The 57671-nt window shown below is 64.5% G+C and carries 41 protein-coding genes, 2 tRNA genes and 4 pseudogenes (2 of these 47 cut by a window edge); 22 read left to right on the forward strand and 25 right to left on the reverse strand.

Going from position 1 to position 57671, the window contains the following annotated elements; genetic code table 11:
- The 5 genes from E0H73_RS01665 to E0H73_RS01685 form a co-directional block, all read left to right on the forward strand.
- Positions 1 to 1942 carry the 3' portion of a xanthine dehydrogenase family protein molybdopterin-binding subunit gene (locus tag E0H73_RS01665; RefSeq protein WP_131350261.1) on the forward strand. The gene continues 341 nt to the left of window position 1, outside the view, so only the last 1942 of its 2283 coding nucleotides appear in the window; its start codon lies off the left edge, out of view; it ends in the stop codon at positions 1940 to 1942.
- Positions 1943 to 2144: 202 nt separating this feature from the next.
- Positions 2145 to 3107: an ABC transporter ATP-binding protein gene (locus E0H73_RS01670; RefSeq protein ID WP_131350263.1), complete on the forward strand. Its 963-nt coding sequence runs from the start codon at positions 2145 to 2147 to the stop codon at positions 3105 to 3107.
- On the forward strand, positions 3104 to 4738 hold the full coding sequence (locus E0H73_RS01675) for an ABC transporter permease (RefSeq protein WP_202867163.1): 1635 nt from the start codon (positions 3104 to 3106) through the stop codon (positions 4736 to 4738). Before E0H73_RS01670 ends, E0H73_RS01675 begins: the two co-directional genes overlap by 4 nt.
- Positions 4739 to 4932: 194 nt before the next feature.
- Positions 4933 to 5232: a hypothetical protein gene (locus E0H73_RS01680; protein ID WP_131350265.1), complete on the forward strand. Its 300-nt coding sequence runs from the start codon at positions 4933 to 4935 to the stop codon at positions 5230 to 5232.
- Between the two features lie 915 nt (positions 5233 to 6147).
- A complete protein-coding gene (locus E0H73_RS01685) occupies positions 6148 to 7956 on the forward strand; it encodes a serine/threonine-protein kinase (protein ID WP_131350266.1) in 1809 nt (602 codons plus the stop codon).
- Between the two features lie 948 nt (positions 7957 to 8904).
- Here E0H73_RS01685 and E0H73_RS01690 read toward each other — a convergent pair.
- Positions 8905 to 9294, reverse strand: coding sequence for a hypothetical protein (locus E0H73_RS01690; protein ID WP_131350268.1), 390 nt, complete (start codon positions 9292 to 9294; stop codon positions 8905 to 8907).
- A 136-nt stretch (positions 9295 to 9430) separates the two neighbouring features.
- On the opposite strand from E0H73_RS01690, the gene E0H73_RS01695 reads away from it, so the two are divergent.
- From E0H73_RS01695 to E0H73_RS01705, 3 genes are all read left to right on the forward strand, one after another.
- Complete coding sequence (locus E0H73_RS01695) at positions 9431 to 10171, forward strand: helix-turn-helix transcriptional regulator (RefSeq protein WP_131350270.1); 741 nt, start codon at positions 9431 to 9433, stop codon at positions 10169 to 10171.
- A gap of 417 nt (positions 10172 to 10588) precedes the next feature.
- The gene (locus E0H73_RS01700) at positions 10589 to 13579 is read left to right on the forward strand and encodes a helix-turn-helix transcriptional regulator (protein ID WP_131350272.1); all 2991 of its coding nucleotides are present in this window, start codon (positions 10589 to 10591) and stop codon (positions 13577 to 13579) included.
- Positions 13580 to 13710: 131 nt separating this feature from the next.
- Positions 13711 to 14175, forward strand: coding sequence for a hypothetical protein (locus E0H73_RS01705; RefSeq protein ID WP_131350274.1), 465 nt, complete (start codon positions 13711 to 13713; stop codon positions 14173 to 14175).
- Positions 14176 to 14251: 76 nt separating this feature from the next.
- Here the strand turns inward: E0H73_RS01705 and E0H73_RS01710 are convergent, their stop codons facing one another.
- Positions 14252 to 14581: a CD225/dispanin family protein gene (locus tag E0H73_RS01710; protein WP_131350275.1), complete on the reverse strand. Its 330-nt coding sequence runs from the start codon at positions 14579 to 14581 to the stop codon at positions 14252 to 14254.
- A gap of 529 nt (positions 14582 to 15110) precedes the next feature.
- Here E0H73_RS01710 and E0H73_RS01715 point away from each other — a divergent pair.
- A complete protein-coding gene (locus E0H73_RS01715) occupies positions 15111 to 15830 on the forward strand; it encodes a class I SAM-dependent DNA methyltransferase (RefSeq protein WP_131350277.1) in 720 nt (239 codons plus the stop codon).
- 317 nt (positions 15831 to 16147) lie between these two features.
- Here E0H73_RS01715 and E0H73_RS01720 read toward each other — a convergent pair whose 3' ends face one another.
- The gene (locus E0H73_RS01720) at positions 16148 to 16564 is read right to left on the reverse strand and encodes a hypothetical protein (protein ID WP_238163751.1); all 417 of its coding nucleotides are present in this window, start codon (positions 16562 to 16564) and stop codon (positions 16148 to 16150) included.
- A gap of 586 nt (positions 16565 to 17150) precedes the next feature.
- On the opposite strand from E0H73_RS01720, the gene E0H73_RS01725 reads away from it, so the two are divergent.
- The 7 genes and pseudogenes from E0H73_RS01725 to E0H73_RS01750 all read left to right on the forward strand — a co-directional run bounded on the left by E0H73_RS01725 (position 17151) and on the right by E0H73_RS01750 (position 27749).
- Complete coding sequence (locus E0H73_RS01725; RefSeq protein WP_131350281.1) at positions 17151 to 17678, forward strand: hypothetical protein; 528 nt, start codon at positions 17151 to 17153, stop codon at positions 17676 to 17678.
- Positions 17679 to 17956: 278 nt separating this feature from the next.
- Positions 17957 to 18334: a histone-like nucleoid-structuring protein Lsr2 gene (locus E0H73_RS01730; RefSeq protein WP_238163752.1), complete on the forward strand. Its 378-nt coding sequence runs from the start codon at positions 17957 to 17959 to the stop codon at positions 18332 to 18334.
- 552 nt (positions 18335 to 18886) lie between these two features.
- Positions 18887 to 19528, forward strand: coding sequence for a hypothetical protein (locus E0H73_RS01735; protein ID WP_131350282.1), 642 nt, complete (start codon positions 18887 to 18889; stop codon positions 19526 to 19528).
- A 740-nt stretch (positions 19529 to 20268) separates the two neighbouring features.
- Positions 20269 to 20415: a hypothetical protein gene (locus tag E0H73_RS45700; RefSeq protein WP_165555454.1), complete on the forward strand. Its 147-nt coding sequence runs from the start codon at positions 20269 to 20271 to the stop codon at positions 20413 to 20415.
- Positions 20416 to 20738: 323 nt separating this feature from the next.
- Complete coding sequence (locus E0H73_RS01740; RefSeq protein ID WP_131350284.1) at positions 20739 to 24806, forward strand: NACHT domain-containing protein; 4068 nt, start codon at positions 20739 to 20741, stop codon at positions 24804 to 24806.
- Positions 24807 to 25535: 729 nt separating this feature from the next.
- Positions 25536 to 25928 (forward strand): annotated as a pseudogene (locus E0H73_RS01745) (IS1634 family transposase); the annotation flags it as partial.
- Between the two features lie 933 nt (positions 25929 to 26861).
- Positions 26862 to 27749, forward strand: a complete 888-nt coding sequence (locus E0H73_RS01750) for a hypothetical protein (RefSeq protein ID WP_131350286.1) — start codon at positions 26862 to 26864, stop codon at positions 27747 to 27749.
- 949 nt (positions 27750 to 28698) lie between these two features.
- On the opposite strand, the gene E0H73_RS01755 is transcribed toward E0H73_RS01750, so the two are convergent.
- The 3 genes and pseudogenes from E0H73_RS01755 to E0H73_RS01765 form a co-directional block, all read right to left on the reverse strand.
- A complete protein-coding gene (locus E0H73_RS01755; RefSeq protein ID WP_131350288.1) occupies positions 28699 to 30018 on the reverse strand; it encodes an XRE family transcriptional regulator in 1320 nt (439 codons plus the stop codon).
- Positions 30019 to 30120: 102 nt separating this feature from the next.
- Positions 30121 to 31288: pseudogene (locus tag E0H73_RS01760) on the reverse strand (IS3 family transposase).
- Between the two features lie 174 nt (positions 31289 to 31462).
- Complete coding sequence (locus E0H73_RS01765; protein ID WP_131350290.1) at positions 31463 to 34315, reverse strand: NACHT domain-containing protein; 2853 nt, start codon at positions 34313 to 34315, stop codon at positions 31463 to 31465.
- Between the two features lie 464 nt (positions 34316 to 34779).
- Here E0H73_RS01765 and E0H73_RS01770 point away from each other — a divergent pair.
- The 4 genes and pseudogenes from E0H73_RS01770 to E0H73_RS01780 all read left to right on the forward strand — a co-directional run.
- Positions 34780 to 35721: pseudogene (locus E0H73_RS01770) on the forward strand (integrase core domain-containing protein); the annotation flags it as partial.
- A gap of 529 nt (positions 35722 to 36250) precedes the next feature.
- The gene (locus tag E0H73_RS45705; RefSeq protein WP_165555455.1) at positions 36251 to 36427 is read left to right on the forward strand and encodes a hypothetical protein; all 177 of its coding nucleotides are present in this window, start codon (positions 36251 to 36253) and stop codon (positions 36425 to 36427) included.
- Positions 36428 to 36490: 63 nt separating this feature from the next.
- Positions 36491 to 36928: a hypothetical protein gene (locus tag E0H73_RS01775; RefSeq protein ID WP_131350294.1), complete on the forward strand. Its 438-nt coding sequence runs from the start codon at positions 36491 to 36493 to the stop codon at positions 36926 to 36928.
- Positions 36925 to 37404, forward strand: coding sequence for a hypothetical protein (locus tag E0H73_RS01780; RefSeq protein WP_131350296.1), 480 nt, complete (start codon positions 36925 to 36927; stop codon positions 37402 to 37404). Before E0H73_RS01775 ends, E0H73_RS01780 begins: the two co-directional genes overlap by 4 nt.
- 439 nt (positions 37405 to 37843) lie before the next feature.
- Here E0H73_RS01780 and E0H73_RS01785 read toward each other — a convergent pair whose 3' ends face one another.
- The 9 genes and pseudogenes from E0H73_RS01785 to E0H73_RS01820 all read right to left on the reverse strand — a co-directional run bounded on the left by E0H73_RS01785 (position 37844) and on the right by E0H73_RS01820 (position 45631).
- Entirely contained in the window at positions 37844 to 38698 is an 855-nt protein-coding gene (locus E0H73_RS01785; protein ID WP_165555456.1) for a Shedu anti-phage system protein SduA domain-containing protein, read from the reverse strand.
- 164 nt (positions 38699 to 38862) lie between these two features.
- On the reverse strand, positions 38863 to 39642 hold the full coding sequence (istB, locus tag E0H73_RS01790; protein WP_131350300.1) for an IS21-like element helper ATPase IstB: 780 nt from the start codon (positions 39640 to 39642) through the stop codon (positions 38863 to 38865).
- Positions 39639 to 41314, reverse strand: a pseudogene (istA, locus tag E0H73_RS01795) (IS21 family transposase). The gene istB and the pseudogene istA overlap by 4 nt, the downstream one beginning before the upstream one ends.
- Positions 41315 to 41418: 104 nt before the next feature.
- Positions 41419 to 41604, reverse strand: coding sequence for a hypothetical protein (locus E0H73_RS46995; protein ID WP_238163753.1), 186 nt, complete (start codon positions 41602 to 41604; stop codon positions 41419 to 41421).
- Between the two features lie 131 nt (positions 41605 to 41735).
- Positions 41736 to 42569 carry an alpha/beta fold hydrolase gene (locus tag E0H73_RS01800; protein WP_131350302.1) on the reverse strand — a complete coding sequence of 278 codons (834 nt, stop codon included), beginning with the start codon at positions 42567 to 42569 and terminating at the stop codon, positions 41736 to 41738.
- Positions 42570 to 42596: 27 nt separating this feature from the next.
- Positions 42597 to 43019, reverse strand: coding sequence for a DoxX family protein (locus E0H73_RS01805; protein ID WP_090791372.1), 423 nt, complete (start codon positions 43017 to 43019; stop codon positions 42597 to 42599).
- A 103-nt stretch (positions 43020 to 43122) separates the two neighbouring features.
- Positions 43123 to 43968 carry an ABC transporter permease gene (locus tag E0H73_RS01810; protein WP_131350304.1) on the reverse strand — a complete coding sequence of 282 codons (846 nt, stop codon included), beginning with the start codon at positions 43966 to 43968 and terminating at the stop codon, positions 43123 to 43125.
- On the reverse strand, positions 43965 to 44930 hold the full coding sequence (locus E0H73_RS01815; protein ID WP_131350306.1) for an ATP-binding cassette domain-containing protein: 966 nt from the start codon (positions 44928 to 44930) through the stop codon (positions 43965 to 43967). Before E0H73_RS01815 ends, E0H73_RS01810 begins: the two co-directional genes overlap by 4 nt.
- Positions 44931 to 45034: 104 nt before the next feature.
- Positions 45035 to 45631: a PadR family transcriptional regulator gene (locus tag E0H73_RS01820; protein ID WP_131350308.1), complete on the reverse strand. Its 597-nt coding sequence runs from the start codon at positions 45629 to 45631 to the stop codon at positions 45035 to 45037.
- A 124-nt stretch (positions 45632 to 45755) separates the two neighbouring features.
- Here E0H73_RS01820 and E0H73_RS45710 point away from each other — a divergent pair, with 124 nt between their 5' ends.
- Positions 45756 to 45905 (forward strand): hypothetical protein, encoded by a 150-nt coding sequence (locus tag E0H73_RS45710; protein WP_165555457.1) that lies wholly within the window; start codon positions 45756 to 45758, stop codon positions 45903 to 45905.
- 303 nt (positions 45906 to 46208) lie between these two features.
- Here E0H73_RS45710 and E0H73_RS01825 read toward each other — a convergent pair whose 3' ends face one another.
- From E0H73_RS01825 to E0H73_RS01860, 8 genes are all read right to left on the reverse strand, one after another.
- On the reverse strand, positions 46209 to 47360 hold the full coding sequence (locus E0H73_RS01825) for a helix-turn-helix domain-containing protein (protein WP_202867165.1): 1152 nt from the start codon (positions 47358 to 47360) through the stop codon (positions 46209 to 46211).
- Positions 47361 to 47380: 20 nt separating this feature from the next.
- Positions 47381 to 48139 carry a hypothetical protein gene (locus tag E0H73_RS01830; protein ID WP_131350310.1) on the reverse strand — a complete coding sequence of 253 codons (759 nt, stop codon included), beginning with the start codon at positions 48137 to 48139 and terminating at the stop codon, positions 47381 to 47383.
- A gap of 318 nt (positions 48140 to 48457) precedes the next feature.
- A complete protein-coding gene (locus E0H73_RS01835) occupies positions 48458 to 50110 on the reverse strand; it encodes a UvrD-helicase domain-containing protein (RefSeq protein WP_131350312.1) in 1653 nt (550 codons plus the stop codon).
- An 18-nt stretch (positions 50111 to 50128) separates the two neighbouring features.
- Positions 50129 to 50893 (reverse strand): toprim domain-containing protein, encoded by a 765-nt coding sequence (locus tag E0H73_RS01840; protein ID WP_131350314.1) that lies wholly within the window; start codon positions 50891 to 50893, stop codon positions 50129 to 50131.
- Positions 50894 to 51272: 379 nt separating this feature from the next.
- On the reverse strand, positions 51273 to 52031 hold the full coding sequence (locus E0H73_RS45715) for a hypothetical protein (protein ID WP_165555458.1): 759 nt from the start codon (positions 52029 to 52031) through the stop codon (positions 51273 to 51275).
- Between the two features lie 230 nt (positions 52032 to 52261).
- Entirely contained in the window at positions 52262 to 54502 is a 2241-nt protein-coding gene (locus E0H73_RS01850; protein WP_131350318.1) for an NACHT domain-containing protein, read from the reverse strand.
- A gap of 351 nt (positions 54503 to 54853) precedes the next feature.
- Positions 54854 to 56404, reverse strand: coding sequence for a GntR family transcriptional regulator (locus E0H73_RS01855; protein ID WP_202867166.1), 1551 nt, complete (start codon positions 56402 to 56404; stop codon positions 54854 to 54856).
- A 204-nt stretch (positions 56405 to 56608) separates the two neighbouring features.
- Positions 56609 to 56682: transfer RNA gene (locus E0H73_RS01860), tRNA-Ile, on the reverse strand.
- 127 nt (positions 56683 to 56809) lie between these two features.
- Here E0H73_RS01860 and E0H73_RS45720 point away from each other — a divergent pair.
- Complete coding sequence (locus E0H73_RS45720; protein ID WP_165553701.1) at positions 56810 to 56947, forward strand: hypothetical protein; 138 nt, start codon at positions 56810 to 56812, stop codon at positions 56945 to 56947.
- A 168-nt stretch (positions 56948 to 57115) separates the two neighbouring features.
- Here E0H73_RS45720 and E0H73_RS01865 read toward each other — a convergent pair.
- Both E0H73_RS01865 and E0H73_RS01870 read right to left on the reverse strand, forming a co-directional pair.
- A tRNA-Asn gene (locus tag E0H73_RS01865) sits at positions 57116 to 57188 on the reverse strand.
- 103 nt (positions 57189 to 57291) lie between these two features.
- Positions 57292 to 57671 carry the 3' portion of a hypothetical protein gene (locus tag E0H73_RS01870; RefSeq protein WP_131350322.1) on the reverse strand. It continues 160 nt past the right edge of the window, so the window shows 380 of its 540 coding nt (coding positions 161–540); its start codon lies off the right edge, out of view — the gene reads right to left on this strand; the stop codon is at positions 57292 to 57294.

The following is a 57671-nucleotide window of genomic DNA, read 5'->3' on the forward strand; positions in this document are numbered from 1 at the left end:
GGCCACCGACGAGGTGCACTGGAACGGTCAACCAGTCGCGGTGGTCGTCGCCGAGACTCCGGAGACCGCCCGGTACGCGGCGTCGCTGGTGCGGCCGGCGTATGAGCAGTTCCCGGCCGTCGTCGACTTCGCCGCCGCGATCCCGGACGCGGTGCCCGACAAGGGCATTCCGCTGCTGGCTGGTCCGGCGGACAAGGGGAACGCGGTCGCCGCGTTGGCCGCGGCGCCGGTTTCGGTTGATCTGGAGTTCAGCACCCCGCAGCACAACCACAACGCGATCGAGCCGCACGCGACGACGGCGGTGTGGAACGGGGACCAGCTCACTGTGCACGAGGGCAGTCAGCACATCTCCGGTCTGCGCGCCCATCTGGCGAAGCGTTTCGGGGTTCCCGAGGAGGCCATCCGGGTGCTGTCCCCGTTTGTCGGCGGCGGTTTCGGGGCCAAGACACGGCCCTGGGCGGGCACCTTGCTCGCCGTGTTGGCGGCCCGGGTCACCGGTCGACCGATCCGCCTCGCCCTGTCCCGCGAGGGTGTCTATCACACGGTCGGTGGGCGCACCGCCAGCACGCAACGGGTCGCGCTGGGTGCTTCCCGGGATGGCCGGCTGACCGCGATCGTGCACTCGAGCGTGTCCCGAACGGGCCGGGTCGGCGGGATGGCCGAGCCGATCACCGAGGTGACCCAGCACCTGTACGCCGCCCCGAACATCCAGCTGAGTCAGCGGGTCGTCCAGCTCGACTTGTTGTCCAACACGTTCATGCGGGCGCCGGGTGAGGCAATCGGCAGCTTCGGTGTCGAGTCGGCGATGGACGAGCTGGCCTGGAAGCTCGGCAGGGACCCGATCGAGCTGCGGATGATCAACGAACCCGACCGTGACCCGGTCGGGGGTCAACCCTTCACTCACCGGATGCTGCGGGAGGCGTTCACCCTGGGTGCCGAGCGGTTCGGCTGGCAGGACCGGGATCCTCGAGCCGCTTCGATGCGGGACGGCCGTTGGTTGGTCGGGATGGGTGTGGCCACGGCCTACCGCGGCTCGATGGCGATGCCCGCCGCTGTCACCGTGCGCCTGCAGGCCGACGGCACGGTCGTGGTGCTCTGCGGCCTGCACGAGATGGGCATGGGCGCGCCGACCGTGCAGGCGCAGGTGGCGGCCGACCAGATGGGTGTGCGGTTGGAAGCGGTCCGGATCGAGTACGGCGACTCCGAGCTGCCGCGCAGTGCCGGGGCGTTCGGGTCGGCGCAGACCGCCAGCGTGACCGCCAGTCTGCTGGCCGCCTGCACCAAGCTGAAGAAGTCGGTGCTCACGCTGGCGCGGCGGCTGCCCGACTCACCCCTGAAAGGCGTCAAGCTCGGCGAGGTGGACGCCCGCGACGGTGGGCTCTATCACCAGGGCGGCGGCCTGCGTTACACCGACATCCTGGCCGCCGCCGGCCGGGACCAGGTGGAGGCGGCCCACAAGACGAACATGCCGGCCTTCGTCGCCAAGACCGTCCGTGATCTCCGATTCCGGTCACGGTCCGCGTCCGGCGCACACTTCTGCGAGGTCAGGGTCGATGCCGACACCGGCGAGATCCGGGTGTCACGCTGGCTCGGCGTGTTCGACGTCGGCACCGTCCTCAACGCCCGCACCGCCTCCAGCCAGCTCCGCGGCGGAATCATCTGGGGCATCGGCATGGCGTTGGAAGAACAGACCCTGATCGACCCCCGCACCGGCCGGATCGTCAACCCCAGCCTGTCCGAGTACCACATACCTGTCCACGCCGACATCCCCCATATCGACGTGCACTACCTGAACGAAGCGGACCCGACCATGCCCTTGGGCCTGCTCGGACTCGGAGAGATCGGCATCACCGGCGCGGCCGCGGCCGTGGCCAACGCGATCCGCCACGCCACCGGCAAACGCGTCCTCGACCTGCCGATCACCCTCGACAAGGTGCTCTGACGCTGCCCGCTCGAGGACATGACGGGACGCCCGGCGATGCGTGAGGTCCTTCCGGAGTTGCTGACCTGGTGGCGATCCAGTGCGGACTCGCGAGCATGCCTCGCGCCAAGCTCGCCGACGCCGTGGCGCCGACGATCACTCGTTACCTGCGCGGCGATCTCGACCGCGCCGTTGCTTCGATCTCGTGAGAAGGCAGGCACCGATGACACCGACGTCCACACAGCCCGAACGGCCCGGAGACTCGGCGGGCCCGGCCGCGATCCGCATTCGGGGGCTGGTGAAGAAGTTCGGCTCGTTCAAGGCACTCGACGGTCTGGACCTCGAGGTCGCCCGTGGTGAGGTCCACGGGTTTCTCGGTCCCAACGGGGCGGGAAAGTCCACGACCATCCGGGTTCTTCTGGGTCTGTTGCGTGCGAACCAAGGCACGGTCGAGCTGCTCGGCGGCGACCCCTGGGGCGACGTGGTGGAGCTGCACCGCCGCATCGCGTACGTGCCGGGTGACGTGATGCTGTGGCCGCGCCTGTCCGGCGGGGAGGCCATCGACCTGCTCGGCAACCTGCGCGGCGGTCTCGAGAAGGCCCGGCGAACCGAACTCATCGAGCGGTTCGAGCTCGACCCGACCAAACGCGGCCGGCAGTACTCCAAGGGCAACCGGCAGAAGGTCGCCATCGTCGCGGCGTTGGCCGCGAATGTCGAGCTCCTCATCCTTGACGAGCCCACCTCCGGCCTGGATCCGCTGATGGAGGCCGTATTCCGAGACGAGATCGCCAAGGAGAAGGCCAACGGCCGGACCATCCTGCTCTCGAGTCACATCATGAGCGAGGTCGAGGCGCTTGCTGACCGGGTCAGCATCATCCGTCAGGGCAAGATCGTGCAGACCGGCACCCTCGACGACATCCGCGGTCAGACCCGGATCACCATCAGCGCCACGTTGGCCCGGCCGCCGGCCGACCTGGGCGGCCTCACGGTCCTGCACGACGCGGCCCTCGACGACCATCACCGTCTCACCGCGACGGTCGAGCCGGACCAGGTCAACGCCGCGATGGCCGAGTTGGTCCCCCACGAGATGTCCGCACTGACCGTCTCGCCGGCCTCGCTGGAAGACCTGTTCCTGCGCCACTACACCGACGAGGCAACGTCGCCTGCCGAGGAGGCCCGGTCGTGAGCACCACTGTCGCCGCCCGGCCGGCCACGCGCCGGTCGGGCCGTCGCGGGCTCACGGGGACGGGGCCGCTGCTGAAGGTCGCACTGCGTATGGACCTCCGCAATATCGCGCCGTGGGTGATGCTGATCTCGGCACTGTCGGCGTCCTCGGTACTCGCGTATGCGTGGATCTTCCCCGATCCCGCCGACCGTGCCTCGCTCGCGACCGCACTCGGCGGAAATCCTGCGCTGTCGCTGATTTTCGGGCCCGCCCGCGACCTGACGACCTCTGACGGGTTCAACGCCTGGCGCGCCGGTCAGCTCGGCGCGTTCTTCGCCGGCCTGATGTCGATCCTGATCGTGGTCCGCAACAGTCGCGCCGACGAGGACTCCGGCCAGGCCGAGCTGATCGCCTCCGGTGTTCTCGCCCGCCAGTCCCGCCTCGCGGTCGCTGTCTTCATGGCGGCCATCGCCTCGGTCGCCCTGGGCGTGGTGTGCTTCCTGCTCACCATCGCCTGCGGCGGCGGGATCACGGCCACCCTCATCTTGTCCGCGACCTTCACCGCCTCCGGCCTGATGTTCGCCGGCCTGGCCGCCGTCACCGCCCAGCTCGGCTCCGATGCGCGCACCGCCAGCAGCCTCGCCATCGCTATCCTCGGGATCTGCTACGTGGTCCGCGGCTACATCGACACCAGCGGCGCCTCCGACTGGGCGACCTGGCTCACCCCGCTCGGCTGGCTCGAGAAGACCGGCCCGGCCACCGACAACAACCCCTGGCCGCTCCTGCTGTGCCTCGCCCTCGCCGTCGTGCTGGTCGCCGCGGCGTTCGTACTCCAGGGTCGCCGCGATTTCGGTCAGGGCCTCATCGCATCCCGCCCCGGGCCGGCTGAGGCCGGCATCGTCGGCACCGTGTGGGGCCTGGCGTTCAGACTGAACCGCGGCAGCCTCATCGCCTGGCTGATCGCGTTCGCCGGCCTCGGGCTGGTCTTCGGCAACCTCGCGACCTCGATCGGCGACATCGTTGCCGACAACCCGGCGATGGCTGGGATCATCGCCTCCGGTGCGACGAGCACCGACGAGCTCACCTTCGCCTTCCTCGTCACCATCCTGCAGATCATCGCCATCATCGCTGCGGTCATGGGCGTCCAGGTCATCCTGCGCATCTATGCCGAGGAGATCGACTACCGCGTCGAACCCCTCCTGGCCGGCTCGCTGCGACGCCATACCTATCTGGCGAGCAACGTCCTGGTCGCGCTCGCCGGCTCCGCGGTAGCCCTCCTCGTCGCCGGTGTCGGCCTCGGCCTGGTCGCCTCGGCCAGGGACGACGCCGTCGCCGTCGGCGACGTCGTCCGGCAGGCGCTGGTGACCATCCCCGCCGTCTGGGTCCTGATCGGGCTCGCCGTCGCCACCGTCGGAGCCGCCCCCACCCGTCGCCTGGTTGCCTGGCTCGGCATCGTGGCCACCTTCGGCCTCACCATCCTCGGCCCCACATTCAACCTGCCCGACTGGGCGCTCGACATCAGCCCACTGCGACACGTCCCCAACGTCACCGCAGCATCTCCCGACTGGACCGGCCTCGCCTGGCTGTGCGGCATCGCCGTGCTGTTCACCACCATCGGGTTCGTCGGCTACCGCCGCCGCGACATCGTCTGACCCACCCACCATCACCAACATCAGCAGCCCCGAGCAACAGGAGGAAGTACATGCCGTCCTCAGCCGTTTACCCGGCCACCCGAAGTACCTCAACCCCGTCCTGGTACCGGGTGCCCGCTGGATGTACCTCGCGGTGGCGAGCACGAAGCCACCAGATTAGGTCGAAATGGGATGTCGCCGTTGCCACAGGTGAGGTGTACGTCCGGCCGCCGATCGATGCGCCGGTCGATATTCAGTTGCGGTTCGTTCGTCAGCGCCTGATCGCCCTCGAAACCAGGATCGGTAAGGAACGTCAGGAAGCCGATCAGAGGATTGCTCGTGTCCAGGAGGCAGGACAGTTGACCGACGCCAGGGTGCAGGCCGCAATCGCCGCGGTCGACGCGAAGGTGCGCGAGGTCGCCACCGGAAATGTTCGGATGCAACTTGGCGGACTGCTCCTCGTCGGCATCGGCTCAGTCATCTCGACGCTGCCCGCGGTTTTCGGCTGGCACTGACGCAGGCAACGTCGCCGGCCGGCTGGAGGTTTCCCGGAGAGGCAGTCTGGTGGCGTACGAGCGCGTAGCGTGGGGCTGGACACGTTGTCTACCGGGTTGGAGAAGGGGCGAGCTATCGGGCGGTTGTGGGACATCGTCCAAGGTCACATTGACTCAGCACCGTATCCACCGTCAGAGCGGACGATTGCTCGCAAGCTGGGGTCTCGCCGACGACGTTGGCGAACTGGCGTGAGCCGAAGCAGTTGCCGAGCCGGAAGAACTTGGAGGCCATCGCGGACTTGGCTGGCGTCAGGTATTCAGCGGTGTTGGACGCGGCGCTGTACGACACCGGGTATCACTAGGATGAGGTCACCCAGCCATCTCAGGGCAGGCCAGCCTGGCGCAAAGTCGGCACCGTGGGTTCACTTGTCCGGGACATCCTGAGACATCCCGCGTGTAGAACACACGACCCGAGGATTACAAGGGCAATGATGCCCAATCAACCGGCCTCTCCAGGCGGCAGAAGTTCGACTTGGAAGGCCTGCTGGCCCCACTCTATGACCCTGTTCGACGTGATTTCGCACCACGTTTGATCCCACGCTCCGGTCGAGCAGCGACGGTGCGCGGAGCCGCGGGTGCCGGACTCGGGTCTCGTAGGTTGAAGGAAGACCCATAGATGCGCGGGTATCGGCGAGTTCGATGATTCCGAGTACGCGGCGAGTACCTGAGGGGATCCTTGTACGTCGTTGACCAGTCCAGGGCCGAAGACAGTGCCTGAGGCGCGTTCGTGTCGTGGCCGCTCGATTGCGGCTGTGTTGGGTGCGTCGGACTGGGCACCGGGGAGCGGGAGAGAGCTCTACACCGTCCGATCGGAGTTGGCGTGATGTTCTGGCCCGTTACCTCGGCTGGCGCGGGCACAGCGGTGGGGTGCTGAGCATGGTCGCCGAGCACCGGCTGTTGGCTGGGCGCTACCGCTTGCTTGATCCGCTCGGGCGCGGTGGCATGGGGGTCGTCTGGCGGGCACGTGATGAGCTTCTCGGCCGACCGGTCGCGGTCAAAGAGGTACTTGTTCCGCAGGAGCTGCCGGAGGAAGAGCGGGACGTACTTCGTCGGCGGACGTTGCGCGAGGCGCGATCGGCGGCCCGGCTTACCCATCCGAGCGTCGTCATGATGTACGACGTGGTCGAGGAGGACGGTCGGCCATGGCTCGTGATGGAACTGGTGCCGTCACGCACACTCGCGCAAGTCTGCCGCGAGCGCGGACGGCTGCCGTGGCGGGAGGTCGCCGGGATCGGGCTCGAGGTGCTGGCCGCTCTGCAGGCCGCACACCCGGCCGGTGTACTGCACCGGGACGTGAAGCCGAGCAATGTGCTGCTCGCCGACGACGGGCGGGTCGTGCTCACCGACTTCGGCATTGCCAGCCTCGAAGGTGACGGGTCGTTGACCCGGTCCGGCGCGCTACTCGGTTCGCCGGCTTTCATCGCTCCTGAACGGGTCCGGGCGCGCGGCGTCGGTCCGGAGTCGGACCTGTGGTCGTTGGGCGCGACTCTCTACACCGCCGTGGAAGGACGGCCGCCGTTCGACCGCGGTTCCGCCTTGCCGACGCTGGCTGCGGCCGTTACAGAGCCGCCCGACCCGGCTCAGTTCGCGGGACCGTTGTGGCCGGTCATCGAAGGTCTGTTGAGAAAGGATCCGGCCGAGCGGATGAGTGCGGCCGAGGCGACCCGTCTGCTGCGTCTGGCTGTGTGGACGCCGGACGTCGCCACATCCATAGCCGATCGGTCGGACGGAACAGTTTCCGCAGCCCCGCCGTCTGTTGCTCAGCGACCGTGGGGAGATTCCGATCGGGACAGCGGCCAGCGGACCCGCGTGCTGCCTATTCCGTCGTTCACTCCGGAGGCCGATCACGCGGCAGGGTCGCCTCGTCTCCCGCTCGCCGCCGGAGGCGACTCCCCTGCGGGCGAGGACGGCGGCTACCGGTCCGTCTCAGGGCCACCGAACCGGATTGTGCGAACAGTGCTCCCTGCCGCTGTGACGTGTCTCTTGGTGCTAGCGGCCGTGGCGGGCTGGACGGTGATGAAGGCGACCCGCGACCCTTCGATGGGCCAGCTGGGGACGGCGGCGCGGCCGAGTCAGACCAGCCAGGCGCCGCGCAGTACGTCGACCGCCCAACGACCCCGGAGCCCCTCGCCGACCCCGAAGGGCACGCGAACAGTGTCGCCGACAACGACCACACGCGCGCCAACGGCAGCCCGTTCGCCTTCCGTCACTCGGTCGCCTTCGACAGAGCCGTCCGACCCGGTCGCGGCCGTGCCTGCGGGGTTCGAACGTCACCGCGACCCGACCGGGTTTTCGCTCGCGGTGCCGGAAGGGTGGACGTACGCACGAGAAAGCGGCCAGGTGTACTTCCGCGAACCTTCTGGATCGGGCCTGCTGATCATCGACCAGACCACTCGACCGAAGGCCGATCCTGTTGCCGACTGGCGCCAGCAGGAGGAGGCCCGCCGGAGCGGCTACACCGACTACCAGCGGATTCGGATCGAAGCAGTCGACTACTTCGACAAGGCGGCGGATTGGGAATTCACCTACGCCGGACGGTCGGGGCGTCAGCATGTCCTGATCCGTGGTGTGGTCACCAGCGCGAGCCAGGCGTACGGGATCTACTGGTCCACGCGCGACGAGCAGTGGGAGGAGAACCTGCGGCTCCTGGGAACCGTCCTCGACACCTTCCAGCCCGCCTCGTGAAGGGCCTACCGAGCGCCGTCGCACTCAGTGGCGTTGAGTCGCCTTTCCGGGTTGTCTGACCATGCCCCAGACTCTCCTGTTTAAGCGCGTGCCTGCAAGCCATCGTTGGCTAGGAGAGCGGTGGGGAGGTTGGGTTCTGCGGGTTCTTGAAGGTCGGGATGTAGCGGATGAGCGTGGCGGCCCGGGGTGAGGACCCCATGCCCGCCACTCAGTAGCGCCGCAGCGCTCGACCGCGGACTTCCGCCGCCCTGAGCCGCCGCCCTTTCGGAGCGGTGGTGACAGACACGATCCAGGCCTGCCTGCGGCCACGATCGAGCCGACCGCCGTCAAGCGGACCCGGGGACCACGGTCTACAACGAGGCCCTCGGCAGCATCACCGACGTCCTCGACCAAACCGGCGGCGCCCATTGGCGCTACGGCTACGAACCTTTCGGCGCCAAACGCACCACCGAAAACTCACCACAGTCGCCGAAGACCCATTCCTGGGCTTCACCGGCGCCTACCTCGAACCCACCACCGGCAACTAGCACCTTAGAGCCCGAGACCTAACGCCCAAGGGCACGTTCCTTTCGCCGGACCCTTCGCCCCAGAGTGTTGTGGGGCGGGTGGGACTCGAACCCACGGCCAAGGGATTATGAGGGCCACGCCACTTGCCACAGTGGCCGACTTCAGGCTGCACTGCTTAGGATTCGGACCCCTCCAGAGGACTTAGCCCGCTTGGCTACACGCGAGTTCATGGCATGAACCATGGCACGCCCAGCCTGTGGTGTCGGATGGGTAGACGGACATTGGTCGGTGCGGGTTTGGCCGATCGGGTTTGAGCCCGGGGCTGGGGCGGCGATGCCTACTGACTCACCATGGAAATCACCGGACGCGTCCTCAGTGTTATTGGTGCGATCGGCGTTGCTGCCGTCGTGCTTTGCGGGCCGCGCAGGTACGGCGACCCGCCTAGACGGGTGACATGTGACGCCGGTAGAGCCACATGCCACCGAACGCGAGGCCGGCACCGCCCAGTGCGGATGCGCCGTCCTGCAGGGCCTCGGCGCCGCCGTTGTCTGGCGGGCTCTGGCCGAGCGTCGCCTCGACGGGGGGAACGACGACAGAGGCCTCCTCATGGCAGACCGGGTGGTATGCCCAGTGGCAGTCCGGAGTTGTTGTGTATCCGGACCCCGGCTCCGGGTAGCCGGATCCTTCGTCCGGCCAGTCATACGCGGCCGCGGGGGGAGCCGCGGATCCGCGGACCGGATCCTTCAGCATGGCCGACGCATCGGCTGCGGTGAGAACGACGGCGCCCATCGCAAAGAAGCACATTGCGAGGGCTGAGTACCTGCGGTTCATGATTCCTCCCGAACGGGTTCCGGACTGATCCCGGACGTGCTTCGACGCTAGGTTTGACGGCTGCCGTGCCGGAATACGCGGCTTCGCGTATGGATCCCGACGCCGCGGCGGCGTAGCGTCGCAGGCGGGAGGCCTCATGGCCGACGGCATCAGCGGGCGGGATCTGGCTGCGCTGCGCGACCTGCTCGCCTTGAAGGTGGACAATCCCGGGCCGGTGCTGCCGTGGGAGCTGATGGAGTCTGCGCGCGACCTGTTCCACAGCGACTCCATCGTGCTCGACCGGTCTCAACCCGCTCTGGAGAGGTTCGGACTCGAACAAGCTTTGGGCGAGACTCAGGAGGTCGATCTCGGCGGGGCTACGGACCCGCATTACTGGGAGCTCTACCGGTCGGCAGACGCCTGTAGCTACGCCGACCGCACCGGCGACATCTCACAGGTGGTCAAGCTGAGCGACTTTGTCTCCGACCGCCAGTGGCGGGCCAGCCCGATGAGGCTCGAATACTGTTTCGGACGCGCCCGGGCGTTGATGGCCTACCTACCCGACGAACCCGGCCACAGAACGCGGCTGTATCTGTGGCGCGGCCCGGGCCGGGACTTCGATGAGCGCGACCGTTTGCTGCTCACCCTGCTGCGGCCGCACCTGATCGCCGCGTTCCGTGCCGCCGAGCGCTGCCGCCAGGCACCCGCAGCACTGACCACACGACAGCTCGAACTCCTGCAATACGTCGCCCAGGGCTACACCAACATGCAGATCGCCCGGCGGATGCGGCTGTCCGAGGGTACCGTGCGTACGCATCTGAATCACATCTACGAGCGGCTCGGTGTCAGCAGCCGGACCGCGGCCGTGACGAGGATGAGCACCGCCGCGCTGGAATAGTCGCTCTGTCGGCAGGCGAGACCTGGCGTCAGATTCGCGTGCGTCGATGATCGCAAGGCGGCTGGAGTCGACTGTTACGTCAGGCCTGCAAATGGCGGAACCGATCTTGTCGGCCGAGGCGAGGCTGAGCGCGGCCGATTGAGTCGCGCGGTTGACCGACGGAGTCGAAGGCCGCCGGCGTTGACTGGGGATGTCATGAGCCTCGGGAGCCGAAGCCGACGCAGATCCGGTTCTCGTCGACTTTGGCCGCTCTGTTACTCGCCAGTTCGTTCCACAAAGTGTTCCACACCCCAGCGGGGAACTGTTTGCGGAAGATCTGGGCTGGAGTGTCTCCGGTGCAACCGCGTTTGCTCTGTGCAGACAGCCTGCTGGGGTCTACGGATTGACGGCGCGCCCGGCTCCTGTTGACGTTGTGCTGTGGAGCAGTCTGCCCCGTTTGTTGGCCGGGCCGTCGAATTGGCGCGCCTGGGTACGGCCCTCTCCGAGGGCGGGCGAATGATCCTGGTCACCGGCGAGGCTGGCATTGGTAAGACGCGACTGATCGGTGAAGCGCTCAGGCGCGCCAGCGAGGCGCGCGCTGTGTTGCTCACAGGCGGTTGCCTGCCGTTGACCGAGACATTACCGCTGCTCCCGCTCGCCGACGCCCTGCGTGAGTTCGTCCAGGCTCCGGACAGTCGACTGCTCGATGAGGTTCTGGCCGTTGTCCCTCCGTACGTCCATGCGGAGGTTGGGCGGCTGGTGCCCCGGCTTGTCAAGCCGGCACAGGTGCACGACGCTTCAGGGGCGGAGTGGCGGCGTGAGCGGCTGTTCACGGCCGTGGGTGAACTTCTGGAGGAGATCGCCCGACGCGTGGCGGTGACGCTGCTCGTCGAGGATGTGCACTGGGCGGACGACGCGACATTGGACTGCCTGACCTACCTTGCGCACGCCGCGCACCGGCCGACGTACGTGGTGACGTGCCGGAGCGACGAGGCGTCGCTCGACCCGCCCGTGACCGCGTGGATGAACCACATACGTCGCCAACGAAACGTCGAGGAGATTAGGCTCGATCGTCTGTCGGGTGAGGAAGTGGAGCAGCAGGCCGCGGCGATTCTCGGCGCTCCGGCACCGACGATGCTGGTACGTGAGCTGCAGGCGCGGGCAGAGGGAAACCCGTTCTTTGTTGAGCAGCTCATGGCCGCAGCGGTTGGCGGATCACAGGGCGATCAGCTTCGGCTACCCAGCGGAGTGCCGGCCGGTCTGGGCGAGTTTCTGGTGGACCGGACGCAGCATGTCGGCGCCGACGCTCGGCGGGTGTTGGAGGCGCTCGCCGTTGTTGGACGGCCTGTGACCGAGGCACTCATTGTGGAGATCACGGCCATAAACCGAGGCGGTGTCCGTGCGGCGCTGAAGGAGCTGGCCGCCAGCCGGCTGCTGGCCGACCGTACGCCGGACGGCAGGTACCGTCCGCGACACGCCCTGCTGGCTGAGGCCGTGGTGGCCGAGCTTCTCCCCGGCGAGCGCTCCGAGCTGCACAGCCGGGCCGCTGAGGCCTTGGAAGGACTCGCGGACACCAGGCTGGCCGCCGAGGTCGCCGGTCACTGGGCCGCCGCCGATCGCCCGACGGAGGAGCTTCGAGCCAGGCTCGGCGCCGCCGACGCAGCCGAGCGCATGTTCGCGTACGACGAGGCCGCGACACATAGGCTCCGGGCGATCGAGCTATGCCGCCAGGTACCCGAGCAGGCACGTCCGCGCGGCCTCGAGGTGCCCGACTTGTACGTCCAGGCCGTCGATGCGTTCAAGGCCAGCGGGAACGGCCTTCGCGCTGACGAGGTCGCCGAGGAGGCGTACCGGCTCTTCGCTGACCACCCCGATCGTGCGGTGGCCGCCGTCATCCACGCCCGCGCCGCGGACTATCGGTCCATCGATTCGGCGGAGACCGGACTCGAAATGGTCGAGGAGGCGCTGCGCCTCTTCGAGGGCGTTCCACCTTCCACCGACCATGCCGCGGCACTGTTCCTCCACTCCAATCTCCTCAGGAATGCTGGCTATTCGGTCCGTGGCCGCGGCAGCCTACGTCGAGCCTTAGAGGTCGCGGAGGCAGCGGGGTCGCCGCTCGTGTCCCGCCTTCTTAGCGTGCTGGCGCACGACCGCTTCGTTCACGCCGAGCTTGAGCAAGGGTTTGAACTTCTCGAGCGGGCCTGGCAGTTGATCGACGCCGATACCGACGCTGAGTCGGTCGAGTGGCTCGCCAATATCGAGAGCAACGTCCTGCTCAAGACCCAGAAGCTCGAGGAGGCAAGTCGAGTGGCGCTACGCCACCTCGACGCCATCCAACGTGGCGGCCGCGCGGACAGCTTTGGCGCCTGCCTACTGGCCGGGAACGCCGCCGAAGCCTTGATAGGTGTAGGCCGGATCGTCGAGGCCGCCGCGCTGCTGGAACCACGCACATCGGGCTCTCCGACCCGAGATCGGTGGATCCTGGACCTGGAGCGCGCGCACCTGGATACGATCCGCGGCGGCCTACAAGCGGCCGCGCGGCGGATCCAGCAGATTCGGGCCCTGCCAATCGGGGGCAGCCTCGAGTTCAACCGGGACATTGCGCAGTACGCCGCAGACCTCGAATTGTGGCGGAAACGGCCCGCCGAGGCTGTTCGCGAGGTCGAAACAGCACTCGAGTATCTTGACGGCGCAGATGAGATACAGCTCTGCGGATCGCTGCTCGTGCTCGGCTTGCGGGCCTGCGCTGACCGAGCCGAAGCTGCCCGGGCAGGGCGGGACGATAGTGGTGTGCAGTTCGCCCTGGCCGCCGCAGGGCGCATCGAAAGCTGGCGCGACCGGCAGACCGCTGATCCTCTTGGCGACAGCGCCTTCTTCCGCGCCGGATCCGCTGAGCGCGCACTCTGGAACGCCGAGCGTGAGCGGCTGACAAGCACGAGCCAACCAGACCTGTGGGACCTGGCTGCCAAACATTGGGAAGCAATGTCCCGACCGCATCACGCTGCGTATTCGCGGTGGCGGCAGGCCGAGGCGCAACTGCTTGCCGGACAGCAGCTGGATGTCGCCGCTGCCGCGTTGCGGTCAGCCGCGGCCGCTGCCGCCGGCCACGCGCCGTTGATCGCCGAGATCGGTGCGCTCGCACGGCGCGCCCGCATCAGCCTCGAACCACCGTCGAGCGCCGCGATGGCAGCGCCCGCAACGCCGGACTGGGGAGCGTCGTATGGGCTGACCGACCGTGAACTACTTGTCCTGCGGCTCGTCGCGAGCGGCCGTACCAACTCGGAGATCGGCGCCCAGCTGTTCATCAGCCCGAAGACGGCCAGCGTCCACGTCACGCATATCCTGCGCAAGCTTGGCGTGACGAATCGAGTCCAAGCGGCCACCGTGGCCGAACGAGCCGGCCTCGGCGACGACACGGACCGCGCCTAGTCACCGGGCTGGGATGTACCGCGAGGAACCGACGGTCTGGGACGACTGAGTCGCCCCCGTAAGGCAGCCGCGCGCCGCAGATTGAGGCAATGCCGGACGACATGAGCGTCTGAGCGGCAGACCCTGCGGGTATGGACACCTATCCGAGTCAGACGAATCCTGACAGGCCCGCCAGCTCCGCGGCCCGGCGCAACCGGTTCGTCGCTGCGCTGGCTACCGCCGGTCTGGTCCTCGCCACTCAGCCCGCCGATGTCGCCCGGGCGGTCGCCAACCTGCCGTCCAGCGCCGTGGCCGTCGTCTGGGGTCGCGCGCACGGCGCCACCTGCACGACGCACGGCGACCTGATGGTCACCTGTGAATCGATGCACGGCGGCTACGCCAACGCCGGCACGACGGTGGGCAACGTGTGGCTGTACGACGACCTGGGCGGCACCGACCGGCACCGTCACGAGGCGAGGCATGCGGACCAGTGGGCCATGTTCGGCCCCGCGTTCACCGTCCTGTACGGCGCCGAGTCCGCCCGCACCGGTGGCGACTACCACCAGAACATGTTCGAGCAGTGGGCTGGCTTGCACGATGGTGGCTATCTGCCCTGACCACGCGAACAAGAACCGGGTCCGTCGAGAGGGACCCGGTTCTCGTCGACGCGTGTTGGCGTCTTGGATCGGCGTTTCAATGGACGTCGGAGTAGCTGCCCGCGCCGACCACGATCACCAGGAGGAAGCCAACCGTGACCGCAACGCTGGTCCAGCACAGCCACTTCGCCGTCCGCGACGCGCGACGGGCGCCCTCGATGTCGCCCAGCGCCAGCCGCGTGCGGACATTGCCTGCGCAGACGACTGCGGCGACGCCCAGCGGCGCGAAACACACCAGCGTGCACACGACGGCCGCAGCCAGGTGGCTGCGTACTGGGCTCGGCTCCGGTGACCGGGTCCGCGACGGCGATACGACCACCGTCCCCAGCTTCACTACAACGCTGCGACGTTCGACTACATTCGACATGCTTCGACTGTCCAAGCAATCACCCGGCTTGACGTCCGGCGAAGCCTTATATTCAGCGCCGGCTCGCCTTACGAGCAGCCGACACCGCCACCAACGCGGTCCGATGCCCCCACGCTGAATCCGGAGCGGGCGGCTGCTGAAACTGCGTACGCCGCTCCATTGGTCGCTGGGCGGGACCTGACCCAGGGATTAAAAGGGGCAATGATGCCTTAGCAACCAGCCACTCCAGGCTCCAGGAGTCCGTATTCCAAGGGACTCTGGCCCCGCTAGCTGACCCCTTTCGACTCCATTTCGCACCACGAATGATCCCACGGCGCAGGCGCTCGCTAGCTGTGGACGCAGCACGGCGACCAGATGGCGTCCCCTTCCGCGGCCGTGTTCCTGCTGCCCAGCAGCACGGCCCGGTCCGAGCCGGCGCCCGCCAGCGCGCATCCTTGGAGGAGAAGTATTCTCGTTCGCGGCTGACGCGCTGCGGTGCGCGATCCCGGAGCCGACCGCCCGTCTGCCATCGGACAAGTACCCTTGGCCGGTGTTCTCGCCTCAAGGCCCGTCCCTGCGTGAACTGGCGATCCAGGCGCTGTCCTCGGTCGAGCGTGGCTATGACCTGCTCGCTCCGAAGTTCGACCACACGCCTTTTCGCACCCCCGAGAGCATTCTTGACGCGGTCGCCGACGCGCTGCGTCCGCTCGGGCCATTCGGTCGGGGAATGGACGTGTGCTGCGGCACCGGTGCGGGCATGCGGGTCCTGCAACCGCTGTGCCAAGCACGGATCACGGGCGTCGACTTCAGCACTGGCATGCTCGCGCAGGCGCACAGTACGCACCCGGACGCCGAGTGGATACGAGCCGACGTCCTGGCCCTACCCTTCGCCGGGGCCTTCGACCTGGCGGTCAGCTTCGGAGCGCTCGGGCACTTCCTGCCCGCCGAACGGCCCGCGCTGTTCGCTGGGGTGTACCGCGCGCTACGGCCCGGCGGGCTCTTCGCCTTCCCGATCGGTGCGCCGCCACCCATCACGTCGGCCTGGTATTGGGCCCTGCTCGGATTCGATCTGACGATGCGGGTCCGCAACGCCGTGTGGCGTCCCCGGTTCGTCATGTACTACCGCACCTGCGCGCTGGACGCGGTCCACAACGACCTGACAGCGGCCGGATTCATCGTGAAGACAGTCCCCCTGGCGGCTCTGGGCCGACGCGAGGACGGCAGCCCGCGGTGCCGGCTTGTCCTCGCGCGCAGAACCGGCACGCCCTGACCAATACACGAAGGAGGAGAGGTCGTCCTTTTGGCAAGCAGGGACGGTGGTCGGACTGCGACTGCAGGCGGCGCCGGGCTGCGGTGCTCGCCAGAATCCAGCAGCAGGACGCGCTTCCCCTTCCACGCGATCCCCAACGCGGGGGTGATCCCAAGAACTACGAGCGCTTCGTCAAGAAGGAAATGCGCTCCCGCAGACGCGGGGGACGATCCGTTCTGGAAGAACGTGACCGTGCACCGTGCTCCCCGCAGACGCGGGGTGATCCGTAGTTGCCGGGGACAAGGCAAGGCCGAACCCGGGGCCTGGAGTTGTCCAGCTCAGTCACTCACGCCGAGTTCGCGCCTCAGAACTCGGACGAAGGTGTGGAGCAGATCGAGGGTTTCGTGGTGGTGACCATCGGCTGCTGACGGCTCCGCTCGCCGCACGCTGTGGATCAACCCCTCGGCAAGGTCGACCGTGGCCGTTTCACACAGGAGGTAGAGAGTCGACCGTGCATCCTGGGCTCGGATCCAGTCCGCAGCCTCGTCGGTGGTGCTCGCTTGAGCAGCACCGTTTGACCGCATGAGCCGCTTGTCATAGATAGCCCCTGTGGCGGAGATGAAGTTCACCGCGGCAGTCAGTTTCTCGCCGCGCTGCCAGCGTTCGTGCTCACGCCGTTCCTGAAGCCATGCGCCGGCGCCCACTCCACCAAGGACGGCCAAAGCGCCGATCAGTGCCGCAAGTACGTTTCCCATCGCCACAAGGTAGCGAATGGATCGCGGCACGGAGACCGGACAACGAGGAGGACCTCGACCGGATCATCGGCGCCGCGCGGGGCGGCCGCTCGAAAATTCAGGCTGGCGAGACACGGCGATTGCCGAGCGAGCTCGAATTTGCGGCCAGGGATTATGAGAGCCAAGCCAACACCACCACTGGCCACCTTCAGGCGTCACCAGATGCAGAATCAGCACCACCAGGCGCCGCAAGCACCTCTACTGGACGCAAGTTCATGTCACGAACCATGTCACGGCCGCTGGTCGGTGGCTGGCCAAGCCAGTGAGCCACAGATTCCTAAACCGTGCGTCGCACCGCAGCTCTGGCGGCGGCGAACCGCGTACTAAACCAGAGTGTCCATCACCCGCGCGCAGCTAGGTCACGACAATTCGCCCGCTGCCCTGGAGCGACGTTGCAAGGGTTGGCGCACGCTGATATGCATCGTTTCGTCGAATCTCGGCGCTGCCGAAGTGAGCAGACGAAAAGAACAGCGGCGCAGAAGGTCATGGGCGATGATGTGGGGCGTAGCGGGCCAGATCGCAGGCTCGCGATCTGAAGGGATTGATCGTGCGCGACCTGGCCGGTACGGATTGGGAGTACACGTCCATCAACATCGATGCCCCCGAGCACCAGAACCTGGCTAGGGCTGTAGGGCGCGTCGCGATCATGAGCGCCGAGCTTGAATCGACGGTGCGCTCTCTGTTCTCCGACCTGATGATCGTCGATGAAGCGTGGGTCGTATCGCAGGGCGAGTCCTCTGACTGGCTCCTGAAGAACTGCGAACGAATCGTCAGCGAGGAGCACCGGCATGAGGATCACCGGGAGGGAAACCGCCCGGAGCTTCTACCGCTTCTGGCGGAGTGTAGGGCGGCCTTCCGGGAGCGCGGTACGGTCATTCACTCGTCGTGGGGTATCGATGATGTGGGCGCCAGCACCTACATCGCCTTGAGCAGCAAGAGGTTCCGCGATACGCGCGCCTTGGAGTACTCGCTGGCCGAGATCAACCTTCTGGCGGATCGATTCGCCGAGGTCAACCGCAAGATTCACGTTGCTAACCGAATCCACAGGAACGCGATCCTGGCCCGTGAAGACTGACGCGCCGGGGGATGATCTTGGTGGGGCGGGCGGGACTCGAACCGCTCAACCAGCGGGTTAAAAGGCTGCGCGACTGCATGAACTCTGCCATCTCTAGGCGTCGGGAGTAGCGCCGACGACGCCTCTGGACGTCTCTGCGAGCACGAGTTGACTCCAGTTCGTGTCATGTACCGTGTCACGGGGTATGGGCGCCGCCGGCTGCTCGGCCGGCGGAAGGGGTGCGGCCAAAGGCCAGGTAGGCCGCCTCCCGGCGGGTCAGCCGCCTCCATTTGGGCGTCGTGAACGATGCTGTCTACACCTGCATCTATCGCCAGGAGGCGACCATGGTCCAACGAGTCGAGATCAGGTTGACGGATGACCTCGACGGCAGCGAGATCCCTACTGGCAAGGGTGAGACCGTGACCTTCGCCCTCGACGGCAGGTCGTACGAGATCGACCTGCGCACCAGGCACGCGGCAGCCTTGCGCGCGGCACTAGGTCCCTACGTCGAGGCAGGCCGGCCGATCAAGAGCCGACGCGGCAGGCGGTTGAGCCGAACCACTGTTGATGCAGATGCTCGCACCGTCAAGGAATGGGCTCGCGCGAACGGCTACGAGGTCAATGACCGGGGACGAGTCCCCGCGCACATTCGGGAGGCCTTCGACGCCGCGAACTAGCTGACGGTTGGCGGGCGATCGGCTCAGCAGCACTGGATGAGCTCCCTGGGCCATCGCGCCTAGCGACGGCCGACGCTGTTGTCCCATGGCTTGCCACGCCGTGTGGACTCGTCCGAGTGCTGCTGGTGGGCAACTGTCCTGCTCATCATATTTCGGATCCTCGGCCTCCGGACTACATTGATGACTATGAGTGACGGGGGAACCGTGAGGTGTTCGCGGAAGCGAGCTGGGAGTCACGTGGCCAAGGACGCGCCGGCCTCGGCCAAGGCCAGGACTGCGGCGGCACGCCGAGCGGGCCCGCCGGATCTCATCTCAGGCCGATCGGTCTCCGAGAGGTGTACGCGCCAGCGCACTTGGCCCAACGGTCATCGCTCGACGCCGGCCAAGGTGGCCGCCAATTGGGTGGTGTTTGCTGCGGCGTGCTTTGGTCTCGCGGGGTGCGGCTCGAGTACCGCTACGCCGACATCGACGTCAACAGGTTCGGCCCCGGCTGAACCTACCCAGTCGGCGACCCCAACCACCTCGAGCACGAGCCCTCAGCGACCTCCACCCGTGCCGATCACCGCGACCGGTCTCCTCAATGGGACAGCAACCCCTAAGTTCCCGGCAGGAGCGGCGGGCAAGCTCGATGTTGTAACCGTCGGCCCTCTGGACCGTGGCACCGGCGGAGAGGCGGTTCTGCCCATTGCAATTCGCAACAACACGAACGCCGCGGTCTCGCACATCGACATCAATGGCTCAGCACGAAACCCAGCCGGCAAGCTAGTCGCGAACGGCAATAGCCAGGGCACCACGCCAGCCACACTCATACCCGGACAAGTCGCACTTGCATTCATCTACTTCGAGATGGGCGGCAACACTCCCCCCGCGAACGCCAAGTACGCCTTCACAGCGCAAGGCACCGCGCCAGGCACGGAGTCGTTCGACTCGGCAGACCTCAAGGTGACTGAAGCAGAGCGATCCGGGCAGCGGCTCGTCGGGACCGCGAAGAACACGAACAGCAAGGCGTTGGAAGGTCCATACTCGGTGCAGGCGTATTGCTTTAGTCCATCCGACAAGCTGCTCTCTGAACATGGCACTTACGCGGAGCCGGACGGACCGCTCGCGCCGGGCGGGTCTGTGTCGTTCTCGATTGACCTCTATGACCAGGCGTGCCCAAGGTTCCTTGTCGGCTCGACCGCCTACTTCAAGTGAGCGAACGGCTGTGGATCCTCGGCGCGCAGGGCCATTCGCAGTCCAGGGTCTGCAACCACAGCAGGAAGTATCAGCACCGCCGCCGATGAGCACGTTGATCGCGCGTGAGCCGATGGCGTGTCGACTGATGCTTGAAGTCTGCGCTCGACGGGCCCATCACACGACAACACCGCCAGGTATGGCCGACCCTTTTAAGCGCGTCAAGACACCGGCGGTGTCCGCGGCGACTGGATTCAACCTGTCATCAGACCGGGGCTATGCCCGTACCAACGCCTCGGCAGGTAAGAAGAGAGGCGCAGTGGATTCGCCCTACATGCCGCTCATCGGCGCGTTGGAGGGCTGGGTCCAGTCTGCAGAGCCCGATGTGGTGTCCGACGTGCTTGTTGGCGTACCTGGTGCAGGCGATGTCTTGCCCTCGCTGGGCGGAGGCGCGGCATCGGTCAGCGCGAGACACGTCCTGTCCGTCATCAATGCCTTGGTGATGGCGCTCGTTTCGCATCGCGTTTGGTCCCACGGACCAGACGGGTGGGTATTGGAAGTTGGCACGGAGAATTGGCGCTGTGACCCCCGGGCCTGGCACACGCGACGACGGCGCATACGGCAGATCCGCCGACTGCTCTGCCAGCAGCCGCCGGCCTGGACGGACAGGGTACGCCGACGGCCAGCCCGTACGACGCGCGACTAGCCGTAACGCCGAGCCCACGAATCGCGATGACCTCCGGAAAGGGGGGAATCATCAAGTGGACATCGTCGTAGCCATCATCAGCGGCATGGTGAAACTGACCATCGCAATGATGCAGATCATGGCCAAGCTCGTCATGTTCGGCATCCGCGAAACGCAGCGAGCCATCGCCCAAGCACAACGCAACAAGGTGCGTAAGCGGTAGCCCGGAGCACATCCGAATCGAGATTGTTGTCAGTGGGGGCGCAGTAGAGGGACGGATCTTTCGGCGGCAGGATGAGAACTGCCAAGTAACCATCGGCCGAGCCGAACGCTGCCGAACCCGTCCGATCGCTCGTGTCGCCGCTGAGATGGAGCACACCGCAGCCCGAGCTGTACGACCATCTCATGAACGGCACCTAAGCACCGCGACGATGCCGAGCAAGGTGAACCAGTCGAGCAGTCCACTCCGGTGCCGTTCCGGAGCACGCAACACCGTGCCAGGTGATGACCTCAGCAGGCGCGCCCAGAAGACATACCACGGCGGCGATGACCTGTACCATCAGCCTACTCAACCAACAACTAGGCGCTGTTGTCAGGCATTTGGGGGGAACCAAATTGGACTACAGATTCGACTCGTTCAATCCGAGGTCATTTGAGCAGTTGATTCAGGGCTTATGCGTGCAAATTCTGTCGCCGGGCATCACGCCATTCGGGGATGGGCGTGATGGAGGAAGGGAAGCCACGTTTGAAGGCGCGGTAAATTATCAAACAGACGGGTCCCCATGGGATGGGTATGGCGTGATTCAAGCCAAGTTTCTCCAACGGCCACTCGGCACCGACAAGGACGGTCCGTGGGCGATCACACAACTCCGCAGCGAACTGGCTGAGTACGAGAAATCCGACTCGGAGCGTCGGTTACCAGAATACTACATCTTTGCGACCAATGCGACGCTCTCCGCAGTCCAAGATGTAGGCACAAAGGACCTTGCATTCGCTGAACTCCGCGCATTCGCCGAGCGCCATGGTTTGAAGGGGTTCGATGTCTGGGATTACGACAAGCTGAGGATCCTCCTCGATGGACAACCTGAACTACGGAGCACCTATGTCGCGTGGCTGACGCCGGGGGACGTCATTTCGGCGGCGTTGTCGCAGCTCCAGGGCTTTGAGGTTGACTTCGATCGGTTGATGATCAAGCTTCTTCAGCGCGAGCTAGTTGACAATCAGTTCGCACGACTTGAGCAGGCTGGCGACAGCGCAGATGCCAGGGTGCCGCTTGCGAGTGTATTTGTAGATATTCCCTTTGCGCGCGCACACAGCAGCATGGACACCGATGTGGAGCCCGATGGCCTGGTAGTCGCTGAGATCTATGAGAATGCCCAATTGAAGCTCGATCCAGCGACACTTGCGGCTGGCGGGGTGCGGACAGCGAAGGACCGATTTGTCCTCATAGGTGGGCCAGGTCAAGGCAAGACGACCGTGGCCCAATTCATGTGTCAGTTGTTCAGGGCGTCACTCGTGCGCGACGTTCCGAGGGAAAGGCTGACACATGAGGTGAGGATGGCGCTCCGCGCTTTCGAGCAGCAGTTGGCTGACCAGGGCCCTGAGGTGGCCGGCGTGCGGCGCTTCCCGGTACACATCGTTCTCAATGAGTTGGCTCATTTCCTAGCGCACGCCGCCGAGGATGAATTTTCGGTTGAGGCGTTTCTTGCGCGCCGGATGACGAAGCGTCTTGGTGCCCCAGTCCAAGTTAGGGACTTGCGGCGATGGTTAGTTTCATATCCTACATTCGTCGTCTTTGACGGGCTCGACGAGGTGCCTGCATCTACCAACCGAGGCGACGTTAAGCAGGTTCTTTCGGACTTCCTGCTGGATTCTCAAACGGATAATGCAGATATGCTCGTCGTCGCCACAAGCCGACCGCAAGGGTATAGTGCGGAATTTAATCGAGACAGGTTCCGGCATTTCTTTCTCACTTCGTTGAGCGAGGGAGACGCACTCAGGTACGGCAGGAAACTAGTCCACGTCAAACACGGCGAAGGATCTGAACGCGCGCTCGCGATCGAGTCAAGACTTCTCCGGGCGATAAGCGAGGAGTCAGTTTCGCATTTGATGCGAAGTCCTCTACAAGTGACAATCATGGCATTATTGGTGGACAAAGTTGGACAGCCACCAAAAGAGCGCTACACGCTATTTTCTGAGTACTATAATGTTATATATTCTCGTGAGCTCGAACGAGATATTCCTGCTGCGGCAATTCTGCGCGACTATCGGTCAGACATCGATTCGATTCATTGGCGGCTCGGGCTGACGCTTCAAGTGCGCAGTGAAGTTGAGGGCGGGACAGATTCGAGACTCAATCGGAATGAGTTCTCGGATCTGGTAAGGGGAAGGTTGCAGGAAGAAGAACACGAAGGCTCCTCGTTAGAGGAGTTGGTCACGCAAATCACTGAAGCAGCCGCGGAGCGACTCGTCTTTATCGTTGGCCATGAGACTGACGCGATCGGATTTGAAATCCGATCCCTCCAAGAGTTTATGGCGGCGGAGGCTCTGCATGAAGGAAATGAGAGCGATGTTCAGCAGCGCCTGCGTGCAATAGCTCCTGTGGTTCACTGGCGTAATGTCTTCCTGTTCGCGGCTGGTCGCTGTTTCACAAAGAGCCAATCATTGCGGGATACGATCGTAGCCATTTGCAATGAAATGAACAGCGCGCTGAGCTATGGCGAGGTGAGCGACTATCTCCGGCGCGGCTCGGATCTCGCAGTTGAGATTCTTGTCGATGGATCGTGTCGTTTCCAGCCAAAATACATTCGGAGCCTGCTAGGTGTGGCCGCGAATGTGATCGCTTCGCCGGGTGCGAATAGTCACTCGGAACTCGCTGCTGCCGCTTCGGAGTTGAGGCAAGGATCTGTCCTCTTGGATGAGATTGAGCGCAGGGAATTGTTCCCGAAAGGGGGAACGCTGCGTATCGCACTGCTCCTTGCGGAGGGAGGCGACGAGCGTGCCCAAGGCCAAATCGATGCACTACTCGGTGATCCTAGAATGACGAGTATGGTGCTCCGCGCTGCACTTTCCGCTGAGGCCTTCACTTTCCTGAAGCCGCGACTCGAGAGGCTCGTTGCCTGCACGCAACCTGGAAGGATTCTTTCGTTTCGCGGGACGTCCGCGCGACGGGACGCTTTGTTGGACGGGCTGCCAGAGTGGGTTGAGTCTGGTATGCGCCAGATGACCGCCAGCTCTGGGGTGACGACTCGTGCGCAGAGGATCTTGTTTCGATTGGCAGATAGTTCCCGAACGCCGATTTCGCTTGCGTATTGGTCGGTGAATAAGAAGTACAATTTGTACGCTGGGTGGCAAGACATCCCAGAATCATATGCAGTGTGGCGTCCCATTAATGCTGCTGCGGGCTTCGTTCGGGATCCGTCTGTCAGCACCTTGCTGCATGTGTTAGAAGTTTCCGTAGGGGCGCAGCAGTCTGTTATAGATCAGATCGTCAAGTTCGCTCCCTGGCCGTTGGCAGCGCTTCTCGCAGAGAACTCGAGCAGATTTGATGCCATCGCGCAAGACCTGCGAAATGGTGAGTATGGAGATCTTCGCATTTGGCTCGCAGCCGAAAATCGCTGGCGCCGAGATGGCATCAGTACGGCGGACGTCGAGCACTGCCTTCAGCGGACGGGAGATCGCCCATTTGGCCGGGACATTGAGTCGGTCGGATTCCCCCTGGTCCTTCGGCAAGCTTTTGGGCTCGGAAGCCTGGACAGAGAGGGACAGGATGCGGCGCTCAAGGAACTCCTGCCTGTGGTGCCTCGCGTCGCTCCCAGCCGGCCACGAGGCATCCTGCGGACTATGGTCCTGCAAATGATCGAGAATGTGGCGAACCGTGCGCGGATTAGTCAGCTTGACAGTCGCTCATGGATTGCAATGCTGCCGGACTCTCCGACGGAGGGTGATGTGGCGCGCGGACTCGACACACTCGATCTGCAAACAATGCAATTGCTTGCGATGGCTCTTCCTGAGACCTCTAGGGATGCGGTGTATTCGAGGTGGCGATCCCGTGGTGGTTATTTGAGGACTTCTCGGCACAGGCCGGACGCGATTCTTGAGTTGGCTCGCGACGTAGTCGAGGGTTTCGCTAGGTCGGGAGGATCCATTGGGCATATCGCACTCCTTGTGGCCATTGGTCGACAAATGGATATTCGGGGCATGATAGAAAAAGCCAGGATTGAGCCGCGCGGATTAGCTGGAAACGATGGCGACTCAGGTTCGATCGCGCTCTTTGAAGTGCTCTCAAAAGGTCCGGAGGCAGCACTTGACGAAGGGCGAACCGCAATTATGCAGGCTAAGTCGCCGTACGAATTTGCGATGGTAGTAGATGACATCTTGGCACGGCAAGGCATAAGTGGCGACAAACGTGAGCGTGTGATGTATGAACTTGCCCGGCACGCGGACGAGTTGAGTGGCGGGCATCCGGACATCGCTATACTGCTACGTGACATTGTGCGGATTCGCAGGAGCGGATTGGAGGATGCGGCAACCTGTGTTGAACTCGGAATACCGGAGATTGTGTCGCAATTGAGCTATGAAGTGCCCGACCGAACGGCAACCGTGCTCGATTGAGTCAGTGGTGGCCGTGGCCTGGATTGGGATGAGGCGCTGTCGACCCGCACGGGCGCCGGGCGGCAGTCCCTGTCCATGTCGAGTAGAAGTGGCCCGCAGTGTCGGTTGAGGTGGCTCAAAGAGCACCTCCCCCGCATCGGCGTTCAGAACGTTGCTCGTCCAGGCTTTTGCCGATCAACGCACGCAACCGCGCCACATCGGCCATCCCCTCCGGTAACCGGGGCACCGCCAACCGGCGATCAGGCGCGTCCATCACCTCGGTAATCGGTCGTCTGCTCGAGTGGGTCTCCAGGGACGGCACGGCTGAAGTGCTTCCCTCCCTCGGGACCCTTTCCTTGGAGAGACGCTTAGGCGCGCTCACGGGCCCGGAGATGTCTGTGCTCCTCTTGCCGCTGGGTCGAGAATGCAGACATTGTGCTGCTGTCCGATGGGCTGGATCGGGCCTGACGGAATGTCGAGCCAGACGCTCAGTCGTCTCGCCCGGTTGCTACGTCATGGTCGGAGCCGACCCAATCGTCGCTCATCGTTTTCAGACCGAGCAGCTGTCGCGTGAGTCCGTGGCGCTCTTGACGGCGGCAGGGGAGAAGCTGCCTCGCCGTGGGGTGCGGGGTCGTGCTACCTGACTTGGCTCACGTTCTGAGGTCTGGCGGTGCGGCAGGCCTGTGAGCTGGGGGGTTGCTGGTCGGCCCGCCTGAATTTGCACACTAATCCGGCCCGTAGCTGCCGCTCGTGGCGTACGTGCGCACGCCGAAGACCGCGTCGGGAGCGACCGCGGTGCAGATCGTGCACTCGACGCGGCGCGGGTCCCGCGACATCGAGCACCTGGGATCGGCGCACGACGAGGCCGAGCTCGAGGCGCTGAAGGCCGCGGCCCGGCAGCGCCTGGCTGAGAACCACCTGGAGCTCGATCTGAGTCTCGAGCCGGCCGCTGGGGCGGGTCCGTTGGAGATCACCGCCTCGCAGATGGCGCATCTGTGGGACGCACTGTGCCGTGCCTACAACGTGCTTGGGTTCGACGATGCGGCCGGTGGCGATGAGGTGTTCCGCCAGCTCGTGCTGGCGCGGATTGTCGAGCCCACCAGCAAGCAGGAGAGCTTTCGGCTGCTGGAGGATGGGGCCGTCACTGCCCCACCACACCAGTCCTGGCCACCACGCCGGTATAGGTAGCCAGCGGTGCTTGTCGATGTTCGAGAGCCGGTTCACGACATGCAGCGAGTTCCCCTTCGCCATGAGACGGTATTCGTCATCGGTGGCCGGCTCAAGGCCGAAGGCTTCGCCCTGCTCCGGGTAGTAGGACGACTGTGGCCATCGCAGCGCCGGGAGGGTGATGTTCTTCCGGGGCAGCTGCAATGGCTGCTCAAAGAACGCGTCGAACTGCTTGGGTGTGGCGGCGATGGGGAATTGGCAGACCTGCTCCTCTGCGATAGTCATCTCTCGGTCGAGTCCGTGTTGGGTGAGCGCGAAGGCCACATTGTCGAGCGCGGACCGAAGGCAGTGCAGCGCGTCGCCGAGCATGAGAGATATTTCGGCAGGCACTGGAGCCGCTGGCCTGAAGACGTACTCCGTGACGTTGGGGTCGTCTCTTGGCACCACCGCCGCGGGACAGGCGGGCCGGTAGTCATTGCAGGCACTCCGGAGGCGGAAGATGTGTCTCTCGCCATGAGCACACTTCAGTGCCCACGCGCGCTCCGATGACAACCAATACTCAGGAATCACTGGGGAAGCATGTCGTCGGACCAAGCGCAGCACCGCCCGCACCTACCTCGAGCTGTTCCAGCTCGTGCGCCACACTGACCGGAGGATGAGAACTCCACGTCAGACACACCTGAAGGTATGAACGCCGAGCAATTGAGTCAGCAGGTGTCGTCAGGTGAACAGGCGAACATGTCCGGTGTCCCCGGGTGAATCCTTCGATGTACCGACGTCAAGAACTGTGTGGCCTCAGTACCGGTTGGTGACAACCGCGGCGCTGGCTCTCACGCCGCAAGGACCGTTCGGTTTCACTTCCAGGTGTGCGTCTTCGGTGGCATCCTGTAAGTCCCGAGGGAGGTCCGCATGAGTACCGATAACAGGGTGCGCGAAGCCATCGCTGCCATGAAGTCCACTGCCGCTGACTCCATGAAGGGACGAGCCGAGCAGTCTCTTCGCGAGGCCAGCAGTGCCCAGCCATCGGAGACCCTCCTTCGGAGTCTGGAAGACCAGAGAGAATCAGCCGTTGATCCTCTGGACGAAGTAGTCACCAGCATCTCGTCGCATCTCTTTGCAGACTGGCTTCCTGCCAACCTTGCCTACATGGATGAGTTATCGACATTCGGCCCTGGTCCGAATGGTGCAGGCTCCGCCGTTGGGGGGTTCCAAACCCCGATCTTGCGGCCCGGCTCCGCCACCATACGGTTCGACGCAAACAGCCCCGACAGCGAGAAGTGGTGGCTCAGCATGTGGGGAGATTCTTGCGTGCTGCCGGAGGCTCCGTTCGCCGGTAAGGCCTACTTCCGATTCTCCACTCGCATGACGTCAGAAGTGTTTCATGGTGCCGGCGAACGGGCGATGTGGGGCAGTGTGGTCCAGCCCTGGGCTACAAGTGACATATTCGCTGACGGTCCTCACCCACACGGGGCCCCCATTACACGGCTTCTGTTTCAGCAACTCAGTCCTGTAGAGGATCATCAGTACGAGCAGGCCTCGAGCGCATGGCGGGATGTTGTCGGCAGTATCGAACTCACTCCTGGCAGCCGCCCTGCGGTCCTCGTCGTCATAGGATTTAATATTGGTCTCAGGAACGCCAGCGCCAGAGTGAGGGCGGAAGCTCAAGTGAGAATGGTCACGACCCCGGGAGTTCCAGACACTCAGTATCAGCATGGCCGCCTCGAATATATGTACCAGCCGGATTGGTGGATCAAAGCAGCATCAGACAAGATCGACCTGCAAGCAGCACCAATCTGACCTGGTTCGTATTTCAGCGTCCCGGTCGGAAATTCTTCGGCTGTCTTTGAAGGCGCATCTAGCGGCGTTTTCAGCACCAGGCTTAGTAGCCCCAGTCCCGACTGTGACTAGGCTGAGTCCGCTGCCCAGTCATGGTCCACCGCTGACAAAGGCGTTGACCGACCCGGCACCTGATCGCATCCCCTGTTCAGCGCAGCCAGACCACCATGCGTCCGCATGAACTGCGCGGGCCTTGCACACTAACTTGAGCCAAGTCGGGCGGATTGGAGGATGCGGCAACCTGTGTTGAACTCGGAATACCGGAGATTGTGTCGCAATTGAGCTATGAAGTGCCCGACCGAACGGCAACCGTGCTCGATTGAGTCAGTGGTGGCCGTGGCCTGGATTGGGCCTGACGGAATGTCGAGCCAGACGCTCAGTCGTCTCGCCCGGTTGCTACGTCATGGTCGGAGCCGACGCAATCGTCGCTCATCGTTTTCAGACCGAGCAGCTGTCGCGTGAGTCCGTGGCGCTCTTGACGGCGGCAGGGGAGAAGCGGCAGGGGAGAAGCTGCCTCGCCGTGGGGTGCGGGGTCGTGCTAAGTCGGATCAGGTTGGTCGACAACTTGCCCTGCCTGATGGGCGACTGTCTGTGGCCCTGCGTTCCCGTGGGGACGGCTATTGGTTGTTCTCGACGCTGGATGACTGGTCCCGAACCTCCTTGCACCTCTGCTGCTTGAAGTGCCTCAGTCGAACGTTGGAGGTCGTTGACCAGGTCCAGGCCGCCGACGAGATCGGGGAGGATTGTGCTCGCTTTAGAGTGCCGCGCATTCTGTTGGGGCGCGAGGACCCGCGGCCGAATGTAAATCGGCGACCAAGTAGTCCGAAGACTAACCGTGAGAGTGCCCACAGTTCGCAATGCGCCTCTGGAGCAAGCAGATGTGTTTGGGTCGGCAGTAGGGTGCGGTACTTCAGTCCAGCAGTTGCTTCCGATGACGCCACGCGAGCGTTAGGCATGCGGCGCTCGTTTGCCCGAGAGGCTCGCGCGTAGTCAGCCGTCTGACTGTCTCCTCGTCGAAAGGCAGCCCGCGGATCGACTTGTTGTTGTTCAGGGAAAACACCACCTCTCCTTCCGGGTTTGTGGCTACCAGATCACGGAACAGGTCGTCGAAGACGGTGTCGTCGATGACGGTGGTTGTGGCGATCGATGAGTTGAGGCTTAGGGCGTCGAGGATGACGCCCAGGGCATGCGGGCGAACAGTGCCGGCGTCGCGGGCGGCGGTCATGTCTCGGTAGAACGGCCAGACGTCGTAGTCCACGGGGACACCGCTGCTGCCGTCGTGTTCTGGTTGGCCGAGCATCTCCTCGGCGTACTCGCGCACCATGTTGCGCCAGATGTCGAGGTCGCTCGAGATGCTTTGGGGCGAGATGCTGGCGGGTTGGAACTCGCCAGCGGGCAACAGGCTGTAGTGCCGGCCATTCGTGACCTGCGTCGGGTCGCGTCTGAGCAGGAAGAAGGTCCCGCTGCCGTCGGCGGTGTTGCGGCGGATCGTGAGTGTGCTGACGCCGGGGTTGACGATGCGAGTCGAGAGGTCGAACGGATCGGAGACCAAACCTCTGAACGGCAGGTACGACCAGTCGAGGTGGCCGCCGAGCTCCGCTGCCGCGGACTCATGTGCCAGTACCTCGGAGACGTCGAGTTTGTCGAAGAAGGTCGAGAGGCCAAACGTCATCCGGCCGGCGCCCTCGCTCCACTCGATGTCGGTGAGTCGGTAGCTGTGGCGGTTTTCGAACAGGGCTGGTTTCCGCAGGTACCGGATCGCGGCTGTGTAGCGTGTGAAGGCGTGTCCTGGCGCGCGCAAGGGAAGTGCGGGGCGGGCCTCTGCTTCGATCCCGGTGATTCTTGCCTTCGGCGGGTTGTCGTCCCACTGCAGAACGAGATTCTCAAGTGGTACTGGCCCGCTCGGAAGCCAAGAGGTCGTGGAGATCGCTGGCACGTGCTCCACGCGGAGCGCTGGATCGTACAAGTCGGCAGTGCGGGCGGCCAGGCCGATTCCGCTCTCGATCAGGTATTGCCGTACCTCGCGCCAGTGTGTCTGGCTTGCTTCAACGGCGGCGTCGGGCGACGGTCTCTCATCGGCTTGGGTTAGCCGAGCTGACCTCTCGGTCTGTAGCTGTGAGATGGCGCCGGGCTGTGCCTCAAGCAGCATGCCGAAGCGTCGTTGGACGCTCTCATCAGCGTCCTTCAATGCAGCGTCGAGTACCTCTTGCATGCCCGGGGAGAGCACCATGTCCGGATTCGCCTCCCAGTTCGCGACGGTGCGGACTCCGGCGCCGAGGCGACTGGCGAAGGCTTCGCTGGGGTCTGCTGCGCGAGTAGGTGACAGTTTCGGTCACGCAGCCTGACTGGCTGGCGTGGTCATGATTACTTCGTACTCGATGGGGGTCAACCGGCCGAGGGCTGCTTGGCGTCTTCGGCGGTGGTAGGTCCGTTCGATCCAGGTCACGATCGCGATCCGGAGCTCGTCGCGGGTGGTCCAGGTCAGTCGATCGAGAACGTTGTTTTGCAGCAGGGCGAAGAAGCTTTCCATGGCGGCGTTGTCGCCGGCTGCGCCGACCCGGCCCATCGAGCCGACCAGGCCGTGGCAGGCGATCGCACGCGCGAACTTCCTGGATCGGAACTGAGATCCGCGGTCAGTGTGCAGAATGGAGCCGGCCACATCAGGGCGCCTCGCGACGGCGTTGTTCAGTGCGGCAACGGCGAGCCGGGATTTCATCCGCGAATCGATGGAATAGCCCACGATCCGGTTCGAGTACACATCCTTGACCGCGCACAGATACAGCTTGCCCTCACCCGTGCGGTGCTCGGTGATGTCGGCCAACCACAGCTGGTTCGGGACCTGTGCGGTGAAGTCACGGCGCACGAGGTCGTCGTGGACCGGCGGGCCAGGCTTCTTGCCGTTCTTGCCACACTTTTTCTTCCCGAAGGCACTCCACCAGCCGTGCTCGGAGCAGATCCGCCACGCGGTCCGATCAGCCATCGGTACACCGGCATCGCGGGCCTCGTCGACCAGGAACCGGTAGCCGAACTCCGGGTCATCGCGGTGGGCGTCGAACAGCGCGTTGGCCCGATAGGCCCGCTCGAGCTCGGCAGGAGTCACCGGCCGGGCCAGCCACCGGTAGTAGGGCTGGCGAGCGATCTTCAATACCCGGCACGTCACCGCGACGGGGATCCCGTCGACGGCCAGCTCGCTCACGAGCGGGTAGATCCTTTTCCCGGCACATTCGCCTGCGACAGGTACGCCGCCGCGCGACGCAGCACCTCGTTCTCCTGCTCCAGCAGCTTGATCCGCCGGCGCGCCTCCCGCAGCTCGGCCGACTCTGTGCGCGTGACACCGGTTTGGCGCCCTCGTCGACCTCGGCCTGGCGCAGCCACTTGAACAACGTCATCGGGTGAACGCCGAAGTCCTTGGCAATCTGCTCGACCGTCACGCCAGGACCCCGGTCACGAGCAACACGCACCACGTCATCGCGGAACTCCCGCGGATAAGGCTTGGGCACAGCAACATCCTTCCAGGCCCACCTCACGGCAAGCCAACTCAGATGTCACCTATCCGTGCAGCAGACCCAGTCAGCTCGGCGGGCTGTTGACGCGTAGCGACCACACATGCAGCTAGGCTGCCACGCCACAGGCTCGCGCAGCTGCAAGTCAGGCCAGTCCGCCGGGCGCGTTGACTACACGCGGGCGGTGAAGTCAACTTCGCCGTCTGACCACCTCTCCAGCATCGGAAACTCTGAAATAGGATCGCTGTCTGATGCTTCGGGACGAAAGCGCTTCATCAGCAGCGGGCGCAGGGAGGAGAACTGGCCCATACGAAGCGCGATGAGTTCGTCAACCAAGGATTGCTCTTCCGGGCGGCCGGAGGTGTTGGCGTCCTCGCCGGATCGCTCATAGGTAACCGCGAGCAGATATCCGACAGCCAAGATCTCAGAGGCTGTAGGATCGGAGAGGGACTCAGTTCCGGAGTGTGATTCGAATAGGTAAGAGCGGGATCCGCGGCCGAAAGTCATCCGTATCGGCGCGACCTCATAACCTTGCAAGAACTCCCCGAGCGGGCCGAGCCATTCTCGGTGCCAGACGTTGTGTTCGCCTGGCGTGAGCGCAGTTGACAGGCATACGAACGCGGGCTCGATGTAGATGAAGCTGAACAGTTTCGGCTCTACTTGCTCAAACATCCAATTCAGATCGATTTGAGTTCCGTCGAGATTCCTTTCCAGGACAGAGCGAATGTCTGCCCGATGATTGAGAAGTGCAAGCTTCTGGATATCTAATGATTCTGACGCGGCACGAGTGATGGTGTCCGCGTGCGTATCGGCCAGGTCGTCAAAATACTGGATCCAGTCGTCCCGACGTCCGGGCGTGCTTATATTGCCTAAGGACGTCCCGGCACACAGCAGGAATTCAGCGTATCTCCAAAGATCTTCGTCAGACGCCGAGACGCCGTCGGAAATCTCTTGGGCGATGGCAACCTTAACGGTGTCCACGTCTCGCTCATCAACATTTGACAGAGTTACATTCAACGCTGCGGCTTCATGGCCGACTGGATATTCCCGAAGCGCCGTGTGTACTACGACCAGGTGGATAAGCTCGCGAATCACCGGTGGTGCAAGTTGTACGAAGCTGAGGCACCTTCCGAGGAATGCCAGGATGTTGTTTTGCTCGCTGACCGCACGACCGCGGATCTTCGTCATGAGTCGATTGAAAATGCGGGCCGCGCCGTTCGCGGTCTTCTTGTCTACAATCTGGACCGCCAACTGAGCGACCACGTCCCACTCTGCCACTGCGAGATGCGGATCGAGGAGATCAGCAAGTTCCTCGGGAGTGTCAGTGACTCGCGACAGGTGGTGGGCACTGAAATATTCGAGGAATGTCCGGTGCGTAAACTTGTACAGTGGTTCACCGTCAGATGTCGAGCCTACATCGCTGAAAACCCAAGCGCGACCACGGCAGAATCTCACGAACTCTAGGGCCGCAGCTTCGGCCTCCCCCGAGTCCTCAAAGGAGCTGTGCAGTAGGAAGTTTGTTGTTTCATCGACCAATTCGGATTCCGTGGCCCCGTCGTCGCCCTTCGACGTCAGAAGCCAAAACGCGAGGTGCTTCATGCTGGGGTCTACCATCTGACCTGCTCGAAGCTCGATAGCGAGCTTTCGATGGCCATCCCACTGTTCATACAGCATCGTGGCGCACTTCTCGTACACTGCCGGGCGATTCTTGGGAATCGATCTCTCGCCGCGATAGATGATACACATTAATGCGAGAAGGAGCGGTGTCTCCCTAAGATCTGGGACCGCGCTGCTTTCTGACAGGAAACTCGCTGCCCATTCGGCTGCGCGGCTTCGGCCATCCTCCTGTGCGAACCACTTTTCCACGTACTCCGCAACCTGATCCTCATTGAATCCCGTCAATTGGAGCACGCGGAACTGGTCCGAGTCCATCGGAGCTTGGGCGTATCCGACGCGCCGGGATGTAACGAGGGATCGAGCGAGAGGGTAGGTGTTGCAAAAGTGGCCGACTGCATCGGTGACGTCTCGCCGCCGGCTCGTGTCGAGTAATTCATCCAGCCCATCGAAAATTACCATTGCTGCCCCGGTCTCAAACAGATGCTCGATGTATTTCGCTGACGGCGGCTCGCAATGGTAATGAGCTCGCAGCTTGTCGGCGATGTGCTCAATAACCGACTTCTGTGGAGCATGGGGCGCAGCGAACTCGCGGAGAATTACTAGAAACGGGACTGGTGAGCCTGGATCTCGCGCAAACTGCCACATTACGACCTGGCTCGCCGTTGATTTTCCGTGGCCAGGATCCCCGAGCAGAACTGTGCGATCGATTTCCTGCTCAAGTGAGACTGCGGATTGGCTGTCCGAATCAACTATTGTCGGTGTGACATAGATTCTGTCGATCGGAACCTTACGGCGATGTTCGAAATCTGGCGGTTCGATGAATCCATGCCCGATAGCTGCCTGTTTGCGGTACCGAGCTACAAACCTGTCAAGAGCGATTGGATCGACCTGCCCTGCTTTTTCGGCTAGGCGCCGCTCTATCGCTTCGAGGACGTGAACTGATCTGTTCGAACTTGCTTCACTGCGCAGCAGTTCATATGCGTCGGGCTTGGTTCGCTTCAAAGCGTCTATCGCCGCGTCGCGTTGGCGGACGAGCATCTCGAATAGAGGCCGAGAGCTTGCCTGATCGATCGAGCTGAAATGATGACTGAATACCGAATCCCAGCGACGACTGACCGATTCATACGCACTCGCCTGCGTCGAAGTCAGCCCTAATGTTGTGAGCTCAAAGGCAAGGCATTGAATATCCGGCCGCTGCAAGAATCGCTGTAAGTCGTCGTGTGTCATCCCGTCGGGCATGTCGACCGTGCCGCGCAGCGGCGCGGTCCTGAGGTCCAGCGGCTCAAGGAGAAGTGTGCCGGAAGTTCGTTCTCGGCCTGTCGCGGCGGCCCGCCGGCCGGAGCCGAGTTGTTTGGCGATTCGAATTAGTCCAGCGCTGATCAGCTCCGCGAGCAGCGACTCCCACATTGCGTTTCCCCTCCGGCCGTCTATGCGATTGGCGCACGCTTGATGTTCGCCACATCGGTCCAGACTGCTCGATCGTTACGACCAACCAGCCGCGCCACGAACGAAGACAACGTCCGAGCTTGCGTGAGATGGTGGCAGCTGGCGCCACACCAGGGTGGTAACGCCACTGGCGCCCGGCGCCACGTCGGATTCGGGGTGGTCGACGAGAACGGGGACCCAGCTCTGTTCGCGCCCCATCTGGGCTGGCGGCCGGAACCTGGCTTCCGCACGCGCCGCCGGAACGGCCCCGCGCGTCGGGATGTGGGGAGGGTCCACATTCGCTCGCGTCAGGTGATCATCGTTGGATGGTTCGCGGCTGGATATCCTCTGTCATGTCGCAGGACATCGGTGACGGTTCTGGATCAGGACATCGGTGACAGTTTCGGGGTTCTTGGTGGTGACACTTCGGTCGCGAGGCTCGGGCGGTGCCAGCCAATGAACCCATCGATCCCCGTGTCCGCCTTGCGATCTCGCAGTGGCCCGAAGATGCTCCGCGCGGCGCGGTCTCGACCTTCTGCGCCGAGCATGGCATTTCGCGCAAGTCGTTCTACGAGCTGCGCAAGCGCGCGACGGCCGACGGTCCGGCGGCAGTGCTCGAGCCCAGGTCCAGGCGCCCGAGGACGAGCCCGTCCAAGCTGACCGACGAGGTCAAAGAACAAGCGGTACAGGTGCGGGCTGCGTTGGAGGCCTCCGGGCTGGACCACGGGCCGATCAGCGTGCACGACAAGATGCGCGCGATGGGGCTGGAGGTGGTGCCCTCGGTCGCGTCCCTGGCGCGGATCTTCCGTCAGGCAGGTGTGGCGCGGTTCGAGCCGAGGAAGAAGCCACGCTCGGCCTGGCGCCGGTTCGTCTATCCAGCCCCGAACGCCTGCTGGCAACTCGACGGCACCGAGTACGTGCTCACCGGTGGGCGTAGGTGTGTGATCCTCCAGTTCATCGACGACCACTCCCGCTACGCGGTCGCCTCGCACGTCGCGTGGGGCGAGACATCAGCCGCGGCGATCGCCGTGTTCGACAAGGCCGTGGCCGCCCACGGCGTGCCTCAGCGGCTGCTGTCCGACAACGGGTCCGCGCTCAACCCGTCGCGCCGTGGGCTCCTGGGCCAGCTCGTCGTACACCTGATGGCACTGGGGGTCGAGCCGATCACCGGCAAGCCCTACAAGCCGACCACCCAGGGCAAGAACGAACGCTTCCACCAGACCCTGTTCCGCTACCTCGACAAACAACCACTCGCCGAGACACTCGACGAACTCCAGGCCCAGGTCGACGCCTTCGACCACATCTACAACACCCAGCGCCCCCACCAAGGCCTACCCGGCCGCGCCACACCCCAGGCCGCCTGGGAAGCCACCACGAAGGCCGAGCCGCCCCGCCCCACACACGACCTTCCCCGTCGCTCCAACCGTCCCGCCAGCCGACCCCGACCGCCTCTCGCACCGGCGCCCACCGACCTGCCCGACGACACCGTCGTCAAGAAACTGACCCCCGCCGGCATGTTCTACCTGGACAAAGTCCAATACCTGGTCGACGGGCGACGCGGCTTCCAGTATGTCCTCGTCATCAGCGCCGGCAACAACGTCGGCGACAAGATCACCGTCACCGACCTGGAAGGCGAGATCCTCATCGAGCACACCAGACCCGCACCCGGAGTGACCTACGTCGGCAACGGCCGCCCCCGCGGCCCACGCCAAGACCCCTGAACCGTCACCGATGTCCTGACACACCAACTGTCACCCATGCCCTGAGGCAGAACTGTCACCGATGTCCTGAGACATCACAGGCTGGATATCCTCCGCCATTATCCGGATCGAACATGTGTTCCAATCTGAGGGGATGGGGACGAACAGGCGGTACCCGCGGCAGCCTCCGCCTGATGCTCAGCGGAGACACTGCTGGGTGCTGCGGACTGCCCATGAGCAGGGGCCGTGGCCCGGTCTGATTCTGGAGTGGCGCCGCACTCAGTCCGGCGACTGGCAGGCCCGCGTCGTGTACGTGCCGAATCCGCAACGCCATGAGTCCGTCGAGGCCTGGTTCGCCGCCGCAAACCTACGTCCGCTGGAGACGAAGACCTAACACCCCTGGGTGGGACGGCGATAGACGTTGCCGACGCTGTAGCGGTCCCCGCATTGTGGAAGCGTGGACACCGACGGCGCGATCGTCGAACTGTATGGGCTGGCACCCGAGCAGTTCACCGGCGCCCGGAACCGCCTCGCCAAAGCCGTCCGGGACGCCGGCGACGAACCAGCCGCCGCGGCCATCGCGGCTCTGCGGAGGCCCACCGTGTCGGCCTGGCTGGCCAACCAGCTCGTCCGTGTCGATCCCGACGGCATCCATGCCTTGACCGAGCTCGGCGAGCAGTTGCGCGAGACCTACCTGTCGGCCGACAGTGTCCGCCGGCGCGAACTCACCCGACAACGCCACGACCTGGTTCGCAACCTGGTGCAGATCGCGCGTGATCGGGCCGCCGACGGGCGACGCATCACGCCGCAGACCGCAGAGCGACTGACCGAAACGCTTGACGCCGCGCTGGTCGATCCCGCGGCGGCCCAGCTCCTCCGCACGGGCAACTGGTGAGCGCCCTGCGCCACGTCGGCTTCGGTGTCGTGGACGAGAACGGCGACCCAGCCCCACTCAAGCCTGTCCGGCCGGGGGTCGTGCGCCGCGTCGCACTGCCTCGCAAAAGCCCGGCGTCGAAGACCATGCAACGCCCTGCCCCGAAGATGGGCCGCTCGCCGGTCGACCACACGCTCAAGCAGCGCCGAGCCGCCCAGCGGAAACGCCGAGACGAGGCAGAAGCGGACTACACACTGGCCGCGGCCGAGCATGAGCGGGCTGGCCAGGTGCTCGACGCGCACCAGCATCGGATCGCCGACCTCGAAGCCGACCTGGTCCGACTCAACGACCAACTTGAAGAAACCCGCCAGACGCTGCGCAAAGCGCGCAAGCAAACCCGGCGCCTCGAACGCGCCTTCAACCAGGCGGCGCGCAACGCCGCCGCCGTCAGAAAGCGGTTCGACACCGAGGAGCAGCGCCTGACCGCAATGGAGTGATCGCCGGGCGACAAGATCGCATGCGCGGCTAGAAAGTACCGAAGCCGGCGAGATCCGGGTCGACGGAACGAGCGAACCAACATCCCAAACCGCTGCACCGCCACGCTATCGACCGTCGCGCTCAGGGCCTTGGCAACTCGCGCCGTCGCCGTGCCTACCGTGCACCTATTAATAGAGCCCGATGCGGGCGGGCTCTATTAACGGCCCGAGCAGCAGCCACCGCGAGGCATGGGTGGGCGAGGCTCACCACTCCAAAAGACTGTGGTCGACGGGAGTTCGCACCACGAGTAGCCCCACGCGGAACGCCGTCGCCGTACTCTCCTCTGAGGCTACCGACGCCTGACCTGCGGATTTGATTGGCGCGCCCGGCAGGACTCGAACCTGCGACCAACGGATTAGAAGACCGAAGTGCGTGTCCCAGACGATGTCCGGCGACGATTTAGCTAAGTGCGCTGCTGTCAGGCGGATCTGCGAGGAGTCGATGGAGTCCCTGGGGGCGGGCCAGTACCTCATCGAAGGTGATGACGTTGACCGTGCCGAGACCGTCGCGATATCGCATGAACGACTGGGCTTGTTCCGCGTTTAGAGGCTCGGCGGTGCCGGCGAGCACTGCCCCGCGCACGACGCAGTTCTCGATCGGCGCGAGTTCTGGTGTCCTCGCTATGAGGGTGGGAAGCTCGACGCGAGTCGACTCGATTTGAGCTTGGATCTGGGCGACGGCGCCGGACAGTTCAACGTTCGGAGGATAGATGTTTCGGTAGGGGCTTCCGAGAAGCCTGGCGGCCGGCGTCTTGATCTCAACTAGGTGAGCACTTCGCGTGATGCTGTTGATCAGCATGAAGTCTGCGATGCGTGCGCCCCGGCCAAGGGCGTCGCCGCTTCGGACGTGCAGTTGTGGTCTGTAGAGCGCGACAGGTGCGGCGAACAGCTGTTGAAGCGCGAAGGTATTCAATACGAAGAACTCCTGCCAGTACCCCTCGTCTGAGCGGTGGCCGCCCTTCAGGCCGGCCGCGAACTGCTCGATGAGTACTTCCAGAGTCACGAGTTGGATGTCGTGACGGAGCTTGCCAAGTTCTGCGGGCGCCTCGGTAGCTGCAGCACGGGACTGAGTCGCGGCCTCTCGGAGGAGCAAGTTGCGTTCCTCTGGTTGCATCGCGGGCTTCCCGGCAAGGTCTCCCTCCATGGCCCGGATAATCGGGTGCCTCCCAACAAGGGGATTCTGTGGTTCGGCACCAACCAGATCGGCGAGCGCGTTGTGCGACTCCGCGGAGTTGCCAGCCATAGTCGCCCTCATCGACTGGCTCCTCCCCATACCAGTCAGCCGCTGAGCCAGCCTCGATATGGTGGCTGCGGAGGTTTCGTCCGACACCGCTTGTTGGCGAGTTCTGACACCGCCGGGCACGTGTCGGTGCCGCGGATGTTGGTTTGCGTCGACACCGCTTCCGCGCCCGACGGGTGTCAGGTTGTCCGCTGCTTTGTGGCTTGGGCCAGACGGTAGGAGTCGGTGCCGGTCTCGAGGATGGTGCCGCCGAAGGTGAGTCGGTCGACGATGGCTGCGCATAGCCGGGGGTCGGTGAAGGTCTTGGTCCAGCCGCCGAAGGACTCATTGGACGCGATCGCGACCGAGGCCTTCTCCTCACGCTCGGTGAGGACCTGGAAGAGGAGTTCCGCGCCGCGGCGGTCGAGTTGCATGTAGCCGAGTTCGTCGATGCACAGCAGGTCGACGCGGCCGTAGCGGGCGATGGTCTTCGCCAGCGTCATCTCGTCGGCGGCCTCGACGAGCTCGTTGGCAAGCTGGGTCGCCAGGGTGTACTTGACCCGGTTGCCGGCCATGGCGGCCTCGGTGCCGAGTGCGATCAGCAGATGGGACTTGCCGGTGCCGGAGTCCCCGATCAGACACAGCGGCTGTCCCTTCTGGACCCATTCGCACTTGGCGAGGGTGTGGATCACGGCGGGATCGATGTTGGGGTTGGCGTCGAAGTCGAAGGCCCGCAGGGACTTCTCGCGGGGGAACTTGGCGGCCTTGATCCGGCGTTCGGACCGGCGTCGGGCGCGATCGTCGCACTCGGCAAGCAATAGTTCGGCGAGGAACCCGCGGTAAGACATCTGCTCACGCCCTGCCCGGTCGGCGTAGTCGGTGAAGGAGTTGCGGATGGTGGGCATTCGCAGCATCCGGCACGCTTGGTCGATCGCGGCGTCGGCTGCTTCTTCGGTCATTCCACGGCGCTTGGTGGTCACGGTGCGGCTCCTTCGTTCGGGGTGTCACGTCGGCTGGCCAACAGCTGGTCGTACTTCTCCACGCTCGGCAGCGGCCGAGTGTCGGCCGGGATGTGGGCGCGGAGCCGGCGCTCGGTCAGCGATCGCACGGCAGGGATCTCGCCTTCTCCGCGTGCCCTGTCGCCGCTCATCAGGGACTGGTGGTCCGCTGTCGTGTCGTCGGCTCCGCCATCTGCTGTGTCGTTGTACTTGCGCGCTTCCAACGCGACAGCGTCCGCGGTGAGCGCGCCTGCACGCAGCGCCGTCGCGAGTCCGGCGACGACGTGGTCGTGTGGAAGGTGCCGGTGCAGCATCAGGACCTCAATGAGGGCACGGGTGCCGTCGGCGTCACCGTGGGCCTTGCAGGCCGCGGCCCACCAGGCGTCGTGAACGGGCGTGAACTGCCCGGATGCCCTGGCCTGCTCCAGCGCTTTCGCACCGGGTAGCGCGCCCGGTTTGCGGAGGAGGACCTCGAGATAGTGGTCCAGGTCGACCCGGGTCGAGCCCTTGGTCATGAGCCGTTCGTGGCGGGCGATCTCGGTCCTGCCGTCGAACACGACCAGGTCGCTGGCGTTCAGGAGCACCCGGGCTTGACGGCCGACCATGCGCGCGGGCACGGAGTACTTGTTCATCCGGACCGTGACCTGGGCGTACCGGTCCACGCGCGGGGTGAACCAGCGGCCGGTCGAGAACGGCTCGGTCGGAAGGGGCGCGAGGAGTGGCTGCTCGGTGGCGAAGTGTTCCCCGACCGTGCGGGCGCGGGACCCGATCCGCCGGGCGTCGTCGGCTTCGTCCCAGGCGTCGACCATAGCGTTGAGCTCGGCGAGGGAGTCGACTTCTGGGATGGGGACGAGGTGGTTGCGTCGGAACCAGCCGATCTGCCCTCGACGCCGCCCTTCTCGTGCGCACCTTGGATTCCGGGCTGGCAATAGAAGGCTTCGATGCCGTAGTGGGAACGGACGGCGGTCCACCTGTCGGCCTCGACCCGCTGGGGGGAGAACCCGATCACGCTCGCGACGGCGGCCTTGAGGTTGTCGTAGCGGATCTTCCCGGTCGGCACACCGCCGAGCACGTTGAAGGCGTGGACGTGACCCTCGAAGAAGGCTTCCTGCCCAGCCGAGGCACTGACCCTGTGCACGGCCTTGCCCGAGTAGGAGAGCCGAAGGCTGAACAGCGTGCAGGTTACGAGCTCGCCGCGCAGGCGGATGGCGACGTCGCCGAAGTCAACCTCGGCCTCGCGGCCCGGGAGGTGCTCTTGCGGGATGAACGCGTTGGCAGGTTCCCGTCCGACCTCGACGCGAATCTCACGGCGTCGGGTGGCGGCGTACTCGCGGACCATCCAGTACGACACCACCCCGGCCCCGTCATGTTCGTCAAGCAGTCGATCGAAGATCCGCTTCGCCGTGTGTCGCTGCTTCCGCGGCGCGTCGAGGTCCGAGCGCAGCCAGTCGTCGATCACCACTCGGTACGCGTCAAGCCGTGAGCCGCGTTTGGGCGGTTGCTTTCTCTCCTTCGGCCATGCAGATTCCAGCGCCGCTGTCACGGTTCGGAAGCCGACGCCGTGCTTGCGCTGCAGCGCGCGGTTGGACATCCCAGATCGGGCATCCCGTCGGATCGCCGCGTACAGGTCGACCCGGCAACGCGGCGGCGTCATCGGTGGCACTCCTGACGTGAGCACGCCGTGGGCACGACTTTCGGCACCGGGCCACCGCCCCGGGAACGGTGACCGCATGCGACCACAGCCCGGAATCACTGGCCCTACCGAGGTGCCTGGTCATGTGCTGCGCAGGGCTTCGGTGGGCGGTACTGAGTCGGCCCGGAGTGCGGGGTACGACCGACGACGGAGCCGATGAGCAGCGAGCAGGCCACGTCGAGTCCCACTGAAGCCCAGGTCAGTACGACGGCCCGGCCTTGCGTGGTGACGAAGACGTTGGTGACGAGCACGCCCAGGATCAGGCCTGTGATGCCGCCGACGACATCAACCTCGACACCACCTGTCCGCCCGTGTCCCTGGCGCGACGAAGATCTGCTTGCGCGGTGCCTAATCGGTCTTCCCGCAACACCTCGCGGGCCCCTCAGTGTTCGCTGCTGAAGAACCGTAGCAACAGCGGGCCGACGGTCTGTGGGTCGACGACGTGATCCGGCCCCTCGAGGGTCTCCCGTTGAGCGTGGGGTAGTAGGTCTGCAAGCTCGTCGGCTGCGCGGTCGAAGAAGTCCGAGGGCAGGCCTGCCATATAGGGGGCCGTGATCGGTCCTCCGGTGGTGACCAGGACCGGTTGGGTGACCGTTGCCAGTCGATCGGCCGGCAATTGGTAGCGGTTGAGGAAGACGCTGTCGTGGACCAGCGTGGGCGCGAGGGCGACCGAATGCGCCCAATGCGCCGTCTGCTTGCCTGCCGCTTTCCTGGCCGCGATGTTGTCGTCGGAGGCGCCGGTCATGCGCATGAACAGTTCGAGAACCTCCTCGTCTCGCCCGGCGTCGAAGGCGCGTCGGGTGTCTGCGATGTACTCCTCGAATCGCGGGCGTATGTCGTCCCCGACCGCGTAGGGCACCTCCCACACGGCGATCGTGTCGATGGCTGACCCGGCCGCGGCGGCTTCCAGCGCCAGCGCGCCGCCTGAGGACGCCCCGAACAGGTGTGCCGAGCCGCCCGCCTCCGCGATCAACGCATCCAGGTCCTCGATCTCCCTTTCCACGGCGTAAGGCTCGGTGAAGCCGCTCGCGCCGCGTCCCCTACGGGCATAGTTGTAGACCGTGAAGTGCTCGGCGAGAGCCGGCGCCAAGGGAGCGTTCTCCACCCCTTCGTCGAGTCCCCCGCCCACCAGAATGACGGCCGGACCGCTTCCTTCCCTGTCGTAGGCGATGGTGGTGCCATCGTTTGATGTCACGCGAAAGGCCATCTCGTTCATCTCACATCTCCGTTCGAGAGGTTTGTCTCAGCGCCTGAGCAGCGTGCCGACGACGGCCTCGGTGCGCGACCACCGCGCCCTTGCGATCACGGCCGCCACGACGAGAAAGGCGAGCGGCAGCCAAGGGCTCTGCTCGAGCACGAACTGATCGGTGATGACAGCACCGGTCAGCAATGCCGCCAACCCGAGACTGGCCAGGCCCGCCAGAGCCGGGATCAGAAGTCCAACCCCTCCCGCGACCTCCAGCGCTCCGACCAGGTACCGGAGCCACTGGCCAGCCCCGATGTCGGCGAACATGTCCACCATGACCGGGTCGCCGGCGAGCTTCGAGATTCCGCCGCCGGCGATTATCGCCGCCAGCACGACTTGCAGAATCCAGACCCCGATGCTGCTCGCCCGCCCAGGCGTGTGCGCAACGGTTTCCGAGTTGTTCTTGGGGATGGTGCTCATTCGGCTCTCCTTGTCGTGTCCGGGTCTGGTACCGGTGATGGCGTTGGCCGAGTGGGCTGGGTTGTCGGAGTTGATTTCGACCAAGTGCTCGCGGTAGCGGCATCTACTTCTTGTTGCGGTAGAGGACCATGGTGATGGGACCGAAGACCGCGACGAGAAGTACGGACGAGACGAGCACCCAGCCGATTTCCCCGGCGGGCACCGAGCCGTCCATCAGGCCGCGTACCACGGTCGCCAGGTGGGTGATCGGGTTGACCTCGACGACCGCCTGCATCCACCCGGGCATCGTCTTCGGGTCCACGAAGATGTTGCTCCCGAACGTCAGCGGGAACATCACCATCATGCTGACCCCCGCCACCGAGTTCGGCGTGCGCAGGATCAGGCTGAGCATCGTCCACAGCCACGACAGGCAGAACGAGAACACCAGCAGCAGCACCACCGAGAGCACCACGCCGACGGCGCCACCCTCCGGCCGGAACCCTAGGACCAGTCCGAGCGTGATCACGATCGCCGACCCGATCGAGTAGCGCATCACATCGCCGAGCAGGGCGCCGACCAGCGGCGACGGTCGCCACACCGGGAGCGCCCTGAACCTGTCGAACACCCCCTTCTGGATGTCGGTGTTCAGCGTTATGCCGGTGTTCATGGTGATCATGACGTTCGCCTGCACCAGGATGCCGGGCAGCAGGAACTGTAGGTACTCCTGTGTCGACCCGGCGAGCGCGCCGCCGAACAGGTAGGTGAACATCAGTGTGAACATGATCGGGAACATGGTCACGTCGACGAGCTGCTCGGGCACGTGTTTGATCTTCAGCAGCGCCCGCCAGCCGAATGTCAACGAGGTGCGCACCGGGCCGGGGCGAGACGGCCGCTCGCCGGCCAACAGCACACTGCGCAGCGCGTCCTCGGTGACCGGCGCCGACGCCTGCTCCGCGGTCGTGGCATTCATGCGGCATCCTCCTCGGGTGTCTCTTCGGCGGGATGTCCGGTCAGGGTGAGGAACACCTCGTCCAGGCTCGGCTGACCGAGCGCGAACTCGGTGACGTCGATGCCGCTGCGGGACAGCTCGGCCAGGGCGCGGGCGACCCGCTCGCGGTCGGAGATCCGCGCGGACAGCGCGGCCGGGTCGGCGGACGGCTCGGCCGGCACCTCGAGGACGCCGGCGAGGACCCGTTCGGCCTCGGCCCGCTGCTCGGGCGCACGTAGCCGTACGTGCAGCGAGCCGGCGCCGACCGACGCCTTGAGCTCGCCGCTCGAGCCCTCGGCGATGACCTTCCCGTGGTCGATCACCGCTATCCGGTCGGCGAGCTGGTCGGCCTCGTCGAGGTACTGCGTGGTCAGCAACACGGTGGTGCCTTCGGCGACCATGCCGCGGACGATCTCCCAGACCTGGTTCCTGCTCCGGGGGTCGAGGCCGGTCGTGGGCTCGTCGAGGAAGATCAGTTCGGGGGTGACGACCAGGCTCGCCGCGATGTCGATGCGCCGGCGCATCCCGCCGGAGTACTTCTTCACCTGCCGGTCAGCCGCCTCGGCAAGACCGAACGCGTCGAGCAGGTCGGTCGCCCGCTCCCTGCCTCGGCGGCGTGAGTAGCCGAGCAGTCTGGCGAGCAGCAACAGGTTCTCCACCCCGGTGAGGTCCTCGTCGACCGACGCGAACTGCCCGGCGAGGCCCACCCTGCTCCGCACCGCCTGGGCGTCACGCACGACGTCGTAGCCGAGCACTTGCGCCTCTCCGGCGTCGGGGTGCAGGAGCGTGGCCAGCATGCGGATCGTGGTGGTCTTGCCCGCCCCGTTCGGACCGAGCACGCCGTACACGCCCCCGGCGCTCACGGCCAGGTCCACACCGGCGACCGCGTGGGTCGTGCCGAAGCTCTTCTTCAACCCTCTCGTCTCGATCGCGAGCGTTCCCATGGGTTCGATTCCTTCTCTCGGTGTTGCGAACGGATTGGTTGAGCGCTAGTCAAGTTTGAGTACTTGGCCAGAGTGCACGAGGAGGAACGTCTTGTCAAGTTTGATTAGAAGCGCATCTTGAGGGGATCGGGGACCGTTCGCCACGAACCCGGATCATCGGCCATGGTGTAGGCGCCCTCAGACAGTCGTTTGCTCAGGCTCTTCGCCCACTCCAGTTCGGTGCGTGCGTGTCCCGCCCACAGTTCGGCCTGATCGCGGACGTGCTCGGGGGTGTCCCGATTGGGGTGCTCCCGCCACTTGGCCTGCTCTACGAGCTCCGCTTCCAGGCGCGCGACCCGCTCGTTAACGTGCGCGATGGCATCTGTCCTGGTCAGCATGGGCAACATGGCGATGGACGCGTTGAGCATGTCCGGGTCGTGGGTGCGCCGCAGACCGTCGCGGACCAGTTCGACTATCTCGTCACGTCCCCGAGCTGTCGCGTGGTACAGAACGCGCTCCGGCCCGGAGTTGCCCGGCTCGGCGTGTTCGGTGAGGAGGCCATCAGCCGCCGCCTTCTTCAGTGCGTGATAAATCGAGCCGGGCTTGATCTTGGCCCAATTCTCCGCACGCCAGCTCTGCAGCAGTTCGGACCGCACCTGGTAGCCATGCGCGCCGCCGGAGAGGTGCACGATACCGAGTACCAGGAGCTTCGTCGCCGACATGCGCCCACCTCCGCTCAATCTGCTCGGACTCGCTCCGCTTGCGCGCCCGCCAGGGTTGTATCAACTCCCGCCAACACTAGGGTGCCCTCCTGGTCCGAGTGGTGTCAGCACTGACCTACAAACGGTGCTGGTGGAGACCTCCAAAGCCAATATGGAGCTCGGCGATCTGGTCGAACTGGTCTTTCAGCTCCATACCGGAGCGTGCGGTGGGGAAAATCTTCAAAACGTGTTCGCGTGGGACGAATCGCGCCATCGTCACTGGACCATCATTTGAATAAGAGTCCTGCCACTGAAAGATCGTCTCGGATCCATGCTCGAGGATCTCGACAGTTCCAGCTCGACTGTCGTATCGGGCCATGGCGACTACTCTCCAGGTGTTGTGCCGTCCGCGTGGGCGTAGCGTATGGGACGGAGCAATTGGGGGTGAAGGGCCTTGTCAGAAAGGATCTGCAGCACGGCTGCGACTCTGAGATACGAGCCAGCACGTCCGGTGGTCCGACACCTGCTTGTAGCACACGTCAGATCTTCCGGATTTGCCCTAGGACGTCTGCGGCGATCGCGATCTGGTCCGTGCCTGTTACACGAGTCTTAGCTGTGGCCGCGGGTCGTCCTGGCCGAGCAGGAGTCGTAAGCGCGGTAGTTTGATCTTCAGCTCGTCGGCCAGATTTCGTTGGCTCAATCCGTTGGCTTCAGCAAGCTCGAAGGCCCGCCGCAGCAGCGTCGGGGCCTCGCCTGGGTACCCGGCAACCGGTTCCGCGCCGAAGAGGTTGAGCTGCCGTAGTTGGTTAAGACGCTGGAACGCACGCCTGTAGGCGGGCTCGGATATGGCGCCGACTTCCCTGCATCGATAGATCAGGGACTCGACGGCAACGCCCCATTCCTTGCTAAGCCGATCAAGCGCGTGAAGGTCCATCCGTGCTGGCAGCATGGGGGTGATGACCGCGGCAGGAGTCAACAGCTCGGCAGCGAAGGCATCTGCCTCTCGCTCTTGCTGCAGATCGCCAGGCGCGACGTCGGGGTGTAGCAGCAGGTGGCCCAACTCGTGTGCCGCCGTGAAACGGTGCCGATACACGTCATCGGCTCTGTCCGGTGTGAGCACGACGATGGGGCGGGGGAGATGCGAGGTTGAGAACGCGTCGACGGTCGTGGTTGCTGCACCGGCGAACGGTGTCAACGTCACGACGATGCCGTGACGCTCCATGGTCCGAACGAGCTGAGGTATACGCCCAGTGCCAAGGCTCCACCGCCGCCGCAATTCCTGAGCCGCCGCAGCGGGCCCGAGCGGCATCTCATCTCTGCTGACCTCTCCCGCACTGAATCCGGGGAGATCGACAGCAGGCAGCTGTACTCGCTTCTCCAATGCGTAGACCAGCTCCCACGCTTGCTCGGTGAACGCGATTGCCTTGGCTCGCTGGATGGCGGGTGTCTTTCGCAAGCTCCTGAAATGGGCGGCTGAGCTCTCGAGGCGGGCGTAGGGCCGACCGGCCGCGAAGAACGCCGCCGGAACACTGAGGATCTCCGATAGGCCACCGACATGGTCTGGTCGGGGGGGATGGGTGCCGGCCTCCCATTGCCCCACCGCGACCGGAGAAACCCCGAGCCCGCCAGCCACTGACTTCTTGGTCATCCCAGCAAGGCGGCGCGCTTGCGTCAGCCGCGCAGGGTCGAATGCTGCCGCCACGGCTGCGGTCGACGCCAGCTCAGCGGGCTTCACTGGCTGCTTCTGCATCGGTGTCCATTCTCAGTCGCTCACTGCGGCTCATCGTCGCTGCCAACTTCCTGCTCCGGCGGCCCTGCTTCACTCGACGGTTCACCCGCGAGCGGCGACCGCACAGTTAGGCCGAAGTCTTCATCCGACGGTGCTCCGTCATCGAAGCGAGTCGAGCCGGGACCGTCGACAGGCTTGAGTGGCACCCGCAGTCCGCCGTAGCCGGCGTCCGGTCCCGGCCGGGACAGGCTTTCCCAATGAGGCCAATAGATTTGCCGCGAGTCCTCGTCAATCAGTTCGCAGTCACCCCAACCTAGCTCGAACATCCCAGCCGGGTTGCACGAGAAGCCGATGGTGACGACGGAGCCGAACCGCCTCAGCTGCTCGAGCAGCGCGTCCTCCTCCGCCTGGGCTGCCTCAATCTCGGCCTCGTCGACCTCGATGTCGTCGAACGTGAGCTGAGGGTTCCGGCCATAGCTCGGCGCGGCAAGCGTCAGCAATCCACGCCGGTAGTCGGACACGCTCCTGATTCTCGCGTTTGCGTGGCCGGTCTTGTGGTCGGTAGCAAATCGCAACGGCCACAACGCGACGCTCGTTTCCGCAACGACCAGGAGCTCAAACCGGCTCTTGCCTTGGTTGCCCTTGGCGGTTCTTAGCCCCGGAACCTGCTCGGCGAGGTTGAGCAGTTCCTCGTGTTGAAAGACCGCGAGCCCATTGCCATAGGCATCGTTGTGGGTCTCCTCCGAGGCGATGTGTCCTGCCAACGCGCGCTCATGCGCTCGCCAGATCGCCTCAGGCACAGCCCGGACCAACGCCGGTGCGGCCGCGCCGAACCGCTCAAAGGACCACTCGGATAGATCAGTTCCACTCAAGCCATTGCTCCTCACGCTTTAGGCGCGAAGCATGACTCGCGCTGTGACTTCACTTTAGCGCACGGATTGCTCGAAGTCATCTGAGTCGACGTGCGTGGCGCCAGTCGCGGCCGTCGTTCGGCGGTCGAATGAGAACGTCGGCGGTTCGATTCCGGCAGGCGCATCCGCCACCACAGCTAAGAGCCGTCAAGGCCCGGGCGCTGCCAACACTGCCGTTGCGCACGCATCCAGTCCGTCATGCCGGGCTCACGTCTGTTGGGCGACGATGCAGGCGTCAATGAACGGCAGCCACAGCCCGTGAAGGTTGTTGATGGCGTCTGGTACGACAATGTGGGCGCCCTCGCGCGCCCGGGTGAGGCACACGTACAGCAGCCGAGATCCTGTCGGGTAAGGCTCGGCTTCGTAGCCGTGGAACTCGTCGGGTTGGAGCAGCAGGACCGTCACGTCGGCTTCACGGCCCTTGGTCTGGTGCAGGTTCATCACCTGGACGGGTTTGGGGCGGCCAGCACGTGACCCCACGAGCGTGCCCACGCGGAGTTCCTCGACCTCGCTGGTCAGGTCTTCCAGCGACCCGCCGCGCTCGAGCACCCGTGCGACGCGCCGAAGTTGCCGGTTGGAGCGCAGCCAGGTGTCTTCTCCCCGCGGGAAACCTAGACGCTGATGCGCTCCGGCGAGGATGACGAGGAGCTCGTCGATGTCGGGCGGCACCTTGGCCGCGACCTGGAGGTCAAGTGCGACCCTCTTCAGCTCCGCCTCGAAGGCAGGGATGGTCTTGCGCACGACCGCGTCGGCGAATCTCTTTTTGGTGCGACCGTGCGCGATCGAGTGGACGTAGACCGCAAGGGCTTGCCGTGGACTGGCGTTTCCGTCAAGCGCCCAGCGCAGAAGGGAGAACTGCGCCTGGAGACCGTCACCGAACGCCTCGGTAAACCCGACCTGCTCATGGTCGATCCCTACTTCCGAGAGCACCGTGGACAGTTCGGCGGTGGCGGCATGCGTGTGGGTGAAGACGCTCACTGTGTTCCCTGCCGCCTGCTCTGCAACGACGACATGGGAAACCGCCTCAGCAAGGTTTGCGGCTGGGGCCAGGTGCAGGATTATCCTCGCGGTGGAGACGGCATACGCGATCGTCGGGTCGCCGAACCGGCGTTCCAGCGCAGCAAGTGCTGCGGCGGGGAGGGCGCCGGAGGGGTCCCGGTAACTCTGGGGAGGCAGCTCGATCATCGCCGCACCGGCGAGCGCAGATGCTTCGGCGATCCGTGCCTGAGGGTCGATGTTCTTCATGCCGGCATAAATGCACTGATTTGGGTCGCCCAGCAGGATTCGCTGGGCGTCCGGCGAAATGGTCTGGATGAACGCCCATTCCGCGTTGCTCGTGTCCTGGAATTCGTCGCAGATCACGGTCCCGTAGCGGCGCCGGTAATAGTCCCGGACCGTCGGCACCGCCAGGAGGGCGGATGCAGCAGGGACGAGCTCGTCGTAACTCACGCCGGGGAACCGGGCGGACACCTCGGACTCGGCGCGTGATTGGACACGAACAGGATACGGGTGACCGTAGAACCGCCCGAAGTCGTTGAGGATCCGCCAGGCTAGGCCGTGGAAGGTGACGACGTCGACCCGGTCTCGCAATGGCCCGAGAACTTCGGCGGATCGGTCGAGGATCTGGCTTACGGCGGTGCGGGAGAATGACACGAAAAGCACGCGCTTACGTGGTGGCAACCCGGCTAGGGCGCCCGGCCGTGTGGCAGCACGAGCTTCGGCCCGGCCGTGGTCTATCTCGGTCAGCCGCCGGCCGGCCGCTGCAGCAGCGGTTGTGGTCTTGCCGGAGCCCGCACCGCCGATAACGATCACGACCGGGTTCCTGGACGTGATGACGGCCTGCTGCTCGGCCGAGGGCATGTACGCCAACGCAGGGCCTTAGGCGGTGGTCGGATCGGGCAGATTGATGCGCTTCGGCCCCCGATACCCGGGAGCGCCAACGAGCGCGACGCCGAGCAGCGCGCTGTTGAGCACCGGCGGGAGCGTGCCGACCCGGGCGACGAGCGCGACGAGGAACTGCTCGTGCAAGCCGTTGCTATGCAGCGCCCTCATGACCGCCCTTGGCACTTCGTTGTCCTCCTTGCCGGCGGTTGGGTCAAGCTGCCCGAACTCGGCGAAGATGGCGGACGCGAGTCGAAGTTGGGCGGCGGTCGCGCCGACCAGGATGGCGCGCTCGATTGCCATCGCGTCGGGCAGGCGGACGACTGCGTCGCACATCTCCTCGATCTCCTGCAGCTTGTCCGCAGCTGTCTTCCCTGGGTCTCCGTCGATGAGCGCGACGACTCGGTAACCGAGCTGTTTGGCCAGATTGGCAACGCGCGGGATCTGCGTCGTCCCGCCGCCGGATCCCGTGTCAGCAGAGACGAGCCGGATGCCATGGGCAGCCAGGGGCAGTTCGGGCGCAGCACGACGACGGTCGGCTGCACTGAAGGCGGCGAGGTCATGCCGCCCCTCGCAAATCACTACCGTCGGGGTCGTGAGCGCAGGCAGGAGCTGGCCCTGGACGAGCCGGTGTACGACAGCCTCCTTGCGGTCCGCAGGCGGAGCAACCACATGCACGGCGCGGGCACCGGTATGCCGGGTCAGACGCACGATCTCTTCGACCTCGACGGCCCGGGCGGCATCCGCGCGCCGCGTGGTCAACCAGACCTGCGCGGATCCAGCCCGGAGCGCGGGGCCAGGTGCTCTGTCGCCGGGCCATCGAGTCCTTCACCGAGGTCGTCTCCGATGATCAGCGCGCCTTGGGTTGAGGAGGCCAGGATGAGCGCCTCGGAGGCGGCCAGGACCGCCGAGGTCGTCGAGCCATGGCTACTGAGAGGCAATGGTCCGGCCTGATCGAGACCCAGGACCGGCTGTACAGCTCGGAGAAGTCCGGCGAGCGAGCCGTCCTCCGGGAGGAACTGCACGTCTAGGGCGGTCACGGCTCGGTCTCCGATCCGCCGCGCGGGACCGGTGTCGCTCAGCACCGCGTCCAGCACCGTCGAGATCACGGGGGTCCCCGACAGTGCGCCGGCGGCCGTAACTATCTGAGTTTCCAGGGCTCGTAGTGCCGTTGTCGAAGCCTCAGGGTCATGAGCTGGCGCAGGAGACCTTCCGCGCGCAACTGCAGCGGTCGTGCGGCGTCCAGGAAGACCACCGGGATCATGAGCCGGACAGCGGTTGGCACTCGCACGTACCTGTCCGAGGTCGGCTCGCTCAACACCGGGAAGTACACGCGGTGTTCAAGTGCGTCGGTAGCGGCGTCGTAGCTAACCCGGTATGCGAGACGCAGACCAAGAGGTGCCGAGGCAGCGGCATTCCCAGACTCATCGACGGTGCCGTCGGGCAGCAGCGGCTCGAGGGCACCGTCCACCTCCAGCTCGAGATCGACCTCCAGGTCCGCCAGCGTCACCTCTACCTCGCCGAAGTCGGCGTGCAGCACCGAGCCGTTGGACCCCTTGGTCTTGGGGAGCTCTGCAGCGGGAACCCTGGCAGGATCCTGTTTGGTCGCGTCGGAGCCGCCCGGTTCCGCGGCCCCCGCTTTTCTCGCCTGGTTGCTCAGCTGCGAGATCTGCTGGTGGATGTCGGCGATCGACGGTTGCGATCGGGTGGAACGCGGGTCCAGGACGCGTGTGAGAGCCACCACGAGATCCGTGCGGCCCGCACGCGGCTCTCCCACCACAAGAGCATGACCCGTTCGTCGAAGATCCAGCTCGCCCCACCCGCGGAAGTTCGTCGCACGGAGCCTTGTAACGCGCACAGACACTCCCCTCCGCGCCCACCTGGGCGCGTCGTCAATCACTACAGGTGACCCTAGTAGGCGGTGCTTCGCATTACGAATGGCCCCACGCGGCGGGAGTGAAGAACCTATCGCCTCAGGCCATGTGACGCGTGACCTGCGCATTTGTTCGGTACCCCGGCAGGATTCGAACCCCGCGACCCACGGTTTAGAGCATTATCCCAACCTCTCCGCCTGGTGAACTCGGAGAGCGCAGGCTTGCAGAGTCATCGATTTTCTGCGAGGGCGGTGCCTCACGATTCGGGAGAGGTGTTAACTGCGGCGAGTGGCGAACTAGCCACCGCAGTGTTGCTCTCAGCGTCCTTCAGGCTCGCATCCGTTAGATACAACTGTAGCTCGCGGTGCCGGAACTGCGTCGCTGTACCAGCTAGGCGCACCAATCCAGCAGTGTAGGCCCAGTCCAAGAAGCGCCCTGGTCGCCAGGGAAGCTGTCGTCTCGAAGCTTGCAGCAGAATGGTAATGCCGTAGAAGAGTGACCAACATCGGAATGCTCCGATGGCAAGCACGGTGATCAGCGAGATTGGTATGCCAAATATGATCGCCATGAGGAGTCCGACGATGCTGTTGAACAACAATCTGTTCGGCTCTCCCAAGATCAGGAATGAGGAGAGACCGATAGTGAATCCGAGAACTCCGCCGATTGCTATTGCGAGGCGGACAGTGCTGCGCAAGGACTCAGCCACAGGTTCACTCGGTCGCAGTACGGCGTGACGCGCGGTTGAAAGCGACAATATCGCGATGCTCATGCCGAACAACAGACCGCCGCCGACACCAAACGCGATGTCACTTACTACCGGGCGTTCTGGAACCCAGCCGAAGCGAGCCGCGAAGGCTCCGACGATGGCGACCGCCGTGCCGCTAGCCAAACCGATTCCGAGATCTCGCAGAAATTTACGCCTGCCAGGTCTCTTCTTGATCCTCGAGAAGTCGATATGAATCAACGGAGATGATTTGGCAGAATAGGCATTCGCAAATAGGAATAGCGTGCCAATAAACATCGCAGTAAGGACGATCCAGTCGCCCCATAGCGGGCCACCGCTGTCCTTGTCAGTGAAAAGCCAGATCGTGGCCGCCGCCGTGGGCACGGCTAGAAAGCTCGCCGCGAGACCTGACGCGATTACACGAATCCAAAAATTCATAGGCGCGCCGGTCGATCGCCATAGCTCGTGGAGATGCAGGTCGGTGGTCGAGTAGCCCATGCGGCCAGCTCGCGCCAAATGGTTCGCGAGGCCCCGAAGCCAGCGCTCGACCTGTTTCGACTCGTACGGTTCGTCCTCTAACCCGGCAGTTATGGCGGGCACGAGTTGTGCGAATAGATGTTGATTGAGCGTCGGTGCATCGAGGTCGCACAGTTCGGATGGCGACGAGTTGTGACTCCTGTAAACAGTTACAGCGAGGTATAGGTGGAGGGGTGAGGTCAAACAATTGGCAAGCCTGCCGTTCGGGTGATCGCGCAAAGTCGAGGCAACCCGACGCCAGCGCCGCTGAAGGTTGTCTGGCTGCCTTGCGTCAGGAAATCGATGAGCGAGCCAGTAAATCACCTGGGGGACGCTGAGTGGCAGCAAAACGATGGCAGTCGCATCTTGCAGAGATTGCGAGGAATCAAGGGTCGGTGCGCTGAGTTGCTCGAAGCGTCCAGTGCGGCAGGTTATGACGACGCGTGTTGGTGTAGTTCCAACCGGTAGATTCAACGCCCTCAGGATTCCTTGGGCTCGTTGGAACGTGTTCGTGTCGTCGGGATCCATCTCGTCTAAACCGTCGAGAATGGGTAGGATCCAACCATCAGTTAGCATCTTCGTCGAGACATCTCGCGGCAGTCCGTGAACGTCGAAGAGATGTGCGACGATCCAGTTTTCAAAGTCGCGGCGAATTTCGGTTGCACGCGTTGACTTTGTCATGAATGCTGGAAGACTGAGGCGGATCGGAACAATGACGCGCTCCACTGAGTTGTCTAGAGTCGCGGCAGCAATGTCGAGCAACAGGCGTATGGCGAGCACAGTCTTTCCGGACCCAGCTTGTCCGAGGATAACTAGACGACCCCTCTCCAGGCCCTCATAGTAGGAGTGAATTGTTTCGAGCGAGCCAACTTGCGCGCCGCGGTCGGTCCGCCAGGTGATGAGGGCCGCGTGCTGTTGGTTGAAACTGAGATTCGCTGGTCTTGGCTCACCTGTATCACCTAGAAGCTGAGCCAAGGTGCGGGCCTCTGCTGTGGCAACGTCACGTAGGAGTGATCGCGCGTGACCAGCGAGGATCTCGGGGGTGCTGCGATATGGCCGCGAGCGAATGCCGATAACAGCGATAGCTGTACCAATTGCAGTAAGAGGAAACGCGAGCACATTTGCGATGCCAGCGCCGTCATTTCGATCAGTCTTGGTCAGCAACCAAACAGTTATCCAGACTAGCCCGACCGCCAAGATGAACGTGCCGAAGGTAGTGAGTATTCTTGAGCGGCGCGACCAGTATCGCTTGTTCACTCGGTTGCCTCGCTCGCTCGCTGCAAAGTGGGCCTCGACGCTGCTCCGGGCGCATGGCCGCGGTTGGTCGATGATGTGTCGCCAAACAACCTGCTCGTCCCCCCAGACGCCCGCTCAAGAATATTGAGGGCCAAGTCAACCGCCTGTCACTGTCAGTTTGCAAGGCCTGCGCAGGGCGCTCTTGTCAGAGCTGAGTCTTGAGGCCGTGCAGTCGCGCCTACCACGTGGGTCAGGCCATCGGATGGGCAGGCGACTCGAGCGGTAAGGCACGCGGTCCCCGTGCTCCATAGCTCAGAGGTAGGGCAGTGCGATTTGCTAATCCGAGCGTCGACAGGCTGAACGCTAGAGGGTTCAGCTCCGCGACGCACTGGGCGATCTGAGCTCAGTGACGGACGCGATTGATGGGTTGTCACTGCCCGCGACGGTCGCGCGTTTCCCACGTGAGGCTGTGACGTGGCCCGCCGCAATCAAGAGCGCGACAGCGCGGTGGGCCGTGCTCGGAGCCACTCCGTAGCGGGCCGCCAGGGACTTCTCGGATGGCAATGCATCTCCCGGTGCGAGGACGCCAGAATCGATGGCGCCTCGGAGGTCGGCGGCGATCCGCTGATACGGCCCGAGCTCCTCAATGGCGGGACTCGGTAGTTCGACGACCGACTTGGCCTCGTCCTTGGGCGACGACTTCGGCCGCGGCATCCTGACCGGGGTTGAGCCTGCGGCCTGCTGTTCTGCTTCTGACCACCAAGCCGTGTAGACCCGAAGGGTGGTGGTGCCGCCCCCTGAGTGGCCGAGGCGTCCGGCGGCAGCGCGTACGTTGTAGCCGGCGTTGATCAGCTCGGTTGCGTTGTAGTGGCGCTGATTCTTGAGGGACGTGTGAATTTCGAGGCGGTGGGCGAGCCGAGCAAATCGCTTGCTGACCGTGTCTGGGTGGTGGGGAACGCTTCCATCGGGGACGGGGGAGTAGATGAAGCCGTTGGGATCAAACTTGACGCCAGCGCTGGCTGCGCGGCGCCGCGCAGCCGCTTCTTGCTCGTCCAGAACTGCGTCGTCTTCAGGCTCAAGAACGACCCGGCGGTGCTGATGTGTCTTGGTGTCTTTCTCTTCCAGCGCCCCGTTGTCGTTGACGAAGATGGAACGCTCGATCTTGAGGACTGACTTCGCATCCTTCCGACGTACTCGATCTGTGAAGCGCAGCGCGCACATCTCTCCACGTCGACTTCCGGTGATGGTTTTCGTCGACAGGAACCGGCCCCAGTCTTCGTCCTCTTCGAACGCGGCGTTGATTAGTTGGCCAACCTCGTCGACGGTTGGCGGCTGAGGATTCGGAGTTGGGAGCCCTGGCTTGTCCGCGTGCTCGGCCGGATTGACGGAGATCCAGGTCCACACGACGGCACGGTCCAGCCCACCGCTTAGGATCCAGTGAATCTGCCGGACTGTCGAGTCGGCCAATCCCTTGCAGACATGAGGCTTGCACATCCGGCGGCATCGTCGGCAACCTTCGGGGTTGTTGCGAGGGCACCGGTTGCCCACGTGCTCGTCACACTGGTGCGGCTTGGTCGTTCGGTGCTCGATGTCCTTCTTGCGGCCTGTGCAGTGAATGCGGCACCTACGCAGCTCGGCATAGAAGGTGTCGAGGGTCTCGACGTCGAGCCTCGCTAGCTGGGCCGATCCGAGTAGCGGCTTGATATGCGTCTCGTACTTCGAGCGGTAGCCGCGGATAGTCTGCGGGTCGGCATCAAGCACCGAGAAGTACTTCGTCATCATCTGGTCGACGGTCGCCCGCGTCTTCGGATTCCGCTTCTCGTCCACTTGGCTGAGAAGCCGGGTCCTCACCTTCTCTGCATCCTTCTCCTGGTGCGGCCCTGGCGGAACGACCTCGTCCAGATAGAGGTCCTTCTTCCTCACTGGGTCCACGCCGGCGTACACGCGGACCTGCAGCGATCCCGACTTGAGTCTCCGAATCGAGCCGCGCGGCCTCGTCGGCTTCCGGGGTTCTTGGGCCACACACTGACGGTAACACGCGCTTCATGGCACGAACCATGGCACAGGAGCCCTGGCGGGGGCAGGTCAGAGATCCTAGTTCTGCCTCTGACCTGCGCGTTTGTGAGGTAGGGCGGGCGGGACTCGAACCCGCGACCCAGGGATTATGAGTCCCCTGCTCTAACCAGCTGAGCTACCGCCCCGTGCGAGGCAGATGGTATCTGGTGGGTGTGGGGGAGTGGGGAAACCAGGGGTGCGTCAGGGGTTTGACTGAGGGGTGGGTGGGGCGGACCAGGCATGATGGAGGCAGGTCCGACGAAGGGAACACCGATGGGCTGGTTCATTTTCCTCGTGCTCGTAGTGGGCGCGATCGCGGCGTACAAGTATCGGGTGCCGCTGCTGGCCAAGTTGACCGGTCAGCCGCAGGACCGGATCCAGCGCGCCATCGACCGCAAGAAGGGCAAATAACGCTGACTCCTGAGGTGTAGCTCCCGCCGGTCCTGCCGCGGCCCAGGTTGCGGCAGGAGTGGTGGCATGCGTACGGCGGGGCAGCCACGCGGGCGCTAGGGCCCTGCCGAGAGGCCTGACGGCGGACATGAAAGAAGCCGGCTCCGAAGGAGGCCGGCTGGGGTGTTGCTCCCGCGACTGGACTCGAACCAGTAACCTGCCGGTTAACAGCCGGCTGCTCTGCCAATTGAGCTACGCGGGATCGGGATGGAACCTGTCCCCGAACCCCGAGGACCTGAGTAGGTTAGCAGGACGGGGCCGAACTACAAAAACGGGATTCGGCCTGCCCGGGCTTGCCTTCTGGGTCAGATTCCGAACTCCTCCCGGACCGACTTGAGGGCCGCTTCGGCCGCATCCAGTACGCCGGGTTGGTCCGGCTCCAAGCCCTTGTCCAGAACGAAGTTCCAGGCGACCGGTGCGTCGGTGGTGGCCGGGTTCCGGCGTCCGATGATGCGTACGCCGCGCTTGCCGACCAGGGGGACGTGGCGCTGGATCACGATGCTCGCGTCGACCCGTTCGCGGAGCAATTGGCCGAAGCGGCCCGGGTCCTCGACGGGGAGGTCGGTGGCGCGCAGCGGCGTACCGAAGGCGGTGGTCTCGAAGACATGCAGGACCGACGCGTCGGAGTCCCAGCCGGCGCGCTCGATCTTCTCCCAGCCGACGCGACGGAGGGACTCCGGCGAGT

Source organism: Kribbella pittospori (assembly GCF_004331465.1).
GTDB classification, from domain to species: domain Bacteria; phylum Actinomycetota; class Actinomycetes; order Propionibacteriales; family Kribbellaceae; genus Kribbella; species Kribbella pittospori.

Coding starts and splice junctions, on each gene's coding strand:
- E0H73_RS01705 (WP_131350274.1), top strand. CDS start 13,711: ATGGACACCTATCCGAGTCAGACGAATCCTGACAGGCCCGCCAGCTCC.
- E0H73_RS01690 (WP_131350268.1), bottom strand. CDS start 9,294: ATGAACCGCAGGTACTCAGCCCTCGCAATGTGCTTCTTTGCGATGGGC.
- E0H73_RS01825 (WP_202867165.1), bottom strand. CDS start 47,360: ATGCAGAAGCAGCCAGTGAAGCCCGCTGAGCTGGCGTCGACCGCAGCC.
- E0H73_RS01685 (WP_131350266.1), top strand. CDS start 6,148: ATGGTCGCCGAGCACCGGCTGTTGGCTGGGCGCTACCGCTTGCTTGAT.
- E0H73_RS01670 (WP_131350263.1), top strand. CDS start 2,145: ATGACACCGACGTCCACACAGCCCGAACGGCCCGGAGACTCGGCGGGC.
- E0H73_RS01810 (WP_131350304.1), bottom strand. CDS start 43,968: ATGAATGCCACGACCGCGGAGCAGGCGTCGGCGCCGGTCACCGAGGAC.
- E0H73_RS01710 (WP_131350275.1), bottom strand. CDS start 14,581: ATGTCGAATGTAGTCGAACGTCGCAGCGTTGTAGTGAAGCTGGGGACG.
- E0H73_RS01765 (WP_131350290.1), bottom strand. CDS start 34,315: ATGTGGGAGTCGCTGCTCGCGGAGCTGATCAGCGCTGGACTAATTCGA.
- E0H73_RS45720 (WP_165553701.1), top strand. CDS start 56,810: ATGGGCTGGTTCATTTTCCTCGTGCTCGTAGTGGGCGCGATCGCGGCG.
- E0H73_RS01755 (WP_131350288.1), bottom strand. CDS start 30,018: ATGGTGCTCTCCCCGGGCATGCAAGAGGTACTCGACGCTGCATTGAAG.
- E0H73_RS01800 (WP_131350302.1), bottom strand. CDS start 42,569: ATGAACGAGATGGCCTTTCGCGTGACATCAAACGATGGCACCACCATC.
- E0H73_RS01805 (WP_090791372.1), bottom strand. CDS start 43,019: ATGAGCACCATCCCCAAGAACAACTCGGAAACCGTTGCGCACACGCCT.
- E0H73_RS01815 (WP_131350306.1), bottom strand. CDS start 44,930: ATGGGAACGCTCGCGATCGAGACGAGAGGGTTGAAGAAGAGCTTCGGC.
- E0H73_RS01740 (WP_131350284.1), top strand. CDS start 20,739: ATGACCTGTACCATCAGCCTACTCAACCAACAACTAGGCGCTGTTGTC.
- E0H73_RS01835 (WP_131350312.1), bottom strand. CDS start 50,110: ATGCCCTCGGCCGAGCAGCAGGCCGTCATCACGTCCAGGAACCCGGTC.
- E0H73_RS01695 (WP_131350270.1), top strand. CDS start 9,431: ATGGCCGACGGCATCAGCGGGCGGGATCTGGCTGCGCTGCGCGACCTG.
- E0H73_RS01785 (WP_165555456.1), bottom strand. CDS start 38,698: ATGAGGGCGACTATGGCTGGCAACTCCGCGGAGTCGCACAACGCGCTC.
- E0H73_RS01820 (WP_131350308.1), bottom strand. CDS start 45,631: ATGTCGGCGACGAAGCTCCTGGTACTCGGTATCGTGCACCTCTCCGGC.
- E0H73_RS01720 (WP_238163751.1), bottom strand. CDS start 16,564: ATGGGAAACGTACTTGCGGCACTGATCGGCGCTTTGGCCGTCCTTGGT.
- E0H73_RS01750 (WP_131350286.1), top strand. CDS start 26,862: ATGAGTACCGATAACAGGGTGCGCGAAGCCATCGCTGCCATGAAGTCC.